At 60.0% G+C, this 56,291-nt stretch carries 49 protein-coding genes, 1 tRNA gene and 3 pseudogenes (1 of these 53 running past the window's edge); 24 read left to right on the plus strand and 29 right to left on the minus strand.

Features of this window, described 5'->3' with window-relative positions; genetic code table 11:
- Positions 1-244: 244 nt before the first annotated feature.
- Together ACVNHC_RS07985 and ACVNHC_RS07990 are read left to right on the plus strand one after the other, a co-directional pair.
- A complete protein-coding gene (locus tag ACVNHC_RS07985; RefSeq protein ID WP_058899393.1) occupies positions 245-727 on the plus strand; it encodes an Lrp/AsnC family transcriptional regulator in 483 nt (160 codons plus the stop codon).
- A gap of 78 nt (positions 728-805) precedes the next feature.
- A complete protein-coding gene (locus tag ACVNHC_RS07990) occupies positions 806-1,687 on the plus strand; it encodes an SMP-30/gluconolactonase/LRE family protein (protein ID WP_457166926.1) in 882 nt (293 codons plus the stop codon).
- Between the two features lie 544 nt (positions 1,688-2,231).
- Here ACVNHC_RS07990 and trhO read toward each other — a convergent pair.
- The 12 genes from trhO to ACVNHC_RS08050 form a co-directional block, all read right to left on the minus strand.
- Positions 2,232-3,023 (minus strand): oxygen-dependent tRNA uridine(34) hydroxylase TrhO, encoded by a 792-nt coding sequence (trhO, locus tag ACVNHC_RS07995; RefSeq protein ID WP_457166927.1) that lies wholly within the window; start codon positions 3,021-3,023, stop codon positions 2,232-2,234.
- A gap of 160 nt (positions 3,024-3,183) precedes the next feature.
- On the minus strand, positions 3,184-3,513 hold the full coding sequence (locus ACVNHC_RS08000; protein ID WP_050474185.1) for a RebB family R body protein: 330 nt from the start codon (positions 3,511-3,513) through the stop codon (positions 3,184-3,186).
- A gap of 185 nt (positions 3,514-3,698) precedes the next feature.
- Positions 3,699-4,031 (minus strand): RebB family R body protein, encoded by a 333-nt coding sequence (locus ACVNHC_RS08005; RefSeq protein WP_050474187.1) that lies wholly within the window; start codon positions 4,029-4,031, stop codon positions 3,699-3,701.
- Positions 4,032-4,209: 178 nt separating this feature from the next.
- Positions 4,210-4,530: a RebB family R body protein gene (locus ACVNHC_RS08010; protein WP_050474281.1), complete on the minus strand. Its 321-nt coding sequence runs from the start codon at positions 4,528-4,530 to the stop codon at positions 4,210-4,212.
- A gap of 180 nt (positions 4,531-4,710) precedes the next feature.
- Positions 4,711-5,556 carry a hypothetical protein gene (locus tag ACVNHC_RS08015; protein ID WP_058899390.1) on the minus strand — a complete coding sequence of 282 codons (846 nt, stop codon included), beginning with the start codon at positions 5,554-5,556 and terminating at the stop codon, positions 4,711-4,713.
- Positions 5,525-5,953, minus strand: coding sequence for a hypothetical protein (locus tag ACVNHC_RS08020; RefSeq protein ID WP_058899389.1), 429 nt, complete (start codon positions 5,951-5,953; stop codon positions 5,525-5,527). Before ACVNHC_RS08020 ends, ACVNHC_RS08015 begins: the two co-directional genes overlap by 32 nt.
- Positions 5,954-6,042: 89 nt before the next feature.
- Positions 6,043-6,447, minus strand: coding sequence for a hypothetical protein (locus ACVNHC_RS08025; RefSeq protein WP_055453924.1), 405 nt, complete (start codon positions 6,445-6,447; stop codon positions 6,043-6,045).
- Between the two features lie 631 nt (positions 6,448-7,078).
- Positions 7,079-7,306 (minus strand): RebB family R body protein, encoded by a 228-nt coding sequence (locus ACVNHC_RS08030; protein ID WP_019964483.1) that lies wholly within the window; start codon positions 7,304-7,306, stop codon positions 7,079-7,081.
- A 48-nt stretch (positions 7,307-7,354) separates the two neighbouring features.
- Positions 7,355-7,966 (minus strand): RNA polymerase sigma factor, encoded by a 612-nt coding sequence (locus ACVNHC_RS08035; RefSeq protein WP_208975481.1) that lies wholly within the window; start codon positions 7,964-7,966, stop codon positions 7,355-7,357.
- A gap of 445 nt (positions 7,967-8,411) precedes the next feature.
- Positions 8,412-9,413: a hypothetical protein gene (locus tag ACVNHC_RS08040; RefSeq protein ID WP_058899387.1), complete on the minus strand. Its 1,002-nt coding sequence runs from the start codon at positions 9,411-9,413 to the stop codon at positions 8,412-8,414.
- A 137-nt stretch (positions 9,414-9,550) separates the two neighbouring features.
- A complete protein-coding gene (locus ACVNHC_RS08045; protein ID WP_058899386.1) occupies positions 9,551-10,507 on the minus strand; it encodes a hypothetical protein in 957 nt (318 codons plus the stop codon).
- 180 nt (positions 10,508-10,687) lie between these two features.
- Positions 10,688-10,763: transfer RNA gene (locus ACVNHC_RS08050), tRNA-Lys, on the minus strand.
- A gap of 558 nt (positions 10,764-11,321) precedes the next feature.
- Between ACVNHC_RS08050 and ACVNHC_RS08055 the strand changes: the two genes are divergently transcribed.
- The 7 genes from ACVNHC_RS08055 to ACVNHC_RS08085 all read left to right on the plus strand — a co-directional run bounded on the left by ACVNHC_RS08055 (position 11,322) and on the right by ACVNHC_RS08085 (position 17,729).
- Complete coding sequence (locus tag ACVNHC_RS08055; protein ID WP_058899385.1) at positions 11,322-13,097, plus strand: acetolactate synthase 3 large subunit; 1,776 nt, start codon at positions 11,322-11,324, stop codon at positions 13,095-13,097.
- A 14-nt stretch (positions 13,098-13,111) separates the two neighbouring features.
- Positions 13,112-13,684 (plus strand): acetolactate synthase small subunit, encoded by a 573-nt coding sequence (gene ilvN / locus ACVNHC_RS08060; protein WP_019964478.1) that lies wholly within the window; start codon positions 13,112-13,114, stop codon positions 13,682-13,684.
- 159 nt (positions 13,685-13,843) lie between these two features.
- On the plus strand, positions 13,844-15,088 hold the full coding sequence (gene serA, locus ACVNHC_RS08065) for a phosphoglycerate dehydrogenase (protein ID WP_457166928.1): 1,245 nt from the start codon (positions 13,844-13,846) through the stop codon (positions 15,086-15,088).
- Between the two features lie 395 nt (positions 15,089-15,483).
- The gene (locus ACVNHC_RS08070) at positions 15,484-15,717 is read left to right on the plus strand and encodes a helix-turn-helix domain-containing protein (RefSeq protein WP_457166929.1); all 234 of its coding nucleotides are present in this window, start codon (positions 15,484-15,486) and stop codon (positions 15,715-15,717) included.
- Complete coding sequence (locus ACVNHC_RS08075) at positions 15,714-16,394, plus strand: type II toxin-antitoxin system HipA family toxin (protein ID WP_457166930.1); 681 nt, start codon at positions 15,714-15,716, stop codon at positions 16,392-16,394. The genes ACVNHC_RS08070 and ACVNHC_RS08075 overlap by 4 nt, the downstream gene beginning before the upstream one ends.
- The gene (locus ACVNHC_RS08080) at positions 16,295-16,975 is read left to right on the plus strand and encodes a HipA domain-containing protein (RefSeq protein WP_457167363.1); all 681 of its coding nucleotides are present in this window, start codon (positions 16,295-16,297) and stop codon (positions 16,973-16,975) included. Before ACVNHC_RS08075 ends, ACVNHC_RS08080 begins: the two co-directional genes overlap by 100 nt.
- 547 nt (positions 16,976-17,522) lie before the next feature.
- On the plus strand, positions 17,523-17,729 hold the full coding sequence (locus ACVNHC_RS08085; RefSeq protein ID WP_457166931.1) for a hypothetical protein: 207 nt from the start codon (positions 17,523-17,525) through the stop codon (positions 17,727-17,729).
- 153 nt (positions 17,730-17,882) lie between these two features.
- Here the strand turns inward: ACVNHC_RS08085 and ACVNHC_RS08090 are convergent, their stop codons facing one another.
- The 3 genes from ACVNHC_RS08090 to ACVNHC_RS08100 all read right to left on the minus strand — a co-directional run bounded on the left by ACVNHC_RS08090 (position 17,883) and on the right by ACVNHC_RS08100 (position 19,227).
- Complete coding sequence (locus tag ACVNHC_RS08090) at positions 17,883-18,269, minus strand: hypothetical protein (RefSeq protein ID WP_457166932.1); 387 nt, start codon at positions 18,267-18,269, stop codon at positions 17,883-17,885.
- Positions 18,270-18,503: 234 nt separating this feature from the next.
- A complete protein-coding gene (locus ACVNHC_RS08095) occupies positions 18,504-18,899 on the minus strand; it encodes a hypothetical protein (RefSeq protein WP_457166933.1) in 396 nt (131 codons plus the stop codon).
- Positions 18,889-19,227 carry a DUF2293 domain-containing protein gene (locus ACVNHC_RS08100; RefSeq protein ID WP_457166934.1) on the minus strand — a complete coding sequence of 113 codons (339 nt, stop codon included), beginning with the start codon at positions 19,225-19,227 and terminating at the stop codon, positions 18,889-18,891. The genes ACVNHC_RS08095 and ACVNHC_RS08100 overlap by 11 nt, the downstream gene beginning before the upstream one ends.
- 369 nt (positions 19,228-19,596) lie before the next feature.
- Here ACVNHC_RS08100 and ACVNHC_RS08105 point away from each other — a divergent pair, with 369 nt between their 5' ends.
- Positions 19,597-19,800: a hypothetical protein gene (locus ACVNHC_RS08105; RefSeq protein WP_457166935.1), complete on the plus strand. Its 204-nt coding sequence runs from the start codon at positions 19,597-19,599 to the stop codon at positions 19,798-19,800.
- 282 nt (positions 19,801-20,082) lie between these two features.
- Here ACVNHC_RS08105 and ACVNHC_RS08110 read toward each other — a convergent pair.
- The 5 genes and pseudogenes from ACVNHC_RS08110 to ACVNHC_RS08130 all read right to left on the minus strand — a co-directional run bounded on the left by ACVNHC_RS08110 (position 20,083) and on the right by ACVNHC_RS08130 (position 27,542).
- A pseudogene (locus tag ACVNHC_RS08110) lies at positions 20,083-20,789 on the minus strand (transposase).
- Between the two features lie 265 nt (positions 20,790-21,054).
- On the minus strand, positions 21,055-21,804 hold the full coding sequence (locus ACVNHC_RS08115; RefSeq protein ID WP_457166936.1) for a M48 family metallopeptidase: 750 nt from the start codon (positions 21,802-21,804) through the stop codon (positions 21,055-21,057).
- A gap of 1 nt (position 21,805) precedes the next feature.
- The gene (locus ACVNHC_RS08120) at positions 21,806-24,820 is read right to left on the minus strand and encodes a type I restriction endonuclease subunit R (protein WP_457166937.1); all 3,015 of its coding nucleotides are present in this window, start codon (positions 24,818-24,820) and stop codon (positions 21,806-21,808) included.
- 6 nt (positions 24,821-24,826) lie between these two features.
- Entirely contained in the window at positions 24,827-26,062 is a 1,236-nt protein-coding gene (locus ACVNHC_RS08125; protein WP_457166938.1) for a restriction endonuclease subunit S, read from the minus strand.
- On the minus strand, positions 26,052-27,542 hold the full coding sequence (locus tag ACVNHC_RS08130; RefSeq protein WP_457166939.1) for an N-6 DNA methylase: 1,491 nt from the start codon (positions 27,540-27,542) through the stop codon (positions 26,052-26,054). The genes ACVNHC_RS08125 and ACVNHC_RS08130 overlap by 11 nt, the downstream gene beginning before the upstream one ends.
- A gap of 624 nt (positions 27,543-28,166) precedes the next feature.
- On the opposite strand from ACVNHC_RS08130, the gene ACVNHC_RS08135 reads away from it, so the two are divergent.
- The 3 genes and pseudogenes from ACVNHC_RS08135 to ACVNHC_RS08145 all read left to right on the plus strand — a co-directional run bounded on the left by ACVNHC_RS08135 (position 28,167) and on the right by ACVNHC_RS08145 (position 34,979).
- Positions 28,167-32,876 (plus strand): DUF3320 domain-containing protein, encoded by a 4,710-nt coding sequence (locus ACVNHC_RS08135; protein ID WP_457166940.1) that lies wholly within the window; start codon positions 28,167-28,169, stop codon positions 32,874-32,876.
- 250 nt (positions 32,877-33,126) lie between these two features.
- Positions 33,127-33,219: pseudogene (locus ACVNHC_RS08140) on the plus strand (transposase); the annotation flags it as partial.
- Positions 33,220-33,788: 569 nt separating this feature from the next.
- A complete protein-coding gene (locus ACVNHC_RS08145; protein ID WP_457166941.1) occupies positions 33,789-34,979 on the plus strand; it encodes a hypothetical protein in 1,191 nt (396 codons plus the stop codon).
- Between the two features lie 224 nt (positions 34,980-35,203).
- Here ACVNHC_RS08145 and ACVNHC_RS08150 read toward each other — a convergent pair whose 3' ends face one another.
- The gene (locus ACVNHC_RS08150; protein WP_457166942.1) at positions 35,204-37,018 is read right to left on the minus strand and encodes a DUF6538 domain-containing protein; all 1,815 of its coding nucleotides are present in this window, start codon (positions 37,016-37,018) and stop codon (positions 35,204-35,206) included.
- A 338-nt stretch (positions 37,019-37,356) separates the two neighbouring features.
- Between ACVNHC_RS08150 and ACVNHC_RS08155 the strand changes: the two genes are divergently transcribed.
- Both ACVNHC_RS08155 and ACVNHC_RS08160 read left to right on the plus strand, forming a co-directional pair.
- Positions 37,357-38,103, plus strand: coding sequence for a pyridoxine 5'-phosphate synthase (locus ACVNHC_RS08155; RefSeq protein WP_374629014.1), 747 nt, complete (start codon positions 37,357-37,359; stop codon positions 38,101-38,103).
- A gap of 94 nt (positions 38,104-38,197) precedes the next feature.
- Positions 38,198-39,976 carry a GSCFA domain-containing protein gene (locus tag ACVNHC_RS08160; protein WP_457166943.1) on the plus strand — a complete coding sequence of 593 codons (1,779 nt, stop codon included), beginning with the start codon at positions 38,198-38,200 and terminating at the stop codon, positions 39,974-39,976.
- A 72-nt stretch (positions 39,977-40,048) separates the two neighbouring features.
- On the opposite strand, the gene ACVNHC_RS08165 is transcribed toward ACVNHC_RS08160, so the two are convergent.
- The 3 genes from ACVNHC_RS08165 to ACVNHC_RS08175 all read right to left on the minus strand — a co-directional run bounded on the left by ACVNHC_RS08165 (position 40,049) and on the right by ACVNHC_RS08175 (position 41,938).
- Positions 40,049-40,789 (minus strand): carbonic anhydrase, encoded by a 741-nt coding sequence (locus tag ACVNHC_RS08165; protein WP_457166944.1) that lies wholly within the window; start codon positions 40,787-40,789, stop codon positions 40,049-40,051.
- Positions 40,790-40,982: 193 nt separating this feature from the next.
- Positions 40,983-41,363 carry a DUF4087 domain-containing protein gene (locus tag ACVNHC_RS08170; RefSeq protein WP_123194700.1) on the minus strand — a complete coding sequence of 127 codons (381 nt, stop codon included), beginning with the start codon at positions 41,361-41,363 and terminating at the stop codon, positions 40,983-40,985.
- A 125-nt stretch (positions 41,364-41,488) separates the two neighbouring features.
- Positions 41,489-41,938, minus strand: coding sequence for a hypothetical protein (locus ACVNHC_RS08175; protein WP_152967575.1), 450 nt, complete (start codon positions 41,936-41,938; stop codon positions 41,489-41,491).
- 201 nt (positions 41,939-42,139) lie between these two features.
- Between ACVNHC_RS08175 and ACVNHC_RS08180 the strand changes: the two genes are divergently transcribed.
- From ACVNHC_RS08180 to ilvC, 3 genes are all read left to right on the plus strand, one after another.
- Complete coding sequence (locus ACVNHC_RS08180) at positions 42,140-44,059, plus strand: potassium transporter Kup (protein ID WP_457166945.1); 1,920 nt, start codon at positions 42,140-42,142, stop codon at positions 44,057-44,059.
- Between the two features lie 137 nt (positions 44,060-44,196).
- Entirely contained in the window at positions 44,197-44,838 is a 642-nt protein-coding gene (locus tag ACVNHC_RS08185; protein ID WP_122520451.1) for a TetR/AcrR family transcriptional regulator, read from the plus strand.
- A 77-nt stretch (positions 44,839-44,915) separates the two neighbouring features.
- Positions 44,916-45,935 (plus strand): ketol-acid reductoisomerase, encoded by a 1,020-nt coding sequence (gene ilvC / locus ACVNHC_RS08190; RefSeq protein WP_050474202.1) that lies wholly within the window; start codon positions 44,916-44,918, stop codon positions 45,933-45,935.
- 90 nt (positions 45,936-46,025) lie between these two features.
- Here ilvC and ACVNHC_RS08195 read toward each other — a convergent pair whose 3' ends face one another.
- Genes ACVNHC_RS08195 through ACVNHC_RS08205 form a run of 3 tightly spaced genes read right to left on the minus strand, consistent with a single transcriptional unit; the run spans position 46,026 to position 48,697 of the window.
- Complete coding sequence (locus tag ACVNHC_RS08195) at positions 46,026-46,982, minus strand: D-alanyl-D-alanine carboxypeptidase family protein (RefSeq protein WP_457166946.1); 957 nt, start codon at positions 46,980-46,982, stop codon at positions 46,026-46,028.
- Between the two features lie 30 nt (positions 46,983-47,012).
- On the minus strand, positions 47,013-47,774 hold the full coding sequence (locus tag ACVNHC_RS08200) for an ABC transporter permease (RefSeq protein ID WP_457166947.1): 762 nt from the start codon (positions 47,772-47,774) through the stop codon (positions 47,013-47,015).
- The gene (locus ACVNHC_RS08205; RefSeq protein ID WP_058899378.1) at positions 47,771-48,697 is read right to left on the minus strand and encodes an ABC transporter ATP-binding protein; all 927 of its coding nucleotides are present in this window, start codon (positions 48,695-48,697) and stop codon (positions 47,771-47,773) included. The genes ACVNHC_RS08200 and ACVNHC_RS08205 overlap by 4 nt, the downstream gene beginning before the upstream one ends.
- 216 nt (positions 48,698-48,913) lie before the next feature.
- On the opposite strand from ACVNHC_RS08205, the gene ACVNHC_RS08210 reads away from it, so the two are divergent.
- From ACVNHC_RS08210 to ACVNHC_RS08230, 5 genes are all read left to right on the plus strand, one after another.
- Positions 48,914-49,819, plus strand: a complete 906-nt coding sequence (locus tag ACVNHC_RS08210) for a pirin family protein (protein ID WP_457166948.1) — start codon at positions 48,914-48,916, stop codon at positions 49,817-49,819.
- Positions 49,820-49,966: 147 nt separating this feature from the next.
- Positions 49,967-51,130, plus strand: coding sequence for a GNAT family N-acetyltransferase (locus ACVNHC_RS08215; RefSeq protein WP_457166949.1), 1,164 nt, complete (start codon positions 49,967-49,969; stop codon positions 51,128-51,130).
- Between the two features lie 120 nt (positions 51,131-51,250).
- Complete coding sequence (locus ACVNHC_RS08220; RefSeq protein ID WP_050474206.1) at positions 51,251-52,162, plus strand: PhzF family phenazine biosynthesis protein; 912 nt, start codon at positions 51,251-51,253, stop codon at positions 52,160-52,162.
- 350 nt (positions 52,163-52,512) lie between these two features.
- Complete coding sequence (locus ACVNHC_RS08225) at positions 52,513-54,069, plus strand: 2-isopropylmalate synthase (protein ID WP_457166950.1); 1,557 nt, start codon at positions 52,513-52,515, stop codon at positions 54,067-54,069.
- A gap of 166 nt (positions 54,070-54,235) precedes the next feature.
- Positions 54,236-54,580 (plus strand): antibiotic biosynthesis monooxygenase family protein, encoded by a 345-nt coding sequence (locus tag ACVNHC_RS08230; RefSeq protein WP_457166951.1) that lies wholly within the window; start codon positions 54,236-54,238, stop codon positions 54,578-54,580.
- A gap of 264 nt (positions 54,581-54,844) precedes the next feature.
- Here the strand turns inward: ACVNHC_RS08230 and ACVNHC_RS08235 are convergent, their stop codons facing one another.
- A complete protein-coding gene (locus tag ACVNHC_RS08235; protein WP_374629028.1) occupies positions 54,845-55,540 on the minus strand; it encodes a hypothetical protein in 696 nt (231 codons plus the stop codon).
- A gap of 82 nt (positions 55,541-55,622) precedes the next feature.
- Between ACVNHC_RS08235 and ACVNHC_RS08240 the strand changes: the two are divergent.
- Positions 55,623-55,841 (plus strand): annotated as a pseudogene (locus ACVNHC_RS08240) (antibiotic biosynthesis monooxygenase family protein); the annotation flags it as partial.
- Between the two features lie 106 nt (positions 55,842-55,947).
- Here the strand turns inward: ACVNHC_RS08240 and ACVNHC_RS08245 are convergent.
- Positions 55,948-56,291, minus strand: the 3' portion of a protein-coding gene (locus ACVNHC_RS08245) for a GNAT family N-acetyltransferase (RefSeq protein ID WP_457166952.1). 205 nt of this gene lie beyond the right edge of the window; only the last 344 of its 549 coding nucleotides appear in the window; its start codon lies off the right edge, out of view; the stop codon is at positions 55,948-55,950.

Below are 56,291 nucleotides of genomic sequence, written 5' to 3' on the forward strand. Positions count from 1 at the left end.
GTTGCCAATCTCGTCAGCGTCCTGCAAAACTGGTGGTTCAAGTAAAACTGAAAACGCTATCTATGTCAGCCCCTATTTCTTTTGGCACACCAATGCGCATCGTTTATTCCTCTCTGGTAAGGATTTATGCGATGACACTAGAGGAGATGTGATCGAATAGGCTTGCGTTCTTTGCAGCGTAAGCGGCATTTTTGCATTACAATGCGAATTTGGGCGGTATAATCCGCATATTCTGCGAGGCGCGATGAAATTAGACCGGATCGACAAGCGTATTCTCACCCTGCTCCAGCAGGACGGGAGGATGCCAAACGCCGATCTGGCACAAAAAATCGGCCTCTCACAATCTGCCTGCCTGCGCCGCGTGCGGGCGCTTGAGGATTGCGGCATCATCAGCCGCTATGCCGCCCTGCTTGATCAGCGCAAGCTTGGGCGGCGCATGGATGTTTTCGTCGAAATCTCCCTGACGGGCCAGTCCAACGAGGTCCTTCTCGCCTTCGAGCAGGCCGTGGGGCAGTCCCCCGAGATCATGGAATGCTACCTCATGGCCGGCGATGCGGACTATCTGCTCCGGCTTGCGGCGGAGGACCCCAACGACTTCGAGCGGCTGCACCGCGAAACCCTGGCACGGCTGCCCGGCGTTTCGCGGATGAAATCCTCCTTCGCCATCCGGCCCATCGTCCGCAAGACCGCCTTTCCACTGGACAGTACCCACCGAAGCACCGACTGACCACAGCAAGGTCGACGCCTGCAGCTCCTTCCGCCTATAGTGCGCGCAAACGACGCATCCACGGATCTGGAGCCTTTCTTGACTGCCGAAATCACCTGCCTGCTCGATGGCCGCTTCGCGCTGGCCGAATGTCCCACGTGGGATGAGCGCCGCCAGAAGCTTTTCTTCACCAATATCAAGGGCAAGGCCGTTCACGCTCTCGACTGGCAGAGCCGTGAGCTGGAAACCTGGACCTTCGCCAATGAAGTCGGCTCCTTCGCCCTGTGCGAGGATGGGCGGCTGATCGTGGCCGTCTGGGATCAGGTGATCCTGTTCGATCCGCAAACCGGCGCGCAGAAAACCATCGCCAGTATCGAGGCCGGCAATCCGCACACGCGCCTCAACGACGGCAAGGCCGGGCCGGACGGCGCCTTCTGGGTCGGCACCATGGATAACCGTTCGCCGCGCCAGCCGGTTGCGGGGCTCTACAGGGTGGCTCCCGATGGCAAGGTGACGCAGATCCTCGACGGTGTGCATGTCTCCAACGGACTCGCCTGGTCTCCGGACGGCACGGCCATGTATCACGCCGACAGTTCCCCCGGCTGGGTGGACCGCTGGCGCTTTGATCCGGCAACCGGCGCCGTGTCGGAGCGCACCCGCTTTGCCCAGCTCACCAACGAGACGGGCCGCCCGGATGGTGCCACGGTCGATTCTTCGGGGAATTACTGGAGTGCAGGCGTGTCGGCCGGGGTGCTGAACTGCTTCTCACCCGCAGGCGCGCTTCTGGCGAAATTCACCCTGCCCGTGCCGCGCCCGACCATGCCCTGCTTTTGCGGGCCGGAGCTGGCAGACCTCGTCATCACCAGCCTGCGCCCGGACGATGCCGCCAGCATCGAAGCCGCGCCCCAGTCCGGCAGCCTCTTCCACCTGCGCCCCGGCCTGACGGGCCTGCCCGCTTACAGGTTTGGGGCGAAGGGCTGAGGCCAAAATCTGGGACAAGTGAAGACGCCCCTTTGGGGCCGCAGCGCTCCCACGCCCTCTTGGGAGGGTGATTTATTCATGAGCGGCGGAATAACACCAATGCTCGATGAGCTTGACTCATCGAGCATTGGTTAAGCCCGTGCGGCGCTTGAGCATTTTCAAGGCGTGATGCGTCAGCATCTCAGCGCCTTGGTATAAGGGCTACATACCGGTAGGATGTTGTCTCGAGTCTGCGATGAGAAGTACAGGGTCGCCCCGGCCAAGCGCAGCGCGAGCCGGGGACTACTCATTTGCAGAGAAGTACCGTGACCTCAAGACGGGCGGCAGGCTCATACCAACTCTTGATGAGCTTGTTTCATCGAGAGTTGGTCAAGTCCGTGCGGCGCTTGAGCAATTTCAAGGCGTGATGCGTCAACACCGAAAGCCTTGATATCAGCTACGCTTCAAGCCTCAGCGCTGCCTACATGTCTCTGCGCTCTGGAAACGAGTGGTCCCCGGATCTGCGCTCCGCTTCGTCCGGGGCGACGCAGAGTGTGTGGCGCGGCTATGCCTCTGTCTCGGCCTTCGTCTCCACGTCCGGCTTGCGGACGAAGTCCTTGGCCTCCTCGGGGATGTTGCGGCCCCAGGTGGCCTTGAGGCTGTGGTCGACGGCGATGCGCTCGTCAAAGACGAAGCATTCGCCGGACCACAGGCTCTTCTCTTCCGGCATCTTTTCCAGATAGTTCAGGATGCCGCCATCGAGGTGGAAGACATCCTCGAAGCCCATGTCCAGCAGCAGCGAGGTGGCTTTTTCGCAGCGGATGCCGCCGGTGCAGAACATGGCGACCTTCGGCTTGCCCTCCAGCGCCTGCTGCGCCTTCAGCCACTGTGGAAACTCGCGGAAAGACCGGGTCTTGGGATTGAGCGCCCCCTCGAAGGTGCCGAAGGCGAACTCGTAGTCATTGCGGGTGTCGATCACGAGCACGTCCGGGCTGGAAATGAGGCCGTTCCAGTCCTCCGGCGCCACATAGGAGCCGACACGCTTGCGCGGGTCGACGGTCTCGACGCCCAGCGTAACGATCTCCTTCTTCAGCCGCACCTTCATGCGCTGGAAGGGTTTGCGTTCGGCCCAGGATTCCTTGTGAGTCAGATCGGCAAGGCGCGGATCCTGACGGATGACACCGAGCACATGGCGCAGGTTTTCCTCCGCCCCGGCAATGGTGCCGTTGATCCCTTCGGCCGCCAGCAGCAGGCTGCCGCAGATCTCATGTTTTTCGCACAGCTCCAGCAGCTGGCCGCGCAGATCGCGGAAATCTTCCAGAGGAACGAACTTGTAAAGGGCGGCGACGAGATACATGCGATTAACCTGAGTGATCCGGCGCGCATCTGCCGCCGTGCTGTCTTCTGATCCGCCTTATAAACCCGCCCGGCGCCAAAACGCAAAAGGGAGCGCAGCCCTTCCCGCAAGAGAAGGACAGCGCTCCAGTGATCCCGGCTCCTCAGGTCCGGGAAAGGGCTCAGCGGCCGCCGCTGAAAGCGTTCAGAACGGTCAGCAGGCTGGTCAGGTTGTCGGCAACGCCGGTCTGGGCCACCTTCTCGGTCGCACCGGCCGCTGCGGTCGTGTCCAGCGTGTAGATCTGCATGATGCCCTGGTTCGCGGCGGCCTGCGCCAGCGAGTTCTGCTGCTGCTGGGCGGCAACGGCGTTCTCGAACAGGATGCCGGTCGAATGCACCATCGACTGATAGAGGGTGCTGATGGCGACAGCCGGAGCTTCGCCGACAACCTTCACGTTCGACTGCGTGACGGCATCGGTGATCATCGGATTCACGGTGGTAGGATCAGCCATGTAATTCACTCCTTCAAGCAGGCCTTCGAAGCTTCAGGCCCGTTACACCCCTTAGGACGCCATCCCGCCGCCAGTGTGAGGTAGAGCGGGAATTTTTCAATCAATGGCTGCGTGCAGCCGGGGTGTAAAAACAAAGGCCGGATGGTGCCGGCCCCTGTCTTCGCTGACACACGGCATGATGCAGGTCAGCGGCCGGTCCCGCCCAGCGCGCCGAGAATGGTCAAGAGGCTGGTGAGATTGTCGGATACGCCCGTCTGCGCCACCTTTTCCGTCGCGCTTGCCGCAGCCGTGGAGTTGACGGAATAGATCTGCATGATGCCCTGGTTGGCTGCCGCCTGGGACAGGGTGTACTGCTGCTGCTGGGCGGCAACCGCATTCTCGAACAGGATGCCGAGCGAATGGGCCTGCGACTGGTACAGCGTGCTGAGCGCCACGGCAGGTGCATCGCCAACGACCTGCACGTTGGACTGGGTTACCGCATCGGTGATCATCGGGCTCACGGTGGTGGGATCGGCCATCTCTTTTTACTCCTTGAGGCGGGCCAGCACCGCATGCGGCCCTTCACATCTCATAGGACGTCAATCCCAGACGCCCGTGAGGGAGCGTGCCGGCATTTCGCAGGTCCGCACATGACAAAAGGGCCGGCATGAAGCCGGCCCCAATCTGGTCTGGTCTGTGCGTCCCTGCGGTCTGCGGTCAGCTGAAGGACTGCAGCACCGTCAGAAGGCTGGTCAGATTGTCGGACACGCCCGTCTGGGCCACCTTCTCGGAAGCACCGGCAGCCGCCGTCGTGTCGACGGAATAGATCTGCATGATGCCCTGGTTGGTCGCGGCCTGGGCCAGCGAGTTCTGCTGCTGCTGGGCGGCGACCGCATTCTGGAACATGATGCCGGTCGAGTGGGACATGGACTGATAGAGCGTGCTCAGCGCGATCGCCGGCGACTCGGCAACAACCTTGACGTTGGACTGGGTCACGGCATCAGTGATCATCGGGCTCACGGTAGTGGGTGCGGCCATATTCATCTCCTTGATCTGCGGCGTGGCCGGGATCAGCCAATCACCTGCACAAGAAAAGACGCCAACCACCACCCCGCGTGACAGATTTCATGAAATTAAAGAACATACGCGAAATATAAAGCGCAAAACCTCCGCGATTTCATCGCGAAGGCGCAAGTTCTTCATGATGTTCAGCTTCAATCAGCGCGATGAGCCGGTGAGATGCTGCTTCATCTGTTCGATCTGATACTGAAGCCCCTGCCGCACGGTCGGGTTCGACAGTCCGGCCTTCTGGGTCGCCAGATTGTGGCCGATCTGCTCCATGACGCTCAGGGCCTTCACCGCATCCTGCGGCAGCTTCACCAGTTCCTCGTTGTTGGCGAGCAGCTTGGCCAGCGTCTCCTGCTCACCCTGGATCGAACTGGAGAGGTTCTTCGCCGCGTCGCGGGCACTGCTCAGCACCTTGACGGCAACAGCAAGCCCCTCTTCATAGGCCTGATCTGCGGCTTTCTTGCGCTGCCCCGCCTCAATGCCGGCCGCCAGCACTTTCGGCAGGGCCTGGGTCACCTGGGCATAGCCCGACTGCAGGGCTGCGACCTTCAGATGCTCGATGAGCAGCTGGCGCAGCAGCTGCGCCCCTGTGGCGGCCCCTCCGGCGCCGGCGTCCTTGCCACCTCCACCGCTGCCGGCAAGATCGCGGACGAACTCGCCGGTGGCGGCAGCGGACGACTGATCCGCCGCACCGGCCTCATCCTCTCCGCGCCCCGCACCACGGCCTTCGCCCCGCCCGGCGTCACGCCCTTCCCCCCGAACACTCCCGGCGCTGGCAGCAGCGGCAGAAGAGGGTTGAGCCGCCGGTGCCGTCATCACCGGAACCGCGACTTCAGGCACAGGCACTTCGGGCACAGGCACCTTCGGCACATCAACCTGCGGCGCCGGAACAGCCGGAATCTCTCCAGCACTCTGCGCCGGGGGCTGGGCGGCGGCCTGCGCGGACGCCGTTTCAGCCTTGGGCTCAACTCCGGTACCGGTCTCTACGTCCGTCATTTTCGCTCTCCTTACGGGTCTTGGCCGAACGGCTGGTGCTGCGCATGGACTGGCTGATGAAGGCAAGCGCATCGCGCATCAGGCTGTCGGAACTGCTGTCCGGGACCGGAGGACAGCATGAAGCTGCCCCTGCCCCATCCGCTTCGAACACGGCCGCCATCTCGCAGGTGGTGACGGCTGTCACCTCTCCGGTGCTGGACAGCTGCAGCAACTCACCCGCCTGCCCCAGCGCGGTGCGCGCCCAGGACAGCTGCGTGATGACCTGAGGATAGACGTTGAAGAGCCTGCTCTCTCCCGGCGCGCCACAGGTCTGGCCGATTTCCTCGGCCCAGTTTTCAAGAAAGCACTGGATCAGTACATCCAGATCGCGGCACAAGCCATCCGTACTCAGTTCCATGACACACCTTCCCAACGGCCGGAGCTGATCCAGCCTCTGCGGCACGCTTGCCGTGCCTGTTCTTCAGGATTTCATCAGCCCGCGCCCCCTCAGGACACGGCCGTCTTCAGATCACCGATCACCGTGGAGGCCGAGGTTCCGGCGGTGGTGCTGACACTGCCATAGACAGCGACGGCGGCCTGCACCATGGCCTGGATTTCCGCCATCAGCGGCACGGCGATCAACTCGCCCGCAGGCCCTTGCGCCGCCTTCTTGATGGCCACCGCCTGCCCGGCCACTGCGATCTGCATGATGGCGTTCATGTAGCTCTCGGCATCCTGCACCGCGATGGCGGTCGTCTGGCCGACGCTCATCTCCGGCGGCGTGATGACCATGGCGGGCGCATTCGCCAGATTCTGATAGTTGGTGAAGTTCACCGCCTGCACGATCTGCTTGTTCAGCGCCGAAGTGTCAGGCGGTGTCGCGCCCACCGGGGCAGTCGGATCTCCAGGCATTCTCTTCTCCTTTGACAGGTCTTTCTCAAGCTGCGGGGCAAAGGCCGCCTCAAGGTTTACCGGCCTGCCGTTGACGGGGGGCCCGTTCACCGGACGCAAGGTCTGGGGCGAGGACTGAGGCAAGCCCCCTGCCCGCCCGGACGGGCTCGTGTTAACGTTAACGGAGCCCGGCGAACCTTCACCGGCATTTCCGGCCGCCCGGCCCCCTGCCGGAGCAGACCGTGAAACACCCGGAGCCCCCGGCTCAGGCGCCGGCTCAGACGTCCTTGCGGACAGGCGGGAAGCCGGTTTCGCCGTGGCCGGAGCTGTGGCTGGCGCATGTCCGGTCACCGAAGGCTTCGCCTCAATGGGCGCCGCTCTGCCTTGCAGGCTGACCTCCCGCGTATCCGGCTGCCCCTTCCCGCCTGCCACCGGCTTTCCGCCGTGGATCCAGTCGGACAGCCAGCCATCCCGCCAGGCTCTTTGCTTACCCGTCCCCTCCGCCCCGCTCACCGCAGCGGTGGCAGACTGGCGCAGGCGGTCCAGAAACGTTTTCGTGGCCATGGCACCACTCCCTCATCGCACTCCGGCCGGACCGGAGCGTCCCTGAGCACGTCAGGACGGAATGGAAAGAAAATCCGCCGCCCTGATGTTATTGGCCCACCTCCATGATCAGCTGCACCGCCTTGGAGACGACCGCCGTCATGACCTGGTTGAGCGCCTGCTGGCTGTGAACCGCATTCTGGATCGACAGGCCCGTCGCATGGCTGCTGACCTGATAAAGGCTCGCGATGGCCTGGGACGGCGCTTCGGCGACCACCTTCACATTGGTCTGGGTGACCGCATCGGTGATCTGGGAATTTACAAGCTGATCGGCCATTTCCTGTTCCTGTTCGGTTTGCGATGACCCGACATAAATCTGGACGCGTCAGGCTTTCGTCCGTGAGGGCCGCGAGGGGGCGGTTTTTGTGGCCCGCTCTTGCGGCTGGTTCCAGTGCTCCTGCCCGGTTTCGCCAAGGGCCGCCCTCAGCGTCTGGCGCAGGGTCTGCACGCGCTTGCGCGCCAGCGCCTCGGAAATGCCCAGCACATCGGCGATGTCCCGGTAGCTCTGCTCCTCGCAGAAGCGCAGCTCGAAGATCCGCCGGTGCTCTGCGGACAGGGAATTCATGACCGCCATCACCCGGCGCAGGATTTCCTGCTGCCAGAGCAGGTGCTCCTGCGAGGGGCGCACATCCGCAAAACCCGTGTCGTTGTCCTCATAGATGTCAGCCGAGAAATCCCGCACCTGACGTTCCGAGTTCTTGCGGCGCAACCTGCTGATGTACTCGTTCTTGAGCGCAAAGAGCAGGAAGGCACGCGGTTCACGGATATGCGTCTCTGCACGCTCCACGTGTGAAATCGCCTTGATCAGGGTGGAGGACAGCAGATCCTCCGCCTCCTCCCTGTCCCCTTTCGTCAGGCGCAAAGCCCGGCGCCGCAGAACAGGCGCGTCATCGATCCAGCTGGTCCACAATCCGTTTGCAGGCAAAACACTCGTCATTGCGCGATTCCCGGTTTCAACCATGAAAGTCTTCGACGCAGACCCTCTCACCCCATGGGCTTGTCTGGATAGACGCAGAAGAAATTCCTTCGTGACAACCTTAGCGGGATTTTTTATAGCCACAAATTAATAATTTAATACTTCATTAACCACGATATTTTTGCGTATTAAGGCTTTAATCTTGAATTCAGAAAAACGTCTTCGGGCAGGCCGGAAAACGGAATCAGTCTGAACGCCTTGCACGCATAAGATGAAGTGACAGAGCACACCGCGCATGCAACCTTGAATACGCAAAGCTGCGGAGGGCATGGGCACCCTCCGCATGCGCCAGATCTTTGCAACCAGATACAACCGAGGATTTAATTCACAGCTGCGGGCAAAAATTACGCCCGGACAGGCGGGCCTGACCGGGCGCAAGAAAAGTCATTGATCACACTGCGCAGGCTTACCAGCGGCTCTCGCAGACGCAGGAAGGCACGTCATCATGGCGCACGGTGATCTTCACGCCGTCCAGATGGGGCAGCACGGCCTCAAGGGTCACCGGCCCCAGCGTGGCCAGAGGCGCAAAATCCAGCGTCGAAATCCCCTTCGCCGAGCTGACATTCACATGCATCAGACCGGCGGGATGGGGAACGGATGCAATGATGGAGGCCAATGCCTTGCGGCTGTCCTGATCCACCAGCTGATCCGGCAGCCCCTCAGCCTGTCTGGTCAGCATCTGCTTTGCGGCCTCCACCGCGCTTTCGGGCGTATCGCCGTAGGCGGGATAAAGGAATGCGATCCAGACCGCCGACATGGATTCAAAGAAGCCGCCGTTCTCGATCTTGAAGTCCAGCTCATGCAGCCGGATCTGCGCCACCTTGTCCATCTGCGCCGGCTCGGCCAGCAGCGCCGGCTCGGCCAGCAGCGCCGGAAGATCAAACGCCTCAAGCCGCGCCGCCGTTCGCATCCGGGTGCCGCCGCCCATGTCGATTTCCAGCCGGTTCAGCGCCAGCTGCTTGCGCTCCGGGTCCAGCTCGTAGTCGAGATGAACGCTGCCGGGGTTCCTCTCCCCAATCAGCCGCATCTGATAGATCGACTCCTGCATGCCCTCGAACATCGGGATGTTGCGCGCGCCGGTCATCTTCAGCACGAGCTTCTGCGGCGCGCTCTCCCGGCCGCCCTCGCCCCATTGCGCGGTCCAGGCCACCTCGTCCGCCTCGATCGTGTAGCTGACCATCCCTTCGGTCAAAGGCAGGGAAACATCCCGCAGAATGCAGCGGCCATTCTCCTCCACCGGCGTCATCGCCGAAAGCGCCGCACCGGCGCGCTCAGTCGCGGCCTTTTCGAGAACGGAAGCGGCATAGGCCACATCGGCAGCGCAGTCAGTTTCCGCAGCCTGCGCACTGCCGGCAGCAGAAACGCAGCCCGCAAGGATCAGGGCGCCAGTGGCGAACAGCGATTTCATGGGAGCTCCACATGCGTGTCATCAGAACCAGAATGCCGGAAAGCTCCGGCCTGTCCTGACAATGCACATCCCCGCCCTGCAGATCCGTGATCTGCATCGCATTTTTACGGATGGCGAGGACGAAGACCGGCGACTGGTCAGGGAAGAACGGGTTCATGCCTTGCGGAGATCGTGATGCCCGCGCGCTGCAATCTCTCCACCAAGGGCTCCTCCCCGCCCTCCTCAAGAGCTTCGATGTCGCTGAGGAAGAGACCAGTTTCGGAGTTTATTTTAAAATGCATGATGCCATGAGGGTGCGGTAGCATTTTGACCATGGCCAGAAGCGCTGAACGACTATGCTGATCCACCAGCCCTTCGGGCAATTGCCTTACCCCATCAGATAGCAATAGTTTGACAAAAAAATCGGAGCTTTTCTCCGGCCATTGCAATTTTTGCTGCATGCGCTTGAATGTAGAAAGGGCCGTTATTTCTAGATATCCCTCATCCTGCACCTTAAGCTCCAAACTCTTGATGCCAAGATCTTTCTCTTGATGGGCCTGATTTGGCTCCAGGGGCAGCGTATCTTCGACGAGCTGAAGCCGTCCGGATATCTGGACGGCATCACCGGTTGGACCAGTGAAGCCGAAACGGTTCAGCTCCAGCCAGTCCCAATCCGGCCCTATCGCATAGTCAAAATGAAGGCTCCAGGAACTGGACTCCAAACTCTCGATCAACTCCACAATTTCAGCATCCAGGCCCGCCACAAGCGGTGTGCGCTGGCTGTTCTTGATGTCCAGCACAAGCTTCTGTGGTATCGATACGCGCCCGGGCTCGCCCCACGTCACGGTCCATACCACCTCATCCATTTCGATCTGATAAGGCAGCCCCTTTCCGAAAAAGGAAAAGCCCCCCTTGCGCAGCACGCAACGCCCGTTTTCCTCGACTGGAACCATGTCGGGGCGCGGCTCAATCCTGCGCCAGATCTGCAGTTCGTCGAGCATTTTCACGGCATAGGCGAGATCGGCCGCACAATCCGGCTTTTCGGCCAGCGTGTCAGCGGCAGCAGGAAGGCTGCCCAGAACGATCAGAGCAACGGCTGCAAGAGAGGATTTCATTGGGACTCCGCGCGAAACCATGGCCGGAACGAGCGCGATAGTTACAAGCAGGAAGATGCAAGCACACGCTCCGGCGATCCATTCAAGGCTGCATCAAAGAGGCCATACAACCCTTAAGTCATGGCCTGATAAGTGCCGACGCTTGCGCGGAGCTTACTTCAAATTTTCAAGGGAAGGAGATGGTGGGTGCACAAGGATTCGAACCTTGGACCGTCTGATTAAGAGTCAGATGCTCTACCAACTGAGCTATACACCCATCTCGTCGCGGCGGCGTCAGCGCCTATCCGCTTCGGATGAGCGGCTTATACCCAGCACCTCCCGGACATGCAAGAGGGTTCGATGAAGTTTTTGTGGCGCCTGTGTAAAACTTTTCAGAGGCCGTGAAAATCCGCAGAAATCAGCCACTCCGGGAAGCCGTCCGACCCCTTCCGCAACTTTCGGCAACGCAAACGGGCTTTTGCGAAATAATCAGAATTTCCGCTTGACCAACCCTCGGCACCAATACTAGTGTGCAGCGCAACTGCAGCAGCTGCCGAAGGTGGCCTGCGGGATTTGAACTTGTCATGACCGGCCTTTACAGCAAGACCGGCAGTCAGGAAGCGGGACGCCCGATGGCGAAGCAGATTTTCGCAGCTTCTCAGCTGCTTCTGGTAGTAGGAACGCGCGCGGCCTGAACGGTAGACCCGTTCGGAACAGGCTGGCGCGCAGCAAGGGCTCCTCGGGAGCCCTTTTTCGTTCCAGCCCTCTGGACACACTTCAAACACGGCAAGATCAAGAGATTTCGGATCAAGAAGCCAAGGCAAGGAAGCAGACGATGACACGGGAGATGACCGGAGCCGGCATGGTGCTCCAGGCGCTTAAAGACCAGGGTGTGAAACATATCTTCGGCTATCCCGGCGGCGCGGTACTGCCGATCTATGACGAGATCATCCAGCAGGACGACATCGAGCACATCCTCGTGCGCCACGAGCAGGGCGCGGGCCATGCGGCGGAAGGCTATGCCCGTTCCACCGGCCGTCCCGGCGTCGTTCTGGTAACCTCCGGCCCCGGCGCGACCAACATGGTCACGGCGCTGACGGATGCGATGCTCGATTCCATTCCGCTGGTCTGCATCACCGGCCAGGTTCCGACCCATCTCATCGGCACGGACGCCTTCCAGGAATGCGACACGGTCGGCATCACCCGCAACTGCACCAAGCACAACTGGCTGGTCCGCGATGTCAACGACCTGCCGCGCATCATCCATGAGGCCTTCTATGTTGCCACCTCCGGCCGCCCCGGCCCGGTCGTGATCGACATTCCCAAGGACGTCCAGTTCGCCACCGGCACCTATCAGGGCCCGACGGCCAACCCGGCAGCCGCCCACAAGAGCTACCGCCCGCAGATCAAGGGCGACCTCAATGCCGTGCGCCAGGCCATCGAGCTGATGGCCAGCGCGAAGAAGCCCGTCTTCTACACCGGCGGCGGCGTCATCAACTCCGGCCCGCACGCAAGCCAGTTGCTGCGCGAGCTGGTCCAGCTCACCGGCTTCCCGGTCACCTCCACGCTCATGGGCCTTGGCGCCTATCCGGCGTCCGGCGCGAACTGGCTCGGCATGCTGGGCATGCACGGCACCTACGAAGCCAACATGACGATGCATGACTGCGACGTCATGATCTGCATCGGCGCGCGCTTCGATGACCGCATCACCGGCCGCATCGATGCCTTCGCCCCCAACGCCCGCAAGATCCACATCGACATTGACCCCTCCTCGATCAACAAGGTGGTCAAGGTGGATGTTCCGGTCATCGGCGATGTCGGCCACGTGCTGGAAGACATGGTCCGCCTGTGGCGTTCGTCCGGGGCCAAGGCCGATCCGGCAGCGCTCAAGGGCTGGTGGGCCCAGATCAACCAGTGGCGCGCGCGCAACTGCCTTGCCTACACGCCGAACAACGACATCATCATGCCGCAATATGCGCTGCAGCGCCTTGCCGAGCTGACCAAGGGCCGCGAGACCTATGTCTCCACCGAAGTTGGCCAGCACCAGATGTGGGCGGCGCAGTATATCGGCTTTGAATCGCCCAACCACTGGCTCACCTCCGGCGGCCTCGGCACCATGGGCTATGGCCTGCCGGCCTGTATCGGCGCGCAGGTTGCCCACCGCGATGCACTCAGCATCTGCGTGGCGGGCGATGCCTCCGTGCTGATGAACATGCAGGAAATGTCCACGGCGGTGCAGTTCAACCTGCCGGTCAAGATCTTCATCCTCAACAACCAGTACATGGGCATGGTGCGCCAGTGGCAGCAGCTGCTGCACGGCAACCGCATGTCCCATTCCTACATGGAAAGCCTGCCGGACTTCGTGAAGCTGGCCGAGGCCTATGGCGGCGTTGGCTTCCGCGTCGAGAAGCCGGGCGAGCTGGATGATGCCATCCGCGAGATGATCGCCGTCGACAGGCCGGTGCTTTTCGACTGCCGCGTGGCCAACCTTGCCAACTGCTTCCCGATGATTCCCTCGGGCAAGGCCCACAACGAAATGCTGCTTCCCGATGAAGCCAATGACGAGGCGGTGGCCAATGCCATCGGTTCGGCAGGCAAGGCACTGGTCTGAGGCAAGGAACCGTCATGAACGCACAGAACGTCAACGCCCCTTCCGCCTATTTCATGGCCGAAGTCAGCGACAAGATCGAATCCCACACCCTATCGATCCTGGTGGACAATGAGCCGGGTGTGCTGGCCCGCGTCATCGGCCTGTTCTCGGGCCGTGGCTACAACATCGACAGCCTCACCGTTTCGGAAACCGAGCATGAGGCGCATCTGTCGCGCATCACCATCGTCACCACCGGCACGCCGATGGTGATCGAGCAGATCCGCCACCAGCTGGACCGGCTGGTACCAGTGCACCGGGTCACCGACCTCACCGTGCAGGCGCGCCTTGGCAGCAATGACAAGCCGCTGGAGCGGGAACTGGCGCTGGTGAAGGTGGCTGGCCATGGCGAGAAGCGTCTGGAGGCCCTGCGCCTTGCCGATGCCTTCCGCGCCACGGTGATCGACGCTACGACGGATCATTTCGTCTTCGAGATCACGGGCCGCACCTCCAAGATCGAGCAGTTCATCCAGATCATGAAGCCGCTCGGCCTCGTCGAAGTCTCCCGCACCGGCGTCGCCGCCGTCCAGCGCGGCGCCGAAGGGCTGTAACCTTTCCTCGAAAGGCCCTGTCAAACCCTGCAAGGCCATAGACGCACGCGCCGCAACGCAATATACGGTCACCGGCTCCGGCCGGTGACCGTATTCCGTTCCGGCCCGCCCCTCTCGGATTGCTGACCGCAAGGTCCCACAAGGAAGGCTTAGAAGCCCATGAGCAACGGTTTGTCCCGGCCGAAGAATCAGATCCGCTGGCTGCTGCTGGAGGGCATTTCCCCCACGGCGAAGGCCGTGCTGGACGCCAGCGGCTATCACAATGTCGAAATGCTGCCGAAGGCGCTCGACAAGGAGGCGCTGATCGAGGCGCTCAAGGGTGTGCATGTGGTGGGCATCCGCTCGCGCACGCAGCTGACCCGTGAGGTGATCGAGGCGGCTGGAACGCTGGTCGCCATCGGCTGCTTCTCGGTGGGCACCAACCAGGTGGATCTGGCCGCCGCCCGCGAGCGCGGCATCCCGGTGTTCAACGCCCCCTTCTCCAACACCCGCTCCGTCGCCGAGCTGACCATTGCCGAAATCGTCATGCTGATGCGCGGCGTCTTCGAGAAGTCCACCGCAGCCCACGCCGGGCGCTGGATGAAGACGGCCACCGGCTCGCGCGAAGTGCGCGGCAAGACGCTGGGCATCGTCGGCTACGGCAACATCGGCACCCAGCTGGCCACACTGGCCGAGGCCATGGGCCTCACCGTCATCTATTATGACAAGGTGGACAAGCTGCGCCACGGCAACGTGATGCCGGTGGACACGCTGGACGAGCTGCTGTCGCGCTCCGACATCGTGTCGCTGCATGTGCCGGACACGGCCGAGACGCGGAACATGATCCGCGCCGAAGAGCTGGCGAAGATGAAGCCCGGCAGCTTCCTCATCAACAATGCCCGCGGCAAGGTGGTGGATATCGACGCCCTCGCCGCCGCGCTGAAGAGCGGCCACATCGCCGGTGCGGCCATCGACGTGTTCCCCTCCGAGCCCAAGTCGAACAACGACGAGTTCCTCAGCCCGCTGCGCGGCTTCACCAACGTGATCATGACGCCGCATGTGGGCGGCTCGACGGAAGAGGCGCAGGAGCGCATCGGCGAGGAAGTCTCCCGCCGCCTCGTCGAATATTCGGACGTGGGCTCCACCGTGGGTGCGGTCAACTTCCCGCAGGTGCAGCTGCCGCGCGGCACGGATGCCACCCGCTTCATCCAGGTGCACCGCAACGTGCCGGGCGCCATGCGCACGCTGAACGACCTGTTCGCCCGCAACAATCTCAACATCCACGCCCAGTTCATGCAGACGGTGGAAGAAACCGGCTATGTGGTGCTGGATGTGGACGGCAAGGTGGAGAACGCGGTCGACATCCTCGAGGAAATCCGCGCCCTCCCCGGCACCATCCGCGCCCGCCTGCTGAACCGGGTGTGATGGCTCAGATCTGATGAGACACGAACGGCGCGGGACACGGCCTCGCGCCGTTTGTTTTTTTTGGGGGGGGGCGCGCTCCGGTCCCTCCGTTGTCATCCCCACGCAGGTGGGGATCCAGTATCCCCAGCCATTGTCTAATTTTCCATATTTTTCAAGCACTTGAACAACCGGCGCAGACCGCTACCGGAACAGTTTTCCGGACCACTTTTCCGGATCAGCCCCCCTTCAGGGCAAGCGGCAGCCACGCTCTGCATCACCCCTTCCCCGTTACAGATTCCATCAAGTCCCGATCGGGATGATTTGGGCTTGCCGTCGAAAGCTCAAGCGCCAATCATCCCGATCGGTTCTTTTTCGTGCAATGACGCGGCAGATGTGTTCCAATCGTCCCGAAAGGGATGATTCACATGACAACGGTGTCCGACAGCGTAGCGCTTGGCCAGTTGATCCGGACTGAGCGGAAGCGTCAGCAGCTTACGCAGGAACAGCTTGCAGGCATCGCAGGCGTGGGCGTGCGGTTTGTGCGCGAACTGGAGAGTGGCAAAGAGAGCTGCCGGATCGGTCTGGCCTTGACTGTCCTGCAGACGCTTGGCTTGAGCGTCTGCATCACCTCCCGCGGTGCGTCCTCATGACCCGCGTGCTTGACGTCTATCTCAAGGACCGGAAGGCAGGCGAGCTCAAGCAGAGCGAGGACGCCGCGCTGACCTTCACCTATGACAGCGGCTACCTCGCCACGGATCCTGTTGCTCTGTCTGTCTCATTGCCGCTTCGGGACAAGCCCTTCACCGACCGTGCCGCCCGCCCCTATTTCTCGGGGCTCCTGCCAGATGAAGGCGCCAGACGCCGGCTGGCCGCAGCGCTCGGCATATCTCTAGGCAACGCCTTCGGGCTGCTCGAAATCACCGGCGGGGAATGTGCAGGTGCCCTGTCACTGCTTCCGGCGGGGCAGCTCCCACCGGACCCGGCCTCGGACGATTCTGCGGCGCTTGATGAACCGCATCTTGAAGAGATCCTCTCCCAGCTCCGGCAGCGCCCCCTGCTGGGCGGAGAAGCCGGAGTGCGCCTCTCGCTTGCAGGTGCTCAGGACAAGCTGGCCGTGGCTGTCATCGGCGGGCAGATCGTGCTGCCCAGAGGCGGCGGGCCGACGACGCATATCCTCAAACCCTTCATCGAGGGCTCGATGGCACGGTGGAGAACGAAGTCTTCTGCATGCGCCTCGCGCGCCGTCTTGGCCTCGACGCCCCTGCTGTTTCGAAGGGAGCGGCTGGCAAAATCGATTACTTCCTGGTCGAGCGATACGACCGCGTGATGCTTGATAACGGCCGGATCGAACGTCTGCATCAGGAAGACTTCTGCCAGGCGCTGAGCGTGCCCCCAGAGCTCAAGTATGAGGAAGAAGGTGGCCCGGGCATCAGTCAATGCTTCCAGCTGATCCGGCAGACCACGGCCAAGCCCGCGGCCGGGACATTGCGCTTCCAGCGAATGCTGATGTTCCACTACCTCATCGGCAATGCCAACGCCCATGCCAAGAATTATGCCCTGCTCTATCGCGGGAAAGCGCCGGACCTGGCACCAATGTATGATGCCATCTGCACGGCTGCCTATCCACGCCTGTCAAAGAAAATGGCAATGGCTCTCGGTAGCAGGTCACTGCCAGACACGGTCCAGATGGAGCACTGGGCCTCGCTCGTGCCGTCCAACAAGGCCGCGACGCGCATGCTCGCCGGCGAGTTGATGCGGATGGCAGACGCGATCGGGCCAGAAGCCAGCGCATTGCTGGAGGAAATGTCAGAGGATGGCATCGGCCATCCGATTCTGAAGGCCGTCCGAAAAATCATCGATACCAGATGCGGCCTGGTTCGACGGGCTCTGGAGAAGCAGATCCAGTAAGCTCCCGAGGCGTCTCGCAGGCCAGACAAGCGGCCGTTCAACGCCAGTCTTTTTTCAAGGTATCTTCTGCAGCTCTCTCGTCAACCTCGGATCACCTCAACGCTTCCAACCGCGCCCCTTGGCGCTCATACTCTCTGGCTCTCTGGGCCGTTGGCGTGCAGGGGCTTGCAACTTGACCTGGCCAGACGGATGCGCTTCCCATGGTAGTCACTCGTCGCTCATACCCGCGCAGTTAACCGAATACCGGCACCATCGCCGCGTCCACGCAGCTCTTTCCATCGTGTTTCTCGACTTGGAACCCGGCACCGAAACGGGGAATGGCAGCGTTCCTAGGGACCGATCGCCGACCCAAGAATCTGGCTCTCACCCGCGATACCTTTTTCTGCGCGGATGACAAGGATCCGCCAACGCATTGCGAAGACTCGCCGGATAGGACCTGTTGCCGTATGATCGACTGACCGAGGCTGGGTGCTCCCCGGTTTCGGGAGCAACGGAGAGACCGGGTTCTCCAAGTCAACTTGAGGCACCGTCGAAGAGGGGATCAACAGTGATCGAGAACGACGCCCGCAATGGAGCTGGCAAGCAGAACCCGCTGCCCGCAGTCTCAGGGACTGGCCAGCCTGGCCGCATGACTTCCCTTGCCCGTCCCATTGCCGAGGACGTGAATGCTGCCTCGTTCGCCAAAGAACTGCTCGTGAGTGACAAGTTCATCCTGGACTACCTGAGGCGATCTGAGGCCGGCGAGTGCACTTGACAATACCTCATCTGCAATAGGCACATCGGTGCTGTCGCAACTTCAGACCAAATTCTTGTCTGGGGGCGGTTTCCGGGCCCGGGAGCCCTTTGATCGGAAAAACCCGTGGCTAGCGCTTAAGCGTGGCGGCCTGAATTTCCTGCCTGAAGCCTCTTATACGGTCCTGTTCAACAGCGTCCTCAATAGGCGCCGTGCAAATCTATCCGGAGGCTGGACATCAGCAGGCGCCGCGCGTCTGACAAAACTCACCCATGCTTCCTCGCCGGCGCTCCTCTCCTGCGGCCCGAGCATGCGCTCCATGAGTGCAATGGCTTCCGCACTGTAGAACTGTGCGAGCGCCACCCGAAACAGGGCTCTTGCGTCACAGCCGAAGATAGCCGCAACAGCCGTTACCTTCTCGAGCGGCAGCTTGGCAGTGCCGTCCAGAACGAGGCGCACCAGGCGTTCAGATGAACCGGGTGGGCCGTCCAGATCATCCGTGTTGAGGCCGGCGGCCATCACCAGCTCGGTAAGGTAGTCGCGGATCGTCAAGCTGCTCATGTCATGCGCTCATCTGTTGATGCTGATGAGTTACTTATAGCGAAGGGCCGCGCGGAAACGTCTCGGGGGCTGGCGCGGACGGAAAGAACCCCTGCGCCGGATAGCAGGGGCTCTAGATGAAGCCTCTGGCGAAAACTCCTGTAACGCGCCATGTCGAGCGGATGCACACCAAAATGCGCCGGTCGGGAATGCAGGAGCGGATAGAACAGCAAGTTCGAACTGCTGGTGGCGCGGTCAGTCAGTCTTCTTCTTTCTTTTCTTGCCCTTTTTAGTCTTTTTCTGCACCTCGCGCGGCTCCTGCCCCTCCGGCTTCGCCTCTGCTCGCAGCTTTGCCTCTTCCAATGATGAGAACATTCGCCATAGGAACTCGCTTACGTAAGGAAGGTCATAGGTCTGCTGCATACCTTCAAGCGCGACGCAGAACAGCCAATTCTCGTCCAGATCCAGCGCCTGCGCCACGGGCTTCACGAATCGAGGTTTCAGACGAGCTCTCCCCGATAGAAGGAAGGTTAGATATGTGCCTCTCATCCCGGCTTTGCTTAGCGCGTGCCAAGCGTCATATCCCTTTTCATCGAGGCGCTCATTCAGAATTCCTGCGAGATAGTCCCAGTTTTCGTAGTTACCGACCATCGTCTTCTACGCTCCCCTTGTCCGGTTGCGCTTCTTGGGACTTGGTTTCCTTTCGCCGCCGCCAGCTATCTATCATGGCGTTTACGCGCGGCTGCACGCGCCGGCGCGCTTCTTCTCGGTCTATCCCTGTCAGCAGGAGAGTGTCGTAGTCGGTGTGATGGTGGCGCAGGTGCGTTTGCATCGTTATGCCAACAGCCTTGCCTAATGTGGCACCTGTCCAGTTCTTGCTGGCAATCTCAGCAGCGAACCAGGCAACGGCAAAGTCTGGGCAGCCTGGGTGCTTCTTCCGGATGTGCTTTGCTACAGCATCAATCCTGTATCTCGTCATCGTGCGCTCCAATTCAACACATGGAGCCCCTTAATAATCACAACGGGTGCCAGATAAACAAACGCTTATCACTGTGGACTACGGGGGTAAGCTAGGGCACCTTGGAAGCGCATTTAGTAACGTGTCCTTGCCGCAACACAAAGGGCATCCTTTCTCCTGAAATCGAAGTCCTAGGGTTTCCGTGGAACGTCGATCGGGATGCGTTTAGGCGCCACAAACGTTTTTGGCACCAAACCTCCCATAAAAAGATATGCAACCTACGAGGGTGACGCAAAGTTGTCATCCACGTTGTCACCGACAATCTCCCCCCGCTCCTGCTGCGCTAAATGTCAACCTTTCACGGCGACAAGTTGACCACTGGAGAGCTGGATGGCTATCAAACGCAACATAATGTTGACGAAGCTTTCCATTATGTTGTCGCTTTCGGGACAAAAGTTGGAACTTTCTCACTGCGTCAACTTCTGGCCCGGCATTGCCAACCAACAAAGCTGGTGCGGCGGGTGCTGGCGCTGGCTCGATTTAAGAACAACCCAAAGTGGTTACGAGCGGCGGCGCATTGGTGTCAACGCTTAAGGTCCCAAGCCTTGCCGGCCAAGGACGGAAACATATTTCTCGGGACGTCGGGTGAGCTGAATGAGTGACTTACATTCAGCTCGTTTCTCATTCGGGTGCCACGCTTATCGATGCTCGCAGCATGTCGTGGAGGTTCAATCGAAATGGACACCAACAATGACAGAGGAACATCGGCACAGCGCTTCCAGCCTGTGGCTTCAACCAGAGCGGCGCCAAACCTACCAGTTTGACAGTTTTTGGCTGTAGGGGCGCAATGAATGTCTCGCCGCACCTAGAGCGGATCTACTTTGATCCGGCAGCGGCAAAGTAGTTGGCCACTCTTCGGGTCCGACCTGGGCAACGAAGTCTCTAACGAAATTCCACAGAGCACCTAACGTTCGCTCAGCCTTGGCACGCAACAGCGTCTTGAGCCTGGAGAGGCCATCTCAATCGAGTTGAAATCTAAACTGCAGGGCGGCAGACAGCGCAGGTCTGCACCAGCGCTTTCAATGGCCCCGCGGGCACCAGCTTCTTTGTGGACCGTCAGGTTGTTCATCACGACGATGTCGTCGGTGGATCAGAGTGTGTATGAGGAGCTGCCCATAACATCGTAGAGCATCATCTGCGCCATCATGTAGGTCAGGCGCAAGGTTCGAATGCGTGTGCGTTTTTTGCATGTAAACCCGCGCAGGCAAAACCATTTGCTCAAACTGCTCCGCCCGTTCTTCATTTCCCGCCCTTGAGCAGCCTGACAACAATCTCATAAAGCGTAATGTTCTTCTTCTCCACGACCAGAGCGAGAATGAACTCTTCGTGCCGATCCAGAGGGGACGTTGGTTTACGGCCTGTTTCGAGAGGGCACATCTCGCCATCTCCGGCGGGCGCAATCCAGCGGATCGCACCGGAGGATCTCATTCCAAGTTGTGCAGCGGCCTGCGCACGGAACTGCCTTCTTGCCAGGCTTTCACAACCTGCTCCCGAAGATCAATGCACAATCCCCGGCACTTCAGCCCCAATTTTCCATGAACGGAATGCCAGGACTAGATAGCAAAATATATAATAACAAGTTCAATCAAAAATAATTATAAACCCTTTATCGAGACAAAATCTAATCACTTCCCTCATTTGCATTTTCAATTTTCCGGAAAATACAGAATCAACCAAAGAATAATTTACTATTATCATTTGCATTTTTGGGAAAAAATCTAATATTTACTTAAGTTTTCGATCCAGATTGAGCACCTTCTTGCCCAAACCGACGTGCAGGAAATAGCATCACCCTGCAAGCTGCGGCTCCACCCTTTCCCACCCCAGCAAATGCTCGTTGTTGTCGAGCCAGGCCTTACGCTCCTGCCAGTCTGGCAGCACGCGTCCCACGAGGTCCCAGAACTCTGACCCATGGTTGCGGTGCTTAAGATGGCACATCTCGTGAACAACAGCGTATTCGAGCACGGGCTTCGGGGCGAAGATCAGGTGCCAGTTGAGGTTGATCTGCTGATCCTGGCCGCAGCTGCCCCACATGTGCTTCTGGTCTTTGATCTGAACGCCGCGCGGCTTCAACTCGTGGCGCTCGCCATGCTTGCGGACAAAGTCACGGGCGTCATCACGCACGCGGCGTTTTAGCCAAAGCCGGAGAGCGCTCTCGATGAGAGCGTCAGAGGACGCCGCCGAGAGGTCGGCGGGCTTGCGGATCTGAAAACCGTTGCGGAAGCTGACCTCGACCAGGGAGCCGTCGAAGGGCTCGATGGTTAGCCGGGCCATCCGCCCACGATAAGGGATCTTGGCGCCGGTCACGAACTGGTAGACTCGCGTCTGCGCTCTGGCGCGCTCGGCCATGTGCTGCACGGTCTCTATGATCCAGGCCCGCCGGCGGTCCAGCACGGCGCTGATCTGTTCGTCAGTTGCGCTTTCCGGCACGAGGAGCTCGAAGGATTTCGGCGTCACGCTGAGGCTTGCTTTGCGGGCCTTGGGCGATCGTCGCAGGGTGTATTCGATCTCTTGTGCGCCGATGCGATAGACGGCCATGTCACTGCCCCGCAAAATGCTTGAGCGCGTAGGCCTCGACCTCCTCTGGGATCTCTTTCAGCTGCGTCAGACCCGCCAGATGCGCCATGGAGCGCACCTGCTGGCGCAGGCTCTTGCGCAGGCCATCCTTCTCCCACCAGCCAGATGGGGCGGTTACTGGATCGGTGTAAAGTCCTTCCAGCCGGATGGCCAGAGCCTCGCCCTCAGCTCCCGAGGTAAAGCCGTTGAGGATCTGCAGGATGCCATAGGCGCCGGGAGAAAGACCCGCTTCGACATGGGCGGCATCCTCAGCCGTTATGTCCTTCGCCAACTCTTCGGCTGCCTTCAGCTTCTCGCCCCAAGAGAGCTGCGCACTTTCGAGTTTTTCCAAGAGCTGGCGCAGTCGCTCGGAAAACTTGCCATACTGATGCGGGCTGTCGTCAATCCGCTCGGTGACGGTCTTGCGCAGCTCCGTCGTCTTGCGGATCGCCGCCGTCATCAGGTCTTCCTCGGTCTTGGCCGTAGGATCGAAATCTTCCCAAAACTCCGGATCGGTAATGTGGCGCAGCTTGACGGTAACGCTGAGACCCGTCGCTTCCAGATGCTTCTCCAGCATCTCGCGGATCTTCTCGCTGTAATTCATCTGGTCGAAGGCCTGACGCTTCTCGAAATGCTGGGTGCCGTAGAGCAGGAAGTTCGCGACCCATTTCAGGTCAGCGGTGAACTCCAGAACGCTCGGGTCCGGGCTCAGCGTTTCATAGAGCGCGATGAAGCTGCGCGCCTTGGCCTTGAAGTCGAACCACTTGTCCTCGGTGCCGAGCAGCTTCACGAAGGCATCATATTCCGCCTTCAGCGCGTCCTTGTCGCTCGCTTTGCGTTTCACCGGCTTCATCAACGCGGCGACGGCGGAGTGGGCTGCCCGCAGCTGGTTGCGCAGATCGTCCAGGTCGCGCATGGCGTTCTTCACGTCATCGGCGCGGTAGGAAGAAAGCGCTTCCTCCAGATGGCCGGAGACACCGATGTAATCGACGATCAGCCCGTTGCGCTTCCGGGCGTCAGATACGCGGTTGGTGCGGGCGATCGCCTGCAGCAGGCCGTGCTCCTTCAGCGGCTTGTCGAGATACATGACGCTTTCGATCGGGCAATCGAAGCCGGTCAAGAGCTTGTCGCAGACGATCAGGAACTGCGGGTCGTCGCCCTTGCGACCGAATGCCTTCTTCGCCAGTTTCTCGGCTTCGGCATCCAGATAATGCGCCTTCAGCTCAGTGCGGATCGCCTGCTTGTGCGCATCCTCGCTCGGCTTGCAGTCTTCCTGGTTGATCGAATAGACGCAGGCCGACATGGCATCGGCGCGGGCGAGCGCCTCGGCAGGCTCCATGCCCTCGGCCTTCAGGTCTTCGGCAATGACCTTGGTCAGCGCCTGCTTGTAGAGGATCACCGCCTCGCGATCGATGGCGACGATCTGCGCTTTGAAACCATCTGGCTGGGCATATTGCTTAAAATGCGTCCAGATGTCGTAAGCGATCAGTTCGATGCGGCGCGGATGCTTGACCAGATCCTCGATCTGCACCCCGCGCTTCTTGATCTCGTTGAGCTTGTCATCGTCCAGCTCGGCAAACCAGGTGTCGAACAGGATATCGATCTTCGCCTCGTCGATGTGCCAGTCGGTCTTGCGACCGGTGTAATAGATCGGCACCGTCGCGCCATCGGCCACGGCGTCGTCGATGCCGTATTTGTCGAGATAGCCTTCTCCCGGCACACCAAAATTCTCGTAGGTGTTCTTGTCGTCCTTCTTCACCGGCGTGCCAGTAAAGCCGAAGAAGCGGGCGTTGGGCAGCGTCGCGCGCAAATAGGCGCCAAGATCTTTCTCCTGGGTGCGGTGGGCTTCGTCCACCATCACGATCCAGTTTTCCGAATTGGCAATCGCCTGCTTCGAGCCCTGGAACTTGAAGATGGTGGACAGCGCCGTGTGCCCGTCCTTGCCGCTGCGGATCAGCGCGTGCAGATCCCGAATGCTTTCGATCGCCGTAGGGTTCGGCAGGCCGCAGGCGACAAAGGTGCCGCTGATCTGGGAATGCAGATCCACCCGGTCGGTCAGCACGAGAATGTTCGGATTGGTGAGCCGCTCGGATTGAATCGTCCGGTGCGTCTTCAGCTTCAGCGCGGCAAACACCATGGTCAGCGATTTCCCGCTGCCCTGGGTGTGCCAGATCAACCCCTGCCGGTGCTTGCCCTCGATCACGCGCTCGACGATGCGATTGACGGCGCGGAATTGCTGATAACGGCACATCTTCTTGATCGTGCCGGTCTCGGTCTTTTCGAAGACCACGTAATGCGCGATCAGGTCGAGCAGCCGGCCCGGCTCCAGCAGGCACCAGAGGCCCTTGGCGAGCGTATCGGGGAAATCACTCTCCACATTCGGCCAGGGGTCACGCCATTCGGCGAAATATTTCGAGCCGGAGCCGGTGGCGCCATAGAGCACCAGCGCGCCGTCGGTCACGATGTTGAAGACATTGGAGAAGAACAGGCGCGGAATGTCCTGCTCATATTGCCTGATCTGCTCGAAGGCCTCGCCGGTCTTGTCCTTCCCATTCAGCGGGCTTTTCGCCTCGATCACGACCAACGGAATGCCGTTCACATAAACAACGACATCCGGCTTTCGCGTGTTCTCCGCCTTCACCCTGAGCTGATGCGTCACGGAAAACTGGTTGTTGCCGGGATTAAGAAAGTCGATCACCCGCAGCGTCTGCCGCGTCTCCTGACCCGTCACCTTGCGGGCATAGTCCCCGCGCAGCACTTTCAGCCAAGTCTCGTTGTCGCTGATTGCTGCAAGCTCGCCATAGGCGGCCTCGGCAGAGGCGCGGTCGATCCCGTTGATGCGCATCAGCGCGTCGATCAGATGCGGACGAAACAGAACCTGGTTCTCGCCCTCGCGCAACCCGGCATGCTCTGCCGGTCTCACGAAGCCATAGCCCATGGCCTTGAGATGCTCGATCGTCGGGCGCTCGGCGAAATGCCATTCGGGGCCGTGGCTCATGGGCGCTTACTCCGCCGCCATGGGCAGGGCGTCGGTGACGCGCTTGCGGCCGGTGAGCAGGTCGGACATCAGGGCGGATTTGCAAGCCTCTAAGCGGGATAAGCTCTCCTCGTTGCTGTATAGGGCCTCATCCAGCGACCTGAGGGTGGAAGTCAAGCGCGACTGAACATCTATGGGAGCAACAGGAATAGGCAGCTCACGAACATCTCCGACTCGCAGATGGCCGACTGTAGAACCGCCAGCCCGCCGGAACATCTCCTTCTTTACCGGCCCAGACTGCAGCGCATACAATAGGAACTGGGAGCTGACGCGAGATGTGTCCGGGCGCAGGAACATCATCCGTTGCCCAAGACAAAACGCCATTGCAGGGGCCATGCAGACCTCGCCATATGGGGCCTCTCGGGTGAAAAGAATATCGCCTGCTCTAGGCATTCCCTTCGCCGTCCATTCTTGAAAGCTCTGCTTGTCAGTGAACTGAAGTCCCTCATAACGAAAGCGACCGTTACGAACGTTTGGCGTTCGGACAACTGCAAAACCATCGTCGGTCACTGGAGGAGTGCGATTTTTGCAGTCTATGATGCTCTCGCATATACTCGAAGCAGGTTCTATCGACCATCCTTTGAAGGAGTGATCCGCAGTTGACCGCCCAACAGCAAGATTTTCGGGGAAGGAGACGGTAAGGATCTCTGAACGGACCTTTCTGGTCTGTTTGATCACCGCCCGTGTTGCCGCAATGGCCTCATCGACGCTGGACAGGATTTCCGCGATGCGGCGTTGTTCGTGGAGAGGGGGAATCAAGATGGGCAAACAGCAAAAGGAATTCCAATCGGTTTTCTTTCTCTTGCCGTCTTGGTTGCCTCCCGTGGTAACCTTGTTAACCTCGACTAAGAAGTCACTTGTTTTGACGTAAAGGTCAAAAAAACCTCTGTCGATGGCTCCCTTGAGCCGAAATGTTATGTAAGCTGGGCTCACAATGCCGGCGTCGCAGACACTCAGCCTGCCGATGGCGCCATAATATAGTGACATCGGGTCGTAGGAGTATTCGCCGCTCCGAATGACTTTGTAGTTGCGTGAAGACGCGTTGGCGATGCGCTTATTAAACTTCTCTGACTGGAGCACAATGCCGCTGCTTTTCGTAACGCTGAGCGGCGGTAAGTCGCCAGCACTGTCAAGCACCTTAAACTCTTCTACGAATGAGCCGAGTTTCACAAGTTGCCACCCCTCGGGCACTTCACGCGACATAGCCGAGCTCCTGCAAAAAGCCCATCATCCGCGCCTCCGCCGCATCCCGCTCTGCCTGCAGCTCAACCAGCTTTTCCACTTCTGCTGAAACGTCGACATCTTCAGCTTCTCCGCCCAAATGCACATAGCGGCTGATATTGAGGTTGAAGTCATTCGCCTCAATCTCGCTTACCGGCACCACCCGCGCAAGCCGCTCGGCGTCGGTGAAGTCGCCATAGGCCTTCGCAAGCGTAGCAAGATTTGCTTCCGACAGGTGGTTCTGGTTCTTGCCATCCACCTTCTCTTCGGCGCCATTGACGATCAGGATCTGGCCCTTGCGCGCCGCCGGCTTCTGTTTGCGCAGGATGAGGATGCAGGCCGGAATGCCCGCGCCGTAAAACAGGTTGGGCGCAAGGCCGATCACGGCCTCAATCAGATCGTCCTTGATCAACCCCTCGCGGATCTTGCCCTCGGCCCCACCACGAAACAGCACGCCATGCGGAAGCACCACGCCGCAGACGCCGTTTTCCTTCAGGCTCGCCACCATATGCTGCACGAAGGCGAGGTCGCCATAGGATTTCGGCGGGCAGCCATAGCGGTCGCGACCATAGGCGTCGCCCTTCGACCAGACATCATGGCCCCAGCTTTTCAGCGAAAACGGCGGGTTGGCCAGCACCCGGTCAAAGGTGCGGATGGCCTTCACGCTGTCGCCGGTCAGATGTTTCGGCTCAAGCAGCGTATCGCCGCGCGCCACCTGCGCATCGTCGATATCATGCAGGAACAGGTTCATCTGGCAGATGGCCCAGGTGTTGAGGTTACGCTCCTGGCCGAACAGCGACAGGCTCTTCGGGTTCTTGCCCTGTCGCTCTAGATGATGCACCGCCTCCAAGAGCATGCCGCCCGAGCCGCAGGTCGGGTCATAGATCGACATCCCTTCTTCCGGCTTCAGGCATTCGACGATCAACCGCACGACCATCTTCGGCGTGTAGAACTCGCCACCCTTCTTGCCGGCATCATCGGCAAACTGGGCGATCAGATATTCATAGGCCTGACCAAGCACATCCGGCTCGACATCGGAATTGCGCAGGCGATAGGTCTCGAAATGCTGGAGCAGCTTTTCCAGCATGGCATCCGGAAAGCGCTCCTTGTTGTTGAAATCGACGTCCTGAAAAACGCCGCGCAGCTTCATGTTCGCGTCTTCAATGGCGCGGAAGGCGGCGTTCAGATGGGTGCCGATATCGGTGGTGTGCTTGCGCACATCCTTCCAGAAATGGCCCTTGGGAATATCGAAGCGATGCTCGTCCGGATCAGCGGCGATATTGGCATCATGATAGCGCGCCAGACGCTCCTCATACTCCTCCACCCAGACATCCGAGAGGCGCTTGAAGAACAGAAGACCAAATATGTAGTGCTTGTAATCGCCGGAATCGATCGACCCCCGCAGGATATCCGCTGCCCGCCAGAGATGAGTTTCCAGCTGTGCCAGGCTCAACGTCGTCATCTATGCTCTTCCCTCACATCAGCCGCAGGCCAATCCAGCCAAATAGCCGCGCACCGGCAAATTATCTCGACATGTGCGACAAAGCGAACAGAAATTCGAGCACAATCTGGGGTCATGCCCAACGTGGTTCTTGAGCAATGTTGAACTGTCTGACCTGGGAATTTCTCAACTGACTGGGCTGCCAGGCATCGTCATGTAGGTGGCGAAGCCCCCGCAGGTGCTGTTAGCAGCCAATCTTGGGGCGTGGCCTGGGGTCTGCCTTTTCGCGGCAGAACAACCGGCCAGTGCGAAGCACGGCTGCTGCGGCATCATGGACCGCCGAAGGATACCGGCGATCGATCAGCAGTGCCGGACAACCTCCTCCGCCGCCTGTTCGTGGCCTCGGCTCCGAACAAGAAGTAGGCGGCCGACTTCACCAATCCACCGGAGCAAACCATGAGGCGGAGCCGGAGGGGATCGTTTGATCGATCAGTGGTTCTTGGCTGATATCTGGCGAAAGAGCGCACATATCTGAAATCGCTGTGCATGCCCAAAATTTATCATGGAAACTTATGCGTCTTCTGGCTGATAAACTAACAAACACAATCTCATCGATTGGTTTCGCCCCAAGCCCATGGAATCCGAATGCAGAAAGAAAGCTCACCCCTTCTGAGTGTTCTCGCAAATGCAAGGCGCAAACTCCTCGAGACCGGGACACGTAATCGCCTTGTCCATGTGAACCGCGCGAATGCACGCTCCAACAGCCTGAACATCGTCAACGAGCAGTCGGACGAAGTCTATCGCATCCTCAAGACCGGCGGGCGGCGCATGCGCTTCAAGGCTATGGGCAAGGACAAGGTGTCAACCGCCGAGAATGACGGGTTGCAGCTTGCCGATTATGAGCCTGAGGATTCCGTGAATGATGATCGCCTCCGCGACGATGTTCTGGAAACCCCTCTTGGACCAGAGGGACTGGCACGAAGGCTGCTCCGTATGGCTAAGGATGCCAAGACAGTTGAGGATGAGCAGGGGCTTAACGTTCTGTTCCTGGCGCTTGGGTTTCTGCGATGGAAAGAAAGTCCGTCTTCCGAGATCTGCCGAGAAGCGCCGCTGATTTTGCTCCCTGTCGATTTTGTGCGAAATGAACGCACCTCATCCTATGACCTTAGGGTGCGCGACGATGACATCTCGACGAACCTGCCGCTGAAGGAACGGCTGCGGCAAGACTTCGGAATTCTTCTTCCCGAGATCGAGGAAACCGAGGAATGGCTGCCTTCAGGCTATTTTGACAGAGTCCATGAGGCTGTTTCAGGGCAGCGCGGATGGTCGATCGATCAGAATGGAATACAGCTTGGATTCTTCTCGTTCGCCAAGTTGCTGATGCATCATGACCTTGATCTCGACAACTGGCCAGATCATGCACTTGAAAACCACAGTCTGCTGAACGGGCTTCTTCTTCACGGTTTCGAGCATGAAGACCCAATGTTCCCAGATGGCACCAAGCTTGATCAATTGCTTGATCCGGCAGAGATCATCCAGGTCGTCGACGCCGATGCATCGCAGACCAAGGTGATTGAAGAAGTAAGACGCGGTGCCGATCTGGTTGTTCAGGGCCCTCCGGGCACCGGAAAATCGCAGACCATCACCAACATCCTCGCTGCAGCTGCGCACGACGGCAAGACAGTGCTGTTTGTGGCTGAAAAGATGGCTGCTTTGTCTGTCGTGCACGACCGTCTCGTGAAGTGTGGCTTGCGCGATATATGCTTGGAGCTTCATTCGCGAACAGCTAACAAAAAGGCCGTCGTGCAGGAGCTGGGGCGCACATTGACGGCGGCAGGAAGAGCTGCCCCCGGTATCACATCTCCCCAGCGCCTCCGCCAGGTTCGAGATGAACTGAACGATCTCGCGGATCTTCTACACGCGCCAATCAACACGGCAGGTGACACCGCGTTTGGCGCGCTCGCAGAGATCATTTTCTTCATGAATGCGGGCGCCCGTCCTCCATCCATACCCTTGCAGGGATTGGAAAAATTCGGACCTCAAGAGCGTGAGCGGGGTCGAAACGCGCTGACGAGACTGGTCGAAGCTTATCGGGAGGCCGGACCTCCTGATCGGCACCCATTCAGAGGCGTGGGAGCCCTCAACCTTCAGCCGACTGACTTAGCCCGTCTGGAAACAGAGATACAGACGATCGCCGGAGTCATAGAGACCTTATTGTCCGAGAGCCGCAAGATTGCAGAAGCGGTCGGAACGGCTTCCCCTACATCACTAACTGGCATTGAGAAGCTGGCCGCTGGTTTGGCCGCTCTGGCTGATGTTCCGAGAAATATACCCAGTGACATCCAGGTGCTCTTCGACCTAGCAGACGAGCCGCGATTGCAAGAGGCCCTGAAAACCGGCTCTTCCTGGCAGTCTGCCTATGAATCGGCGGCTACCATTTTTTCGCCAGCCGCATGGGCGCTCGATTGTTCATCTATTCGCCGGTCACTTGTTGCCGGAAAGGCATCGATCTTTCAACGATGGTTCGGATCTTACAAGCGCGCGTCTGCAGAGCTTGGTAGCGTTCTGAGTGGACTAATGCCGCGGCAGCCGGACGAACGCATCAGGCTCGTAGATACCCTGATTGATATCCAGCAGAAGCGAGGTCTGCTTGCTTCGGAAGAAGCATGGCTAGAAGCTAATCTCAAGGAACATTGGCGAGGTGAAAAGACTGCGTTTCAGGAGATCTCAGGCCTGTGCGAATGGCTAGCAGCCATTCGGAAGGCCGGAACATTCCAGCGAGCCTCACAGATCACGCGCGCCCTTAGCGCACTTGGTGATCCCGTTGATACAGCAGAGAGAATTCGTTCGGCAGCGAGCAATCTGCGCCAATCACTAACAGCAATCTGCGGACGGCTTCAACTTGACCTGCGTTCCATAGGTTTTGAAGGAGATGCAGAAGCCTTACCCATCTCTGATTTCAGGCTGCACCTTTTAAAAATGGCTAATGATCCGACAGCTTACTCAAGTTGGGTCAGCCTTCTTCGAGCGATCGAAAGTGCCGGTTCGGCAGGTGCAAAGGCTGTTGTGGACAACCTACTGAAGGGGCAGTTAACCCCGGCCCAGGCCGCAGATGAATACCTATTCGCCTGCGCAGAGGCGCGATGGACTGAAGCACGCCGGAAGCACCCCAAAATCGAGCGCCTGCGCGATCTTGATCGGCATGCCCTAGTTGAAGAATTCGCGAAATTGGAAAGGGACCGGATTCTGGATTGCCGAACATTAGTCCGGCTTGAGCACAGCAATAAAGTTCCGCGTGGAACCGTCGGAGAGATGGGTATCATCCGAGGGGAAATCGGCCGAAAAAAGGGACACAAGCCAATTCGGTGGCTAATGCGGAATGCCGGATCGATGATCCAACGGATCAAGCCTGTCCTCTTGATGAGCCCAATTTCGGTTGCGCAGTATCTTCCGGCCGGAGCGGTGGAATTCGATCTTCTGGTCATCGACGAGGCTTCCCAGGTGCGTCCGGAAGACGCGTTGGGCTGTATCGCCCGCGCAAAGCAAGTTGTTGTCGTCGGGGATCAGAAGCAGCTCCCCCCAACATCATTCTTTGATCGGGTTGTCGATGACACTAACGACGACGATGATGAGGAAGAAGGCGCACCCGCCTATGCTGCCGAGATGGAGAGCATTCTGACGCTTTGCGAAGCCCGAGGAATTAACCAACGGATGCTGTCCTGGCACTATCGCTCTCGGGATCCGTCTCTTATCCGCGTCTCAAACGCAGAATTCTACGACGACAAATTGGTTCTCCCCCCCTCGCCCTTGCAATTGGACGACAACTACGGACTGAAACTCAAGCGTGTAGCGGGCGTATATGCCCCGAAGAATAGCGGCCTTGGGCGGGCTGGAACCAACCGGATCGAGGCTGAAGAGATCGCAAAGGCTGTGGCCCAGCATGCGAGCTTGTCTCCGGATTTATCGCTTGGTGTAGTCGCCTTCTCCAAGGCTCAGTCCGACATGATCACGGAGGTTCTCGAAAATAAGCGGCGCACGAACGCAACCCTTGACCGCTTTTTACAAACAGGTCGAGCTGAAGACTTTTTTGTGAAAAACATCGAAAACGTTCAGGGTGACGAACGCGATGTAATCATGATTTCCGTGGGATACGGTCCTCAGGTCGCCGGCGGCAGGCTCACCAGCATGACCTTCGGGCCAATTAACGGTGAAGGCGGCGGGCGGCGCTTGAACGTCCTATTCAGCCGCGCACGAACACGGTGCGAGGTGTTCACCTCGTTCGATCCAGGCGATCTTGACCCCAGTCGCTCCAGCCGTGACGGCTTACGCATCCTGAAACGTTTTCTTGAATTCGCCAAGACCGGCATCGTAGAAGAGAAATACGTGACCGGCCTTGGTGCGGATAGTCCGTTCGAGGAAGATGTCGCGTCGGTCATTCGGTCTCTGGGTTTTGGGGCCGACCCGCAGATGGGATCCTCGGGGTTCCGAATTGACATTGGCGTGCGTCATCCTGACCGTCCGTCGCAATACATCCTAGCCGTCGAATGCGACGGTGCAGCCTATCACTCGGCTCTGTGGGCGCGCGAACGAGACCGGCTGCGTCAGGAGGTTCTCGAGGGATTGGGATGGACGTTCCATCGCATATGGAGCACCGACTGGTTCCACAGACGCGAGCGCGAAATTCAGAGGCTTCGAACAGCACTCGAAAGTGCACACAAAGCGCAAGTGCTTTCAATCGATCGTGCGCCACTCACTGACGAAGTCGGGGCCCCAGAAGAGGCTGTGACTGAATGCGACATCTTTGAGCAAACCGAAATCTCGCTCGATCATCTGAACTTGAGTGGGTCCCCATATGTGAAAGCAGAGCTGATTGCCTCTTACAACGGTGAGCCGCATGAGGCTCCTGTCAGTTATCTTGCGAAATTGGTCAGGCAAGTTGTTGAGGTGGAAGGCCCTATTCATAGGGAAGAAGTGGCTCGGAGGATAGCTTCAGCGTTCGGCAAGAGCCGAACCGGTAGACGGATCCAAGACGCGGCTGACCAAGCTATAAGCTATGCGTTGCGGCAGGACTCTGAATTACGGCGGCAGGAGCATTTTCTCTTCACCCAACAGCAGCATGACGACACTCCGCTCAGGGACCGGTCGCGTGTCGATGGATCACTGCTCAAGGCTGAATACTTGCCACCGATGGAAATTGTGAAGGCTGCCGAATTAGTCGTCAAAGAGAGTGGGGAGATGGCGCGCGAGGATCTCATCCGCGCTGTAGCCAATCTATTTGGCTACCAGAGGTTAGGCCCGGACCTCGCACGTGTCATCAGTAAGACCTTGGATGACTCAGGCTTCCACCTTGATTAGTGAGTGGTTATGGCGGATAGCGCCGGATACTATCGCGATTCGGATGAAGAGGAGTTTGAACTCCTCCAGGAAGCTTGGCATTGCTTGCTCAAACTCTCTGCTTCAGTTCCAGTGGCGAAGGTGTCCAAAATCTATGGGTTAATTCTCACGCCAATCGAACGCAGAAAACTGGCTGATAGTCCTGCTGCCGTTTCCGTGGACACGAAGGCAAAATCGTGACTACGGAAACGGGGATCGGACATGGCGAGACAAAAAGTTCACGAAGGAGTTCAAACTTGAGGCTGTGAATCTGGTCACAGAGCGAGACGATGCGGTGGCGCAGGCTGCCAGTGAACTGGATCTGGCCTCAGCTTGAGGATAGGTCTCGCGGGCTGCTCTTGGGCGGTGTTGAAGCCAGCCCCTTCCCCTAGCCCAAGGCGCGTCCTTGAGCGTCTGCACCGGCCGGGAACTCAGGCTCCGCTCCGGGCGTAGCAACGCTTCGATCAATTCCCATTTATCTTCTTTCAGATCAGCACGAGCCAAATCTGCTTCCTAAAAGGCAGTCTCGAAACAAGCATCGGCCGGCTTGCAAGTCCACTTTGTCAGCAAGACTTGGCCCCAAGATCGTCAGCTTTCACCAGATGCATTTAGGAAGTAAGCATTCAAGAAGATGCTAGTTAAAACAAAGGCGCACATCGGGCTTCGCCGCACCAGCACAATATCTAAAAGAAGCCCGTAGATAAGCGTTATTCCCTGTCTGAACCGAGCGAACCCAAACTTACGCAATGCAGCTCCACGAGCATGCTTGAGTCGAAGAAGGACCAGTAGATAGCTGTGGGCAGCGGAGAGGCACACTGTGATCAATCGGATCTAGGCATTATGGCTTGCAGGTCCTTCGGGATGGAGAATGTAGTCGGATGCGAGTGATCAGTAATGAGTATCAGAACGCCTGTGCTGTCGATCCCATTGCGAAGCATCAAGACGACAGCTGTCGTTGGCTTTCTTTGTTACCGCCGGGTCGACCTAGGAATGAGCCAGAAGCGATTGCGCAATCGCTACACCTTGGTCCCCGAAGTGGATTTACGTTCATTCGAGACCAGGGCAGTCATTGACTGGTTGTCGGTTGAGGTAAAACTCAAGAGGTTGAGTCAGTTTCAGTGGCTGCAAAAGGAGATCGAGGACCTCTTCGATCGGAGGCTTTATATCGAGAACGACCGTCCGCTACGGAATGACGCGGCTACGACGTTCACGATAAAGTTCCAGGAGCCGGCAGTGCTCAAGGTAAGGCGAGCCCTAGCTCGCCTTGAGGCGAAGTTTGGCTTTACAGAACCTCCGAAGCTCTTCGGGATCGAGATCAGCGTCGACTTCACCCCCAGCAAGCCGGATGATCTTGCAAGGGCGAAGATGATGCGTGTTCTCTATAACCATTTGGTAGTGGAGCGGGATTACCTGCAAGCTGGGCTCAGTCGACCAAGAACGGTCTGGGGCGGCCGCGGCAAGGTCTTACAGCTTGTAGATGGGAGCGGCGCCGCTCGACAAGATCCATTCACTGACGGAACGGTTGAGATAGGTGCTGAAACGGCTGACGTTCGTTGGCGGATCATGGATAAGACCGTAGACCGGCAGAACAGGGCCGCTGGAACCTATGTGGACCTACCTGAGAACGTCAGGCGCGCTCGCATTGAGGTGACGCTGAACTCCTGGGAGATCCAGCAGATCGGCGCGTCAGATTTCAATGAGCTAGCGAGAGTGAGCTTCACAACATTCCAGGGCCGATACTTCCGGTTCATGCTTCCTACGTTTCCTATCCAGTCGAACTCAGAAGGTCGAACTTCGGCGGCAATCCATTCTTGGAGAGCACAGCAACGTCTGACACATTTCCGTCAAGCCGGGAACCTCAGCATTTCAGCTCTGGACAAGCAGTCCATAGCCCACCGCTTGAACCTTCGGAAATCCGAGCGGCGGACAATGATGCGGTTGGGACTGCGCATTCCGAAAGACCTAAAGGAGGCACCAGGACGTGATGGCACTTTCATAGCTTACGAAGACCTGAATGAGCGCGTTCGCGAAGCATTGCGACGTCTCGGAAACCGCGTCGCTGCGGACTTCTTCACTGGGCTTTGACTTCCGACCCTGTAAGTGCGCTGGCTTCCTTTTCTCCATCTGCTTCTGAGGATACTTGGGTATAGGGAAAGGAGGGCAGTTATTAGGTCAGCTCTCTCCCGGCCTGGTCAGAAGTCTTGTATTTCAGTGACTGGAGCATGCGCAGGCGACGCTCGTGCCCTATGCGAGAGACAGAAAGAGTTCAGAATTAGGGTCCCCTCACCTCGCCCAGCCCGGGCGAGCTGTCACCTGACACGCAGGTGCTCCAAGTCCAGCCCCGGGTATGCGATCGCGTTGACGAGCTCGGCGCGCTGATCAAGCATTCCTTGCGTCAAGACCCCGTAACCCTGTGTCACACGATTACCGGTGCTGACATGTCCGAAGATGAAATTGAACTGCTCATCAAGGTAGCCGGCGCGTCTCATGGCGTCGAAGGCACCGTGACGGAAGGAATAGAGCGACAGGCCGCGGCCATCCTTCAGGCCAGCCTTCTCCAGATACCGGCCAAAGTCCCGGCTGAAATCGGATAACATCTGCCCGCGCTCGTTACGAACTGCGAGGGGGAACACCCGTGTATGGCCGGCGTCCCGGATTGCAGCCAGGTAGTCAAGGAACCCCAGGCCGATCAGTTCCTGGTGAACCGGAACCACGCGCCGGGAGCCGTCGGTCTTCAGCCTTTTGACTTCGCCGCCGCCAGCATCTGCGGTTTCAGTGATATCGAAGATCCAGGTCTGCTGTTCCTCCCGGACGTCCGACAGACCAAGCTGCGCAATCTCTCCAGGCCGGGCGCCTGAGTAGAGCATGATCAATGGTATCCAGTATCGATGATCACGGATCCTGACTTCACCCGGCTTGTTCCAGAACCGGGGTGCCTCATCACTTGCACACCCGGTAAACAAGGGTAACCGGAAAAGGGTGTTCATCTGGTCGACGGTAAATGGATAGACTTTCTTCCGCTTGTCCTTGGCCAGGAACATCCCTTCGGTCGGATTGTAGTCGATGTATCCGTGCCCTACGAGCCAGCTGCAAAAGGCAGCAAGGTTGGAGAGATACCGGTTCACGGTATTCACACTCAGCACCGGCTTACGGACCGTCTCGTTGTGCGCGACGATCTGGGCAATCTTCATGCCTTTGAATTCTTTTATTTCAGCCGCCTTGACAGGATAGAGCATGAGAAGCGCCTTCCATTCGCGAACAGCCTTCTTGTCGATCTTTGACACGGGAAAGGTCGTGCCGGTATGGTCGACAAAGAGACCGATATCGCGGCGAGCCTGGGCCAACGTGTCGGGCGTGACGCTTCGAGGATTTTCGCGGGCGTAGATTTCGAACAGCTCCATGATTGACTGGCCCGGGGCCGCAACCTCACGGGGTTTGGCGTAGGCAGGCTTAATGATGGGGTCCTTTGGTCTCCCCGAGTAGTCGCCAGAATCCCGCTCGATCGTGCGCTCGAGCGCCTCGATGTCGGCGCGCATCATCAGGGCACCGAGTTCGCGAAACTGCCCGGATCCATCCTCGACCAGCAACTTGTGCCGCTCAATGAAATGACGAACGTCCTGCTCGACGAGGCCATACCTGCCGGCTGCCAGGTCCCGCTTCAGCGCGCTCAAGCGGCGAGAACGAAGGTTTGCGTCGTCCTGCCGGGCGCGCTTGAGGAGCTCAAGGTCCGCATAACCATTGATCATACTTACCACGTCATCTGACCGGATCTCGCCCCGATCAATACGCTGCCAGACCTGAGCAGCTTCCTTTTCAAGGTCCGCATCAGCCGGCATAGAACGCCGCCTCTGTGCGTCCTCGTTCAGCCTTGCCTCGTAGTGCTCCCAGACGGCCACTGCCTTGTCTTGGTCGCTTAAATGGCGGCGTGCGCGCATGTCAGCGAAGATGACGTCCCACTTGTTGACTTCGGCATTGAGGCGAACCTTGGCAGCCGCCTCGTCCTTGGTCCGCAATGAGATCTTCCTGTCCTCACTCGGGAAGTGATCCCGCAAGTCCGCGGGGATGTAGATCCGGGCATAGTAGGTGCCGCCTTCGCGGCGAATGAGGTTTGAACGACGTGTCATCAGAGGCTCCCGGAACAGCTTACCGGAACAGTAAACCGGAACACCTCTAGACCAGAAAGTCGTTTCCTGGCAATATGTTGAAATAAATCAAAGCCATGAGAAAAGTTGGATTATCGTCCAGTATCCCCGGCACCGGCTATCTCCTGAACCGGGGGTACTAGATCCCGGTCTTGCCGCTTTGCGCCAAACCGGGATGACAGTGGAGAGGCTTTGCCCCCTCAACAGCCCCAATAAATTCTTGTCACCGCAGCAATATCCGGTTTGACAGAACCGCCGTTTCGGCCAATTTTCTTCGTCCTGCGGCACGAGCCGCATCATTCCATTGCCGGACGCCCGCCATGACTGCCTCCCGCCTTTCCGTGAATGTCAACGCCATCGCCATGCTGCGCAACCGGCGTGATCTGCCCTGGCCGAGCGTCACCGGCATGGCGGCGATCGCGATGGAGGCGGGCGCCAAGGGCATCACCGTGCATCCGCGCCCGGACGAGCGGCACATCCGCAAGAGCGACGTCTTCGATCTGGCGGAGCTGATCGAGGACCGGTTCCCCAACAAGGAACTGTGCCTTGAGGGCTATCCCACGCCGGAGTTTCTGGACCTGGTGGAAAAGGCGCGGCCCGATCAGGTGCTGTTCGTGCCCGACGCGCCGGAACAGACCACCTCGGACCACGGCTGGCAGTTCGGCGCGGACAAGGCGCTGCTGAAGGAAGCCATTACGGCGGCGCGCGAATGGGCGGTCACCGTGTCCCTGTTCCTTGATCCGGACCCGGCGCTGGCGCCTGAGGCTGCCGCCATCGGGGCGGAGCGGATCGAGATCTACACCGGCCCCTATGGCGCCTGCTACGACAGTCCGGAGCGGGCGAAACTGGAGCTGGACAAGGTGGCAGCCACCGCAGAAGCGGCCCGCGCGGCTGGCCTCGGCGTCAATGCGGGGCATGACCTGACGGTGGAGAACATCCCGGCGCTGATTAGCCGCGCCCCCTTCATCCGCGAAATGTCCATCGGCCACGGCTTCACCGCCGACGCCCTGATCCACGGCTTCGCCGGCAGCGTTCAGCGCTTCCGCAAGGCGATGGGGGAAACATAGGTCTGCTTGGCCTTATGCATAGATGCAGCCATAGCTTGTGACAAAGTCTGAAACGCCCTAGCTTTAATCAGGATAATTCTGGGCGATTCTGACCATGACCACCCCATACACAAACCTGCCGCAGTCCAGTTTCTGGAAGACAGGTATCACGGAGCATGAAAGTTCAGTGGTCTACAATGACCTCTGGCAGCCCCGGTTTCCCATTGCACAAGACGCGCGCATTCTCACCGCAGGCTCCTGCTTCGCGCAGCACATCAGCCGCTGGCTGACCGCAAATGGCTATAGCTGGATCGATACGGAGCCTGCGGATGACAGCCTGACGGAGGACATGCGCCGCGACCGACAGTATGGCGTCTTCTCGTTCAGAACCGGCAACATCTACACTGCCGCTCTGCTGCGTCAGTGGCTGGAAGTTGCGCTGGATATGCGTCCGCCCATCCTCGACATTGCAGAAGACGGCGGCCGCCATTTCGACCTTCTGCGGCCGGTAGTGCCAGTCAGCGGATACGACAGTGAGGAAGCTGTCCGTCAGGCACTTATCAAGACGCATGGCGCCATCCGTACGGGATTGGAGGAGGCTGACCTTTTTATCTTCACTTTGGGCCTTACGGAATCATGGGTACACCGCGACGGCCATGTCTACCCCATGTGCCCAGGCACGCTGCGCGGGACGTTTGATCCCGGGACGGTTCGTTTCGTCAATCAGACTTATGAAGATGTGCGCCGGGACATGGCCGAAGCCATCCGTCTGGCCCGCACGGTGAACCCGGATCTGAAGTTCCTGCTCACGGTTTCGCCCGTCCCGCTGACAGCAACCGCCAACGGAGATCATGTGCTCAGCGCCACGATCTATTCGAAATCAGTGCTGCGTGCTGTGGCCGGTGATCTGTGCCGTGATTTGGCTGGCGTCGACTACTTCCCTTCCTATGAACTGATATCAGCCTTCCCGGCACGCGGGCGTTTTTATGAAACGAACCTGCGGAATGTAACGGCAGAAGGTGTTGCCCATGTCATGTCGCATTTCAGTGAGGGCATCCAGAAATCCGGTGCAAGCTTGCAATTGGCCGCAGCAAGAGCCAATTGCGTCCGCGATGCAACCGCGGACAGCACGAAGGACGCCGACGAAATCCTTTGCGAAGAAATCGCTCTGGAGTCCTGGGCTCCAGCCGCCTCCGGCGCCGGGAATGCCTCCTTGTGCCTGATAGGTGACAGCCATATGGGTAATCTGTCAGCCGCCTTCCAGCGACTCGGCCTGCCGCACGCAGGCGGGATGATCATGAATGGCAAGGCATGGACTTCTAACGAGCTAGCACTCGACGACGAAGAGCTCTGGGTGCCGCTTGAAAATGCCCTTGCCCGCCGGCGCTGGCAAGAAACTCTTCCTTTCATGAAGTCCGCCGCCAGCGGCCCTGCCGGACAGAAGATCATACTAACCAACATTGGGCAGCAGACGCATCGCAGTGTTGCATTTCTTTCGGCTTGGCTTCAGTCCGAACACAACAACAAGCTAACTAATGATCTGTTCTTTGAATATTTCATGCAGGAGAATCGCGACAAGATGATTCTTCTCAAGAAAATTATAAACCTTGATTTCAAAGTAATAATTGTCAGTGATCCACCAAGCCAGCATCTCGAAGGATATAAAAACACACAACTCTGGACTATTTATGAAAATCTCTCCGAAAAAGTTTATTTGGAGTTGGGGTGCAAATTCTTCAACGCACGAAATTACATAAACACCATTGGATTCGAAGACAGATTCATCTCGGAAAAATTCAAGCAAGGTGTGAAACATGACTGGCTGCATGGCAGCGCAGCCTACTATGAAGAAATCGGCGAGGAATTGATCCGGCGTTTCAACTTGCGAAAGTAACCCCCCTTCGCGTTCTTACCCCCCCCCGCCTGAACCGGCCTCAGACAGCCGGTCCAGGCGCGGATCACCGGATCACTTTTCCAGAATGAACCTGCGGCCGATCGGCTGCAGCGGGCGGGCGTTGGCGGCGTAGATGGCTTCGAATTCCTTGATCGAGGCCTCGGACACCTTGATCGGCTCCTTCATCACCGTCCAGACCACGGTTTCCGAACAGGGCGGCGTCGTGAGGGAGCCTTCGTAGCGGAAGAAGTGCCGTGTGTCGGGCAGCATCTTTGCCGCATCCGCCGCGCCAACCTTCACCTCTTCCCCGGCTTTGGCAGGCGCCTTGTCCATCACGGCCTTGAACAGGTCATTCTCCCCGCCCGGCTCGATCATCGCGCCGACGACCGCCAGCGTGCCGTCTTCGGCCTGATGCACAAAGTGGGCTTCCATCGGCGCCTTCTTGCCATCGATGGCGTGTTCGGACGGCGTGTGGAAGTGGAACTGGCGCAGCACGTAGGACTTGCCATCCAGATCAATGGTGCCGCCATCATCGGTGTTGGCCTGAATGGTGTGGCCATTGTTGACCACGGTCCAATGGGCATCCTTGTTCCAGTGGAACATGATATCCGCAGGCTCGGCCTTGACCGCATGGGTCAGATCGACGGGGGACTGCTCGTGCCCCGCCTCGCAGACCTCGAAATTCTTCGCAAGATCCGCCCAGTGGGCAGGCCCTTCGGCGCCCTCGTAGGTCCAGTGCGGCGAGCTGGCAGCAAATGCCGATGTTGAAATGAGGGCTGCAGCAGCAACTGCAATCAGAAAACGGCTTTTCATCCTGGTCTCCTTGACCACCTCTCAGTCAGCGCTGAGGTGACACTGGAGTAACCCCGAAGAGGAGCCGCGCAAAGTTACGGATAGGTCATGACAAAGATGTAATCCGCCGCCAATCAGAGCGCGCAGAGAGAGGCAAATGCGCCGCATGGGGCTTGCCGAACACCCGATGAAGCAAGCCCATCGGGTGCTAGTTTCACTCCACCTTTGGCAGGGATTTGTCCTTGTCGCATTGCGCCAGTTTGAGCTGGCGGAAGGAATAGACGGCCGTGATGAACTGCGTTCCGTCTTCCTTTTCGGTTTCCACCTTCATGCAGCCGCAGGCATAGCCATAGTTGCCGTTCACAGCGCGGTAATCGCCGGCAGAGATATCGCCGATATTCTCCATGCCCAGCGCTTCCCGGTCCGAGCCCTGCGTGGCCAGAATCCAGTCTCCGTCCCGATCGGTCAGCCACCAGTTGCCCGGTGTCGGATTGACGATCCAGCCACAGCGGTTCTCAGGCGCGGCAGAGGCGGGAGCCGCAAGCAGAGAGGCTGCAACAGCGCAAACAAGTGCATGCAAGGGAGCGATGCGCATTTCCTGTCTCCTGATACCAAGGCTTTCGATGCTGACGCATCACGCCTTGAAAATGCTCAAGCGCCGCAGGGGCTTAACCAATGCTCGATGAGAAAAGCTCATCCAGCATTGGTATAAACCGGGGATCAGTTGTTGATCGAGACAATCGCCCAGTAGCTCTTCGCGCAGGCATTGTCCTCGCACACCGGGCTGAGCCAGACGGCCCCATCGCCGATGGCGACGCCCTCATCGGTCACCAGAAGATCCTCATAGGCCGCTTCCGCAACGACGGCCTTTGTCTCGTCGCTCACCAGCCGGGGGTAGGCAGCGATGAATTCCTCTGCCGTTTCAACCGAGTGGAACGTGCCATTGTTGTTGACCGGCAGGGGGAAGGCCGCAAGTGCGGCCACATCTTCTCCCGTGCCCGTCACCAGCGCACGGCGCACGTCTTCCAGAAACGGATCGAGCCCCTTGGCATCGCCGAGGATGGTCTCGACCCGTTCATAGACATCTTCCGCGCTCGCCGCCGCCGCGGGCATGGCGGTCAGAAGGGCAAGACACAAGGTAAGACACGGGGCAAGAACAGGCGTCTTCATCGGCAACTCCAGGGAACAACCGGGCTGAAGAATACCCGTTTCCGCATCTGTGCGCCTGACAAACTTTGGGCTAAATAATGGCCCTGACCGGAACCGGAAGCGCTTTCCCGCGTTTCCTGTTCCGCAAAGTCCGCTCTGCCGCTCATCCTGACGGCACGACACCAGCCGGTGGCGGACAAAACAGCAGGGGTAGTGTCAGCAATGACCCCAAGCGACGGCCCTTTAGAGGGCGAGGCAAGTCTTCCTCAACATCATCTCCCCAAATCCGGCCACGGCATGCTCATGCTGGGCGCGGCAGGGGTGGTCTATGGCGACATCGGCACCAGCCCGATCTATGCCCTGCGCGAGACGCTGCGGGCCGCGACGAATGGCGGAATCGTGCCCCCCACAAGCACCGAGATCATCGGCTCCCTGTCGATCATCGTCTGGGCGCTGACGGTGATCGTCACCCTCAAATATGCGCTCATCGTGCTGCGTGCGGGCAACAAGGGCGAAGGCGGCACCCTGTCACTCGCCATTCTCGCCCAGTCCGCCGCCGGGCGGATGCGCCTTGCCGTCGTCTCCCTCGGCGTCATCGGCGCGGCGCTGTTCTTCGGTGATGCGGTGATCACGCCCGCCATCTCGGTTCTGTCCGCCGTCGAAGGTTTTGAACTCACCGTGCCTGCGGTCGAGGACTACATCATTCCGATCACCGCCGGCATTCTCATCGCGCTCTTCGCGGTCCAGCGTTACGGCACGGGGCGGGTGTCGGCCGTCTTTGGTCCGGTCATGCTGATCTGGTTCGCCTGCCTCGCCGCCGCTGGCGCGGGGCATGTCATGGATGATCCGGCCATCCTGCGCGCCCTCAATCCGCTGGAGGCCGTCGCCTTCGCGCAGGCTCATACCGGCGTTGCCCTGGCGGTGGCCGGTGCTGCCTTTCTGGCCGTGACGGGCGCCGAAGCGCTCTATGTCGATCTCGGCCACTTTGGCCGCAAGCCGATCATCCACACCTGGTTCGTGCTGGTGTTCCCCGCCCTTGTGATCAACTATCTGGGTCAGGGCGCCTATCTGCTCAAGACAGGCGGCTCCATCAGCCAGCCGCTGTTCGAGATGATGCCCTCCTGGGGCCAGACGCCGCTTGTGGTGCTGGCGACCGTGGCGACGGTAATCGCCAGCCAGGCGGTGATCTCGGGCGCCTTCTCCATGGCGCGGCAGGCCGCGCAACTGCATCTGCTGCCGCGCCTGACGGTGATCCACACGTCCGAAACCCAATCGGGCCAGATCTACCTGCCGCAGGTCAACTGGCTGCTGCTGGCCGGCGTGCTGGCGCTGGTGCTGGGCTTTGGCTCGTCGGACGCCATCGCGGCGGCCTATGGCATTGCCATCTCAGGCCAGATGCTGGTGACGACGCTGCTGCTGGCGCTGGTGATGCGCGGTGTCTGGGGCTGGCCGCTGCCGACGGTGCTGCTGGTGACACTGATCTTTGCCGCTATCGACGCCACGTTCCTCACCGCCAACATGCTGAAGTTCATGGATGGCGGCTGGGTATCGATCTTCATGGCGGCGGTGCTTCTGGCCGTGATGACCATCTGGACGCGTGGCAGCCGGAAGCTCTTCGAAAAGACGCGCCGGATGGAAATCCCGCTGGCAGACCTTGCCGCCTCGCTGGAGAAAAGCCCGCCGCACCGGGTGCCGGGCACCGCCATCTTCATGACGGGGGACCAGGAAAGCGCGCCAACCTCGCTGCTGCACAGCCTCAAGCACTACAAGGTGCTGCATCAGCAGAACCTGATCATGACCGTGAAGACGCAGCCGGTGCCGCATGTGGAGGAAGACGACCGGGTGGAGATCACACCGCTGAATGATGACTTCAAGCTGCTCACGGTCAACTTCGGCTACATGGAAGACCCCAACATTCCCAGGGCCCTCAAGGCCTGCCGGAAGCAGGGCATCAAGTTCGACATCATGTCGACCTCCTTCTTCCTGTCGCGGCGCACGCTCATTCCCGCCGCCGCCCCGCCCCTCACCAGCCTGACAAAGCGGGTCTTCATCCAGCTGGCCCGCAACGCTGCCGACACCACCAGCTTCTTCCGCCTGCCCACAGGCCGCGTCGTGGAAATCGGCACGCAGGTGGTGATCTGACCCTGGAGACGGGGCCGGCCGGAAAGGGCCCGCCCCGGTTTCCGCTCCCCTCCCCGTCTTCCCCTCTTGACGGCGCATTCCCGCTCGCCTAGAACCATGAACCGTACGGTACGGTACAGAAATTCCGGAGTGGTTCCTTGGCCAGTGCAGACCTTCACGACAGCTTGCCGGATGAGGCAGCCGCCTTTTCCCCGCGCCAGCAGGCCGTGCTGGAATGCGCGCTGAAGCTGCTGGTCGACGGCGGAGAGAAGGCCCTGACGACCGCCGGCCTTGCCCGCAGCGCCAATTGCTCCAAGGAAAGCCTCTACAAGTGGTTCGGCGACCGGGATGGCCTGCTGGCCGCTGTCGTCGCCTATCAGGCCAGCAAAGTTCACTTTGCTTCCGAAGCTGCCGCCACCGACGCCACGACCTTCAAGGCCCATCTCACCGGTTTCGTGCGCGAGCTGCTGGAGGTTCTCTCCGGCGAGACCTCGCTGGCGCTGAACCGGCTGGCCATCGGCCAGTCCAACCGGGATGATTCCCGGCTCGGGCGCCTGTTGCTGCTCAAGGGCAAGTATACCATTTCCGCCCGGGCCCGCAGCCTGCTGGAAGCAGGCCGGTTCCGCGGCTTCGTCAAGTTCGATGATGCCGAGGAGGCCTATCAGGTGCTCTACGGCCTTGCGCTGCGCGACCAGCATATCCGCCAGATGCTGGGTGATACGCTGCGCCCGCGCGAGAAGGACATCGAGGCACAGGCCGCTCTGGCCGTGGACAGGTTCTACCGGCTGTTCGGCGCCTGACGCTGACGGACGGAGAAAGCAAAACGCCGCAGCGGCTTACCGCCTGCGGCAGGGATAAACGGGAGAAAGGAAGACCCATGCGTGTTTATTACGATCGCGATGCCGATCTGAACCTCATCAAGTCCAAGAAGGTCGCCATCATCGGTTACGGCTCGCAGGGCCGCGCCCATGCGCTGAACCTGAAGGACAGCGGCTGCAAGGACATCGTTGTCGCCCTGCGCCCCGGCTCCACCACCGCCAAGAAGGTCGAGGCCGACGGCCTCAAGGTCATGAGCGTGGCTGAAGCTGCCGCCTGGGCCGACCTGATGATGATGGCGACCCCGGACGAGCTGCAGGCCGACATCTACAAGGACCACATCGAAGCCAACATCCGTGACGGCGCCGCCATTGCCTTCGCTCATGGCCTCAACGTCCACTTCGGCCTGATCGAGCCGAAGTCCACCGTTGACGTGCTGATGGTCGCGCCGAAGGGCCCGGGCCACACCGTGCGCGGCGAATACGAGAAGGGCGGCGGCGTGCCGTGCCTCGTGGCCGTTCACCAGAACGCTTCGGGCAATGCCCTTGACCTCGGCCTGTCCTACGCCTGCGGCGTTGGCGGCGGCCGTTCGGGCATCATCGAAACCACCTTCAAGGAAGAGTGCGAGACCGACCTGTTCGGCGAGCAGGCCGTTCTGTGCGGCGGCCTCGTCGAGCTGATCCGCGCCGGTTTCGAGACCCTGGTGGAAGCCGGCTACGCTCCGGAAATGGCCTATTTCGAGTGCCTGCACGAAGTGAAGCTCATCGTCGACCTCATCTATGAGGGCGGCATTGCCAACATGAACTACTCCATCTCCAACACCGCCGAGTGGGGCGAATATGTCACCGGCCCGCGCATCGTGACCGCCGAGACCAAGGCCGAGATGAAGCGCGTCCTCACCGACATCCAGACCGGCAAGTTCACCTCCGACTGGATGCAGGAGTACCGTGCAGGCGCCGCCAAGTTCAAGGCAACCCGCCGTCTGAACGACGCCCACCAGATCGAGGAAGTCGGCACCAAGCTGCGCGGCATGATGCCGTGGATCAAGAAGGGCGCGCTGGTCGACAAGACCCGCAACTGATCCTGAAATCAGGACCTAACGAACAAAATGATGGGCCCGTCACTGACGGGCCCATTTGCTTTTGCGGACGATAGAGGCCGGCAACTGAGATCAGTTCATCAGGCTCGCAGTGCCAGAGGCGAAATACCGCTCGAACAGCGCGGCCACTTCCTGGTCACGGGCAGCTTCCGTTGCCCCGCCGATGACCACGACCATCAGCTGGCGGCCGTTGCGGCGGCCGGTGGCGACAAGATTGTAACCGGCCATGTCGATGTGGCCGGTCTTCAGGCCATCCACGCCCGGAACCTTGCCCAGCAGCTTGTTGGTTGCCTCGATGGTGCGGCCGCGGAACTGGAAGGACTGGGCGCTGAAATAATGCATGTGCTGCGGGAAACGGCGGCGCAGGGCCTGCCCCAGCGTTGCCATGTCGCGCGCCGTGGTCACCTGCCGGGTGTCGGGCAGACCGGAAGCATTGACGAAGCGGGTGCGGCTCATGCCGAGCTGCAAGGCCTTGCGGGTCATTTCGGCAGCAAAGGCGTCCTCGCTGCCCGCCAGTTGTTCGGCCACCGCCACGGCCATGTCATTGGCCGAGCGGATGGCCAGCGCCTGCACCGCCTCTTCCACCCTCAGCGAGCCGCCGGCACCGACGCCCAGCTTGGCAGGCGGGCGGGAGGCGGCACGGGCGGAGACCGGAAGCTGGCTGTCGAGGGAAATCTCTCCCCGGTCGATCGCATCAAACAGCAGATACAGCGTCATCATCTTCGTCAGCGAGGCCGGATAACGCGGTGCGTCGGCGTTGAAGCTGTCCAGCTCCTGCCCCGTTGCCATATCCACCACCAGAACCGACTTGCCGCGCACTTCGGCCTTGGCAGGCGCCAGTGACACCGCCAGCGGCGCCGGAGCTGCCGTGGCCTGCACTGCGGGCACGGCGGCAACAGCGGCCATGGCGGGCGGGCGCGAGGCCTGCTGCGCGCTCTGGCAGGCGGCCAATGCAAGGATGGCAAGACCGGCCAGCCCGGCGCGCAGAACACGCAGGGCGGCCGTCGAATGGGAAACGGATGCAGTCACGCCGGGCACTCTCTCACCTTGTCAGCCGGATCATGACTTGAGGCGATAGCCGGTCCTGAAGATCCACGCAATCACTCCAAGGCAGAGCACGAGGAACAAAAGCGTCATCGCCAGCGACAGTTCCACCCCAACGTCCGCTTGTCCGTAGAAGCTCCAGCGGAAGCCGGAGATGAGATAGACGACCGGATTGAACAGGGTCACCGTCTGCCAGAACTCCGGCAGCATGCGGATCGAATAGAAGCTGCCGCCGAGGAAGGCGAGCGGTGTGACGATCAGCAGTGGCACGAACTGCAACTGCTCGAAATTGCGCGCCCAGATGCCGATGATGAAGCCGAGCAGCGCGAAAGTGACGGATGTCAGCACGAAGAACAGCGCCATCCAGACCGGATGCTGGATGTGCAGATCGACGAAAAGACTGGCCGTGATGAGGATGATCGCCCCCACCAGCATGGCCTTGGTGGCCGCCGCTCCCACATAGCCGATGACGATTTCCAGATAGGAGACCGGTGCCGACAGCACTTCGAACACCGTGCCGGTGAAGCGCGGGAAGAAGATGCCGAAGGAGGCGTTGGAAATGCTCTGCGTCAGCAGCGACAGCATCGTCAGCCCCGGCACGATGAAGGCACCGTAGCTGATGCCGTCCACCTCCTGAATGCGCGAGCCGATCGCCGCACCAAAAACGATGAAATAGAGCGAGGTGGAAATCACCGGCGAGACGATGCTCTGGAAGAGTGTCCGCAGGGTGCGGGCCATCTCGAACATGTAGATGGCCTGAATTGCACGAAGGTTCATTGGGACTGCCTCACCAGATTGACGAAGATTTTTTCAAGCGAATCCTGCCGGGTCTGCAGGTCGCGGAAGGCGATGCCGGCCTCCCGCAGGTCATTCATCAGGCTGGTGATGCCGGTCCGCTCACCCTGGGTGTCATAGGTATAGACCAGCTCCCTGCCCTCATCCTCCAGCGCCAGATCATGGGCAGACAGGCTTTCCGGGACCGCTGCCAGCGGCTCGTTCAGCTGCAGGCTCAGCTGCTTCTTGCCGAGCTTGCTCATCAGGGCGTTCTTTTCTTCCACGAGAACGATCTCGCCCTTGTTGATCACGCCCACCCGGTCGGCCATTTCCTCGGCCTCCTCGATGTAGTGGGTGGTGAGGATGATGGTGACGCCGGACTCCTTCAGCCGCCGCACCACCTGCCACATGTCGCGGCGCAGCTCCACGTCGACGCCTGCCGTCGGCTCGTCGAGGAACAGCACCTGCGGCTCATGCGCCAGCGCCTTGGCAATCAGCACGCGCCGCTTCATGCCGCCCGACAGGGTCATGATGCGGGAATCCTTCTTGTCCCACAGGGACAGGTCTTTCAGGATCTTTTCGATATGGCCCGGGTTCTTCGGCAGGCCGAAAAGCCCCCGGCTGAAGCTGACCGTCGCCCAGACCGTTTCGAAGGATTCGGTCGTCAGTTCCTGCGGCACCAGCCCGACCAGACGGCGGGCGGCGCGGAAGTCGGTGACCGTGTCATGGCCGTTGACCAGAACACGGCCGGATGACGCGCGCACAAGGCCGCAGACGATGGAGATGAGCGTCGTCTTGCCAGCCCCGTTGGGCCCAAGCAGGGCAAAAAGCTCCCCCTTTCCGATGGACAGATCGACTGACTTCAGCGCCTGAAAGCCGCTGTCATAAATCTTGGAAAGGGCTTCGATGGAAATGGCCGGTTGCATGGCGGGGTCCGTGCAGGAGGGAATGGCTGTGGCAGGATGACGCAGGATATGTGCACTTTGCACTCCTGTTTAAACCCCTTTGCCGCAATTTGCAGCACTCCACCGTTCACCGCGCCGTTCACCCAGACTGAACACTGTGTATGGATACGCGCCCTTGGCCCCTGCCCCGGCGCGGCCTATCTTCAGGACAACTTCACAAGATATCCGGAGGCTGCCATGTCCATCCGTCCCGTCCGCCAGATCTCTGGCACCACCCCTGCGTTGGAAGGCGCAGGCGTCCATCTGCACCGCGTCTTCGGTTTTCAGAACCCGGAGCTGACCGATCCGTTCCTGATGATGGACGACTTCCGCAATGAAAACCCGCGCGATTATCTCGCCGGCTTCCCCTGGCATCCGCATCGCGGCATTGAAACCATCACCTATGTTCTGGCCGGAACCGTTGACCATGGCGACAGCCTCGGCAACACCGGCACGCTGGGGGCTGGCGATGTGCAGTGGATGACCGCCGGGCGCGGCATCATGCATCAGGAAATGCCGAAAGGTGACGCCAAGGGCCGCATGCACGGCTTCCAGCTCTGGGCCAACCTGCCTTCGAACCTGAAGATGACTGCGCCGCGCTATCAGGATGTGGAATCCAAGGACATTCCCGTCATTCAGGATGATGACGGCACCATCGTGCGCGTTGTCTGCGGCGAGTTCTGGGGCCGCCGCGGGCCGGTGGACGGCATTGCCGCCGATCCGCAGTATCTCGACATCACCATTCCGCCGGGCCGCGCCAAGCGCTTGCCGGTCGACACCCGCCGTCAGGCCTTCGCCTATATCTTCGAGGGCGCAGGCCGCTTCGCCGATGCTTCCAAGCCCTTCGGCGTGCTGACGGAGAAGGAACTCGACAACGAGGAAATCTACATCCGCGACGAAACCGGCAACCGCACGCTGGTGATCTTCGGGGCGGGTGACGAGGTGGTGGTGCAGGCTGGCGAGGAAGGCATGCGCTTTCTGCTCGTCTCGGGCGCTCCGATCCGCGAGCCGATCGCCTGGCACGGCCCCATCGTCATGAACACCCGTGAGGAGCTGATCCAGGCGGTGACGGAACTGCGCAACGGCACATTCATCAAGCCGTAAGAGCGGGCATCAAACCGTAAGAGCGGGCATCAAGCCGCAAAGGCAGGCCGCCACTGACGGAAGAAACAGATCCCGCCCTTGCGGGACACAAAAGGGCACGCTAGCCATAGTGTGCCCCTTTATTCTTTTCATCCGTGGATTTCTCCAGTGTTTCCAAGCCTCAGCCTGCGCCGCGCCCGTTTGTCCGATGCTCCGGAACTGACGCAGATCCTGCACCGGGCCAAAGCCTCCTGGGGCTATCCGGCGGCGGTGATGGATGCCTTCCGCGCCGAGCAGCGCATATCTCCGGCCACCATCACCTCGCAGCTTCTGATCGTTGCGGAGCGCGAGGGGCGCACGGCTGCCTTTGCGGGCGGAGAAATACGGCAGGACCACTTCTATCTCGGCTTCCTTTTCGTTGCGCCGGAGCATCAGGGCCAAGGCCTTGGCCGCCTGCTGCTGTCGGCCATCGAGGATCTGTCGCGCGATCAGGAAATCTACCGCATCCTGCTGGAGAGCGACCCGCATGCGGCGCCCTTCTACCATCATCTGGGCTACAGGACCTTGAGCGAGCGCCCCTCCACCATGGTTCCGGATCAGCCCATTCCGATGATGGAGCGCAGCTTCGAGCCGCAGTACCTGCCGTTAAGCGGCATTGCCATGCATCTGTCGCGCGCGCAGGGCTGGTCCTTCGAAGCGAACGAAGCCAAAGCCATCGCCGCCCACTGGCAGAGCCTCACCACCGCCAATCCGAACCTGTGGAACGGGCGCAAACTGCATACGCTGCAGGTGCAGCATGACAGGGGCACCCTCACCGCCCGCTGCGCGGAGGTGAATTACGCCTCCTTTCTGGCCTGGCGTGACTGGGGTGCTCCGGACCGGGAGGCCTACAACCTGTTCGGTGCGGCCATCGTGCGCAGCAGCGACGGCGCGCTTCTTTATGGCGTCATGGGGCCGAAGACCGCCAATCACGGGTCCTGCTATCCGCCAGCCGGCAACCTCGATCTGAACGACTTAAGGCCTGACGGCAGCGTCGATGTGGAAGGCTCCATCGCCCGCGAACTGCTGGAGGAGACGGGCCTGGACATCAACTCGGCCCGGAAAGGCGCCCTCTTTGCCCTGTTCGACGGTCAGCGCATCTGCATCGGGCAGGAACTGACATTTGCTGCCACCGCGCAGGAACTGCGTGCACGGATGCTCGCCCATGCGGCCACAGACCCGGAGGAGGAGCTGGCCGATATCGTCATCCTGCGGAAGGCGGGGGATCTCAAGGGGCTGAAAGTGCCCGGCTATGCCCGCGTCATTGCACGCCGCCTGTTGCCCCAATCGTAAATTTTCCATTCACCAAAGATGAAAAAGCCGGGCTGGCGAAGCTGCGGAAACCGTGCAAAAGTCCGGCCTCATCTTGAACCGGCCTCTGCGCGCCGGGGGAACTTGCAGGAGACATTGCTGATGGGACGCCGTTACGCTGTGCTTGATGTGTTCACGAACAAGGCGCTGGCCGGAAATCCGCTGGCCGTGGTTCTGGACTCCGAAGGCCTCGAAACCGCGCAGATGCAGGTGATTGCCCGCGAGTTCAACCTGTCCGAAACCGTCTTCGTCTTCCCGCCGGAAAATCCCGGCCAGTCCGCCTCCATCCGCATCTTCACGCCCGAATCCGAGCTGCCCTTTGCCGGGCACCCGACTGTCGGCACGGCTGTCCTTCTCGCCATCGAGCGCTTCGGCGAGGTGAAGGGCGAGCAGGATGCCGTGGTGGTGCTGAAGGAAAAGATCGGACCTGTGCGCTGCGCCGTCATCCTGCGCGAAAACGCGGCCGCCTTTGCCGAATTCGACGTGCCGAAGCTGCCCGAGCCGGCCGGCCCCACCGTCAATCCGGAGCTGATCGCCGCCGCCCTGTCGCTGGATGTATCCGAGATCGGCTTCGAGAATCACACGCCCAGCCGCTTCAAGGTGGGCCCCGCCTTCACCTATGTGCCGGTGCGGGATCTGGAAGCGCTCGCCCGTTCCAAGCCGGACCAGAGCCGCTGGGCTGCCGCCTTCGGCCATGACGACCACAACAACGCCTATGTCTATTGCCGCGAGACCCGCTCGCAGGAAAGCGCCTTCCACGCCCGCATGTTTGCGCCGGGCATGGGCGTTCCGGAAGATCCGGCAACGGGCTCGGCAGCGGCTGCCTTTGCCGGTGTCGTGCAGTTCTACGACGCGCTTCCCAACGGCACCCACTTCATCCGCATCGAGCAGGGCTTCTTCATGGGCCGCCCGTCGCTGATCGATCTGGAGATCGACATTGCCGCGCGCAAGCTCCATGCCGTGCGCATCGGCGGGCAGGCCGTTCTGGTTGCAAGGGGCGAGCTTTTCGTTTGAGGGGAACTCCCCTCTTGCGTGAGGCGGCCCCATCCGCTACACAATTTCGCAATTAACGCATGTCCGGCGCCCTGCCGGCACGGGAAAGGCCCTGAATTTCATGATCGCCGCTTGCGACATGACTGGCTCCAAGACCACCGCGCTTCTGCGTGGCGGCCTTTCCGCGCGCGCCCTTCTGCTTGGCAAGCTGCTTCTGCTTAGATGCCCCTGAGCGTCGGCTGCCCCATGCGCGGGCGGGCTCTCAGGGGATAGCGAACTCACCCGATTACGTCTGATCGCTCCCGTCCGAGACCCCGCTACCAAGGGTATGACATCAGGGCTGGCGGGAGACACCAAGGGAAGGAACACCCATGACCACCACCGGCTCCAAGGACCAGGTCCTCATCTTCGATACCACCTTGCGCGATGGCGAACAGTCGCCGGGCGCGTCCATGACGCTGGAAGAAAAGCTCCAGGTGGCAGAGCTGCTCGACGACATGGGCGTCGACATCATCGAAGCCGGTTTCCCGATTGCCTCCAACGGTGACTTCGAGTCCGTGCGCGAGATTGCCAAGCGCTCCAAACGTTCGGTCATCGCCGGTCTTGCCCGCGCGATCCACGCCGACATCGACCGCTGCGGCGAGGCTGTGCGCTTTGCCGAGCGCGGCCGCATCCACACCTTCGTCTCCACCTCGCCGATCCATCTGAAATACCAGATGAACAAGACCGAGGACGAGGTGCTGGCCATCATCAGCGACACGGTGGCCCGCGCCCGCAACCTCATCGACGATGTGGAATGGTCGGCCATGGACGCCACCCGCACGCCGATCGAATATCTCTGCCGCACGGTGGAAGCCGCCATCAAGGCCGGCGCGACGACCATCAACCTGCCCGATACGGTCGGCTATTCGACTCCGGACGAGTACCGCGACATGTTCGTCCAGATCCGCAACCGCGTGCCGAATGCGGACAAGGCCATTTTCTCCGTCCACTGCCACAATGACCTTGGCCTCGCTGTTGCCAACTCGCTGGCCGGTGTGGCTGGCGGCGCGCGCCAGATCGAATGCACCATCAACGGCCTCGGCGAGCGTGCCGGCAATGCGGCGCTGGAAGAGATCGTCATGGCGGTCCGCACCCGTTCCGACATCTACCCCTATGGCTGCAACGTCGAACCGAAGTTCCTCACCCGCGCTTCCAAGCTGGTGTCGGCCGTGTCGAACTTCCCCGTGCAGTACAACAAGGCCATCGTCGGCAAGAATGCCTTTGCGCATGAGAGCGGCATCCACCAGGACGGCATGCTCAAGAATGCCGAGACCTACGAGATCATGCGCCCCGAGGACGTCGGCGTGAAGGCCACCTCGCTCGTCATGGGCAAGCATTCCGGCCGCCATGCCTTCAAGGACAAGCTGAAGGAACTCGGCTACGAGCTCGGCGACAACGCGCTGCAGGAGGCTTTCCGCCGCTTCAAGGACCTCGCCGACCGCAAGAAGAACGTCTATGACGAGGACATTGAGGCGCTGGTCGAGGATGAAATCTCCACCTCCGGCGAAGGCGCCAAGGTGATTGCGCTCACTGTGATTGCCGGCACCGGCGGTCCGCAGAAGGCCATCCTCACCATGGACATCAACGGCCGCCACGAGACGAAGGAAGCCACCGGCGACGGCCCGGTGGACGCGACCTTCAAGGCCATCCGCGCCATCTGCCCGCACAACGCCACCCTGTCGCTCTATCAGGTGCATGCGGTGACCGAGGGCACGGATGCACAGGCGGAAGTCTCCGTCCGCCTCGAAGCCAATGGCCGCATCGCCACCGGCAAGGGAGCCGACACCGACACGCTGGTGGCCTCTGCCCGCGCCTATGTGGCGGCGATGAACCGCCTCAACCTGCGCCAGCAGTCCAGCAACCCGGGCGCGCTCAAAGCCAGCTGATCTGTAGCCAAGCCTGATTTTCTGAAAGCCCGGCGCCGCATCTGCGGTGCCGGGTTTTCCGTTTCATGCTCTCCCACAGGGAAAAACTGCTGTGCCCGTTCCAGCCTTGATCCGGCTGCAAACCGTGCCATGCTCGCAAGCCAGAGCCAGCCGGGAGGAGCCAGCCATGATTGCCGTGATCTTTGAAGTCGAACCGCATGCGGATCATGTCTCCGCCTATTTCGATCTTGCGGGTGCACTGAAAAGCGAATTGTCAAAGATCGACGGCTTCATTTCGGTGGAGCGCTTTGAAAGCGTGACCACACCGGGCAAGTTCGTCTCCCTGTCCTTCTGGCGCGATGAGGAGGCCCTTGCCGAATGGCGCAACCTTGCCCGGCACCGGGCCGCGCAAACCGCCGGGCGGACCCGTATGTTCGCGGGCTACCGCCTGCGCGTTGCCGCCGTCATCCGCGACTATGGCCTCGAAGACCGCACGCAAGCCCCCGAGGACAGCCGCGCCCTGCACGGGTGATGTATCACCCGTTCGCCACCAGCCACCACAGCGAAGGATTGAGGATCTGATAGGCATACAGGGGTGGCCTGTGCAGAACACCAAGGCCTGAGATGCTGACATGTCTTGCCTTGAGAAGACCCAAGCATCGATACGTATACCCAAGCCCCGAAGAGACCAGTTCATCGAAACTTGGCATAACTCAATCTGCTCAAAGTTCGATTACAATGCCCAGCTCCCGGGCCAGCCGATAAGCTCGCCCGGTTACGGAGCCGGGATGCGAAGTTACTTGACGAATTTTCCAAGCATCGCAAATACCTTGTTTGCAGTGGTACGAGGTGAATGATCAAGAAGCTGGACCTCAACTTCTGTATCAAGACCCGGAACCCCAAGCGGCAAGTCAAACTTGAGCTCCGCGACACCTCCGCCGGAAATGGACTCAATCTTCGACCCGACCGCAACCTCAGTTACGATGAAGTAGGGCTTGTTCCGCTCGAGCACACCAGGACAGTTCTCATACACATTGTCGAGGATATATTGCTCGGCGGTCTCCGATCCGCCAGATGGCGCTCGCAAGACATCGTAGCCGGACACCCGTAACTTCTTGTATGGAAGCTCATAGGGCTTACCAAGAACTTTAACCTTGATCTTGAAGGCAGAGAGACTGTCCTCAATGATCTCGGGCACCCTTTCAGTCTGGACATCTCGCTTCATGTCAAGGAGCGCTGTCTGCGTATTGAAGTCATTCTCGCACAGTTTAACATAGCGCCCAGACTCTCTGACCGCATAAATCCCCGGCGTTGATATGCCTGAGCGAGTAAACGGATCAACAAAATAGGCCTCAGGACCGAGCGCCTTTTCTGCTACTGATACGTCGACCTTTTGCGTCAACCTCGAAGAAACATCACTAAGTGTTGGTTTGTCTGGGTCACAACCAGCAACTAAGAACAAAGCCATTAAGAAACAGGATTTTTTCAGCATATCGCCCCCCGGCTGCAGACACTGGAGAAGCAACCTAGCATTAGGGCGTCATATTTGTAAAACTTGAAATTTAATCCATAGGAATATGACCACACCGGGCAAGTTCGTCTCCCTGTCCTTCTGGCGCGATGAGGAGGCCCTTGCAGAATGGCGCAGCCTGGCCAGCCACCGGGCCGCGCAAACCGCCGGGCGGACCCGCATGTTCACGGGCTACCGCCTGCGCGTTGCCGCCGTCATCCGCGACTATGGCCTCGAAGACCGCACGCAAGCCCCCGAGGACAGCCGCGCCCTGCACGGGTGATGTCGCATACCAAGGCTTTCGATGCTGCCGCATCAGCCTTCAAATTGCTCAGGCGCCGCACGGGCTTGACCAACTCTCGATGAGGCGGGCTCATCGCGAGTGGGTATCATCCGTTCGCCACCAGCCGCCGCAGCGACGGGTTGAGGATCTGGTAGACGTCACAGGGCAGACCGCAGGACCAGCGGGTTTCCCGCCAGTTGAGCCCCGCCCGGTGCAGCACCTTGCGCGCCGCCGCATTGCCCCGGGCGACGAGACAGATCAGGTGGCTGTAATAGGTGTTGAGGAAGAACCAGTTCACCAGCGCCGGAGACAGCTCGCTGGCAAGGCCCTGCCCCCAGTGCGGACGGCCGATGACGATCTCCATGCTGATTTCGGAGGTCGGTTCATGCGGCTCGAAGCCGGCCCGCCCGATGAAGGTGCCGTCCTTGGCCAGAACCTTCCACATGCCGA

The organism is Pannonibacter sp. Q-1 (assembly GCF_054073275.1).

What these genes read in the sequence shown, in the direction of transcription:
- ACVNHC_RS07985 (WP_058899393.1), top strand. Translation starts at nt 245, where the DNA reads ATGAAATTAGACCGGATCGACAAGCGTATTCTCACCCTGCTCCAGCAG.
- trhO (WP_457166927.1), bottom strand. Translation starts at nt 3,023, where the DNA reads ATGTATCTCGTCGCCGCCCTTTACAAGTTCGTTCCTCTGGAAGATTTC.
- ACVNHC_RS08000 (WP_050474185.1), bottom strand. Translation starts at nt 3,513, where the DNA reads ATGGCTGATCCTACCACCGTGAATCCGATGATCACCGATGCCGTCACG.
- ACVNHC_RS08005 (WP_050474187.1), bottom strand. Translation starts at nt 4,031, where the DNA reads ATGGCCGATCCCACCACCGTGAGCCCGATGATCACCGATGCGGTAACC.
- ACVNHC_RS08010 (WP_050474281.1), bottom strand. Translation starts at nt 4,530, where the DNA reads ATGGCCGCACCCACTACCGTGAGCCCGATGATCACTGATGCCGTGACC.
- ACVNHC_RS08015 (WP_058899390.1), bottom strand. Translation starts at nt 5,556, where the DNA reads ATGACGGACGTAGAGACCGGTACCGGAGTTGAGCCCAAGGCTGAAACG.
- ACVNHC_RS08020 (WP_058899389.1), bottom strand. Translation starts at nt 5,953, where the DNA reads ATGGAACTGAGTACGGATGGCTTGTGCCGCGATCTGGATGTACTGATC.
- ACVNHC_RS08025 (WP_055453924.1), bottom strand. Translation starts at nt 6,447, where the DNA reads ATGCCTGGAGATCCGACTGCCCCGGTGGGCGCGACACCGCCTGACACT.
- ACVNHC_RS08030 (WP_019964483.1), bottom strand. Translation starts at nt 7,306, where the DNA reads ATGGCCGATCAGCTTGTAAATTCCCAGATCACCGATGCGGTCACCCAG.
- ACVNHC_RS08035 (WP_208975481.1), bottom strand. Translation starts at nt 7,966, where the DNA reads ATGACGAGTGTTTTGCCTGCAAACGGATTGTGGACCAGCTGGATCGAT.
- ACVNHC_RS08040 (WP_058899387.1), bottom strand. Translation starts at nt 9,413, where the DNA reads ATGAAATCGCTGTTCGCCACTGGCGCCCTGATCCTTGCGGGCTGCGTT.
- ACVNHC_RS08045 (WP_058899386.1), bottom strand. Translation starts at nt 10,507, where the DNA reads ATGAAATCCTCTCTTGCAGCCGTTGCTCTGATCGTTCTGGGCAGCCTT.
- ACVNHC_RS08055 (WP_058899385.1), top strand. Translation starts at nt 11,322, where the DNA reads ATGACACGGGAGATGACCGGAGCCGGCATGGTGCTCCAGGCGCTTAAA.
- ilvN (WP_019964478.1), top strand. Translation starts at nt 13,112, where the DNA reads ATGAACGCACAGAACGTCAACGCCCCTTCCGCCTATTTCATGGCCGAA.
- serA (WP_457166928.1), top strand. Translation starts at nt 13,844, where the DNA reads ATGAGCAACGGTTTGTCCCGGCCGAAGAATCAGATCCGCTGGCTGCTG.
- ACVNHC_RS08070 (WP_457166929.1), top strand. Translation starts at nt 15,484, where the DNA reads ATGATTCACATGACAACGGTGTCCGACAGCGTAGCGCTTGGCCAGTTG.
- ACVNHC_RS08075 (WP_457166930.1), top strand. Translation starts at nt 15,714, where the DNA reads ATGACCCGCGTGCTTGACGTCTATCTCAAGGACCGGAAGGCAGGCGAG.
- ACVNHC_RS08080 (WP_457167363.1), top strand. Translation starts at nt 16,295, where the DNA reads ATGCGCCTCGCGCGCCGTCTTGGCCTCGACGCCCCTGCTGTTTCGAAG.
- ACVNHC_RS08090 (WP_457166932.1), bottom strand. Translation starts at nt 18,269, where the DNA reads ATGAGCAGCTTGACGATCCGCGACTACCTTACCGAGCTGGTGATGGCC.
- ACVNHC_RS08095 (WP_457166933.1), bottom strand. Translation starts at nt 18,899, where the DNA reads ATGGTCGGTAACTACGAAAACTGGGACTATCTCGCAGGAATTCTGAAT.
- ACVNHC_RS08100 (WP_457166934.1), bottom strand. Translation starts at nt 19,227, where the DNA reads ATGACGAGATACAGGATTGATGCTGTAGCAAAGCACATCCGGAAGAAG.
- ACVNHC_RS08105 (WP_457166935.1), top strand. Translation starts at nt 19,597, where the DNA reads ATGGCTATCAAACGCAACATAATGTTGACGAAGCTTTCCATTATGTTG.
- ACVNHC_RS08115 (WP_457166936.1), bottom strand. Translation starts at nt 21,804, where the DNA reads ATGGCCGTCTATCGCATCGGCGCACAAGAGATCGAATACACCCTGCGA.
- ACVNHC_RS08120 (WP_457166937.1), bottom strand. Translation starts at nt 24,820, where the DNA reads ATGAGCCACGGCCCCGAATGGCATTTCGCCGAGCGCCCGACGATCGAG.
- ACVNHC_RS08125 (WP_457166938.1), bottom strand. Translation starts at nt 26,062, where the DNA reads ATGTCGCGTGAAGTGCCCGAGGGGTGGCAACTTGTGAAACTCGGCTCA.
- ACVNHC_RS08130 (WP_457166939.1), bottom strand. Translation starts at nt 27,542, where the DNA reads ATGACGACGTTGAGCCTGGCACAGCTGGAAACTCATCTCTGGCGGGCA.
- ACVNHC_RS08135 (WP_457166940.1), top strand. Translation starts at nt 28,167, where the DNA reads ATGCAGAAAGAAAGCTCACCCCTTCTGAGTGTTCTCGCAAATGCAAGG.
- ACVNHC_RS08145 (WP_457166941.1), top strand. Translation starts at nt 33,789, where the DNA reads ATGAGTATCAGAACGCCTGTGCTGTCGATCCCATTGCGAAGCATCAAG.
- ACVNHC_RS08150 (WP_457166942.1), bottom strand. Translation starts at nt 37,018, where the DNA reads ATGACACGTCGTTCAAACCTCATTCGCCGCGAAGGCGGCACCTACTAT.
- ACVNHC_RS08155 (WP_374629014.1), top strand. Translation starts at nt 37,357, where the DNA reads ATGACTGCCTCCCGCCTTTCCGTGAATGTCAACGCCATCGCCATGCTG.
- ACVNHC_RS08160 (WP_457166943.1), top strand. Translation starts at nt 38,198, where the DNA reads ATGACCACCCCATACACAAACCTGCCGCAGTCCAGTTTCTGGAAGACA.
- ACVNHC_RS08165 (WP_457166944.1), bottom strand. Translation starts at nt 40,789, where the DNA reads ATGAAAAGCCGTTTTCTGATTGCAGTTGCTGCTGCAGCCCTCATTTCA.
- ACVNHC_RS08170 (WP_123194700.1), bottom strand. Translation starts at nt 41,363, where the DNA reads ATGCGCATCGCTCCCTTGCATGCACTTGTTTGCGCTGTTGCAGCCTCT.
- ACVNHC_RS08175 (WP_152967575.1), bottom strand. Translation starts at nt 41,938, where the DNA reads ATGAAGACGCCTGTTCTTGCCCCGTGTCTTACCTTGTGTCTTGCCCTT.
- ACVNHC_RS08180 (WP_457166945.1), top strand. Translation starts at nt 42,140, where the DNA reads ATGACCCCAAGCGACGGCCCTTTAGAGGGCGAGGCAAGTCTTCCTCAA.
- ilvC (WP_050474202.1), top strand. Translation starts at nt 44,916, where the DNA reads ATGCGTGTTTATTACGATCGCGATGCCGATCTGAACCTCATCAAGTCC.
- ACVNHC_RS08200 (WP_457166947.1), bottom strand. Translation starts at nt 47,774, where the DNA reads ATGAACCTTCGTGCAATTCAGGCCATCTACATGTTCGAGATGGCCCGC.
- ACVNHC_RS08205 (WP_058899378.1), bottom strand. Translation starts at nt 48,697, where the DNA reads ATGCAACCGGCCATTTCCATCGAAGCCCTTTCCAAGATTTATGACAGC.
- ACVNHC_RS08210 (WP_457166948.1), top strand. Translation starts at nt 48,914, where the DNA reads ATGTCCATCCGTCCCGTCCGCCAGATCTCTGGCACCACCCCTGCGTTG.
- ACVNHC_RS08220 (WP_050474206.1), top strand. Translation starts at nt 51,251, where the DNA reads ATGGGACGCCGTTACGCTGTGCTTGATGTGTTCACGAACAAGGCGCTG.
- ACVNHC_RS08225 (WP_457166950.1), top strand. Translation starts at nt 52,513, where the DNA reads ATGACCACCACCGGCTCCAAGGACCAGGTCCTCATCTTCGATACCACC.
- ACVNHC_RS08230 (WP_457166951.1), top strand. Translation starts at nt 54,236, where the DNA reads ATGATTGCCGTGATCTTTGAAGTCGAACCGCATGCGGATCATGTCTCC.
- ACVNHC_RS08235 (WP_374629028.1), bottom strand. Translation starts at nt 55,540, where the DNA reads ATGCTGAAAAAATCCTGTTTCTTAATGGCTTTGTTCTTAGTTGCTGGT.